Origin of the sequence: Pseudomonas sp. IT-347P (assembly GCF_949768005.1) — a bacterium.
GTDB lineage: Bacteria > Pseudomonadota > Gammaproteobacteria > Pseudomonadales > Pseudomonadaceae > Aquipseudomonas.
Genome location: NZ_CATKPQ010000003.1, coordinates 1 through 55,598, shown reverse-complemented (window position 1 = coordinate 55,598; position 55,598 = coordinate 1). Strand labels below are relative to the sequence as shown.

Sequence of the window (55,598 nt, the reverse complement as noted above, 5' to 3'; positions counted from 1 at the left end):
AATTGCTGTTCAAGCTGCCGGCGAACAAGGACAACATTGGTAACCCTTTATTACCAGCGATCCACGGCGGGGTGATTGCCGGGTTCATGGAGTTGGCCGCCGCTTTGCACCTGCTGATTTTCACTGGCGCACCGGGGGTGCCGAAAATTATCGACTTCTCCCTCGATTACCTGCGCGCCGGGCAGTTCCGCGATACCTGGGCCAAGTGTCAGGTCTGCCGTCAGGGGCGCCGCGTCGCCAACGTCGCCATCACTGCCTGGCAAAGTACCGAAAGCGAACCGATTGCCACCGCTCGCGCGCACTTCAAAATCGATGAGCCCTTGAAATCCTGAACAGCGCCCCAAACTCACATGACAACCCGCCGCCGACCATTCGGGTCGCGGCCAATGCCATCTGATTGGAGTTTGATGACCATGAGTGTGGAAACTCAAAAGGAAACCCTGGGCTTCCAGACCGAGGTAAAGCAGCTGCTGCACCTCATGATCCATTCGCTGTATTCCAACAAGGAAATCTTCCTTCGCGAATTGATCTCGAACGCCTCTGACGCTGTCGACAAACTGCGCTTCGAAGCCCTGGCCAAGCCAGAGTTGCTTGAGGGCGGCGCTGATCTGAAAATCCGTGTGAGCTTTGACAAGGACGCCAAGACCGTCACCCTCGAAGACAACGGTATCGGCATGAACCGTGACGATGTGATCACCCACCTGGGGACCATCGCCAAATCGGGCACTGCCGATTTCATGAAGAATCTCTCGGGCGATCAGAAGAAGGATTCGCACCTGATCGGCCAGTTCGGTGTGGGCTTCTATTCGGCTTTCATCGTCGCCGACAAGGTTGACGTTTACAGCCGTCGCGCCGGCACCGCTGCAAGCGAAGGCGTGCACTGGTCATCGAAAGGCGAGGGTGAGTTCGAAGTCGCCACGATCGACAAACCAGAGCGCGGCACCCGCATCGTCCTGCACCTGAAATCCGGTGAAGACGAGTTCGCCGATGGCTGGCGTCTGCGCAACATCATCAAGAAGTACTCTGACCACATCGCTTTGCCTATCGAACTGCCGAAGGAAGTCACTCCGGCCGAAGGCGAAGAAACTCCGGCCGTTGAGTGGGAAACCGTCAACCGCGCCAGCGCCCTGTGGACCCGTCCGCGCACTGAAGTGAAGGACGAGGAATACCAGGAGTTCTACAAGCACATCGCCCACGACTTTGAAAATCCGCTGGCCTGGAGCCACAACAAAGTCGAAGGCAAGCTCGAATACAGCTCGCTGCTGTACGTGCCGGCCCGCGCACCGTTCGACTTGTACCAGCGTGAAGCGCCGAAAGGTCTGAAGCTCTACGTGCAACGCGTGTTCGTGATGGATCAGGCCGAGTCGTTCCTGCCGCTGTACCTGCGCTTCATCAAAGGCGTGGTCGACTCCAACGACCTGTCGCTGAACGTGTCGCGTGAGATCCTGCAGAAAGACCCGATCATCGATTCGATGAAAACCGCGCTGACCAAGCGCGTGCTCGACATGCTGGAAAAACTGGCGAAGAACGAGCCTGAGCAATACAAAGGCTTCTGGAAGAACTTCGGTCAGGTCATGAAAGAAGGCCCGGCAGAAGACTTCGCCAACAAGGAAAAAATTGCCGGTCTGCTGCGTTTCGCCTCGACCAATGGCGACGACGGCGAGCAGATCGTCGGTCTGGCCGACTACCTGGCACGCGCCAAGGAAGGTCAGGACAAGATCTACTACCTCACCGGCGAAACCTATGCGCAGGTCAAGAACAGCCCGCACCTGGAAGTCTTCCGCAAGAAAGGCATCGAAGTGCTGCTGCTGACCGACCGCATCGATGAGTGGCTGATGAGCTACCTCAGCGAGTTCGACGGCAAGACTTTCGTCGACGTGGCACGTGGTGATCTCGATCTGGGCAACCTGGACTCGGAAGAGGACAAGAAAGCCGCAGAAGAAGTCGCCAAATCCAAAGAAGGTCTGGTTGAGCGTCTGAAAACTGCGCTGGGCGATTCGGTGGCTGAAGTCCGCGTATCCCATCGTCTGACCGATTCGCCGGCCATTCTGGCCATCGGCGAGCAGGACCTGGGTCTGCAGATGCGGCAGATCCTCGAAGCCAGCGGGCAGAAGGTGCCGGATTCGAAGCCGATCTTCGAATTCAACCCGAGCCACCCGCTGATCGAGAAACTCGATGGCGAGCAGAGCGAAGAGCGGTTTGGCGACCTGTCGCACATCCTCTTCGATCAGGCCGCGCTGGCTGCCGGCGACAGCTTGAAGGATCCGGCGGCTTACGTGCGCCGTCTGAACAAGCTGCTGGTTGAACTGTCGGTTTAATCAAGTTGCAGAAAAACCCGCTTCGGCGGGTTTTTTCATTCTGGTGTTTATCAAATCAGGAGTCAGAAATGAGCCAAGTCACTGTACGTTCCGTGGTCTATCAGATTGATGGCCAGCCTTATGAAGGTCGTCTGGCGTTTGACGCTGAGCACAAAGACGCGCGTCCGGGTTTGTTGATGGCACCGAACTGGATGGGTGTCAGCGCCGGCGCCGAAGAGATCGCCAGGTCGGTCGCGACCAAGGGCTATGTAGTGTTGATCGCTGACGTCTACGGTCAGGCAGTACGTCCGCAAAATGCTGATCAGGCGGGCGCGGCCATGATGCCGCTGAAGGATGACCGTGCGCTGCTGCGCAAACGTATGCAGGCGGCTTTCGAGCAGTTGCAGAAGCAGGGCGAAGCGGCCGTGGATACCTCGAAGCTGGCGGTGTTTGGTTTCTGCTTCGGCGGTTGCTGTGCGCTGGATCTGGCCCGTACGGGGGCGCCGGTGAAGGCTGCGGTGTCGTTCCATGGCACGCTGGACTCGCCGAACCCGGCGGATGCGCAGAACATCAAGGGCGCGGTGCTGGTGTTGCACGGCGCTTCCGATCCGCTGGTGCCGAAAGAGCAATTGCCGGCATTTGAGGACGAAATGAACGCGGCGAAGGTCGATTGGCAGTTGCTGAGCTACGGCGGTGCGGTGCACTCGTTTACCGATCCCCATGCCAATGTGCCGGGCAAGATGATGTACGACGCGAAGACCGCCAAGCGCGCGTTCAAGTCGATGCATGATTTGCTGGATGAAGTATTTAAGGGCTGAAAAGCGAAAAGCCCCTCACCCTAACCCTCTCCCAAAGGGAGAGGGGACTGATTGGGGGATGCTGAAGGACTACGCCGACCTGATAGGGCTGTGCTGAATCCATAATCGCCAGGACTTTTCAGGTCGATGTATTACCACAGACACCTCGGTCGGCCCCCTCTCCCTCCGGGCGGTCCGACGTTTCGGGAGGGCTGGGGTGAGGGTAGCTTTTCAGCGCGGCAACTCGATCCGCTCAACTTCCCCCGGCACCGTCGGCCAGTCCCCGGCCGCCCATTTACGCCGTGCCTCATCAATCGCCGCCGGATCGCTTGCAACAAAATTCCAGTTGATCCGCCGGGGGCCGTCCAGCGGCGCGCCGCCGAACACCACCGCGTGCACATCGCTCTCGGCAAACAGGCTCATTTCCTCCCCGGCCGGCAACACCGCCAGCGCATGCGGTTCCAGTGCTTCGCCATTCAACTGCGCATCCCCGCTTAACACGTACACCGCCCGTTCTTCATGCTCGGTCGGAATCAGCAGGGTGGTCGCCGTCTGCATCTTCACTTGCGCATACAACGTAGGAGAAAGCACCGGCACCGGTGATTCCAGACAAAAGCCTGACCCGGCAATCATCCGAATCTGCACGCCAAGGTTATCGCTGACCGGCAAGGTCGCCGCCGGGTGATGGCTGTAATGCCCAGGGCCTTGCTCGTGATCTTTGGGCGACGCCAGCCAGATCTGCAAGCCGTGCATCGTAAAGTGCTGTTCCCGCAACGGCTCAGGCGTGCGTTCAACGTGTGCAATCGCGCTGCCAGCGGTCATCCAGCTGACATCTCCGGCACTGACCACCTGATTCGAGCCGAGGCTGTCCTTGTGCTGGATCTGGCCTTCGAACAGATACGTGAGCGTCGACAGACCGATGTGCGGGTGCTGTCGGATGTTCATGCCTTTGCCCGGCGGATAAACCGTCTCAAGCATGTGATCAAAAAACACGAAAGGCCCGACGCTGCGGCATTTGGCTGACGGCAACGGGCGCAGAATCGGCTGGCCTTCGACGTCTTCGGCGCGCGGGCGGATGATCAGGAGTGGCGTGTCCATGGTGCATTCCAGGCTGAGCGGGTGATGCCAGAAGCATAACCCGCCGCTGGCATCAGGAGGATTATTGGCTGTCGAAGCCTTGCGGGGCGTGGGTTTCGATCGTCACTTCGCTGGTGGTCATCAGCTTGTGAATCGGGCAACGGTCGGCAACGCGCAGCAGTTCCTCACGCTGGGCATCGGTCAGCACGCCTTTGAGGGTGAGGGTGACATGCAGGGCGTATTTACCTTTTTGCTCTTCACTGTTGTCGCGTTTGACCTCGACCCCGACGCCGGTCAGCGGAATGTCTTTCTTCTTCGCGTACATCTTCAGGGTCAGGGCTTTGCAGGCACCCAGTGCTGCGTCGAAGTAGTCGTGCGGCTCAGGCGCGGTGCCTTCACCGCCGGCGGTCTTCGGTACGTCGGCAAACAATTCGTGGTCATCAATCTGTACGGTGTGACGAAAACCTTCAGCGGAGACGGTATTGACGGTAATGGTCATGGGAACCTCACAGGCAGTAGGAAAAGTCGTTCGATCAAACAAGACCTTGCAGTTATAGAGCATTCCCACCGGTACGCGTTCCACTTTCCCGCGGGATGAACCCTTGTCGTCAGGGCGGGGTCTAGGTTATGCCGACTTCCTGGAGATTACTTGTGTCCCTGTATCGTTTGAGTCTCGCCTGCCTGTTGCTGGTAGCCGGCAGCACCAGTGCCCGCGAATACACCTACAGCGATGCGCACCTGCATTACGTGGATTTTTTCCAGGAAAGCGCAGGGATGGCGAAATTGCTGACGGCGATGAAGGACGGTTCTGTCGAGCATGTGATGATTTCCGGTATTCCGGTGGCGAAGAAGTGGCACGAAGACGAACCCAAGCGACCGCGCTATTACGCCGGTGATGACGCTGATGCCTATTGGTACAGCGCGACCGATGTGATCATTGCTGATGCCGTGCAAAAGCTCAGCGCCGAGCAGCGCCCGTACTTCCACCCGTTCCTGTCGGGCTTCAATCCCAACGACAAGAATTCCGCCGCGCACATCCAGCGCATGCTCGATCTTTATCCGGGACTGTGGCAGGGCATCGGCGAGGTGTTCACCCGGCATGACGACCTCACAGCGCTGACGTCCGGCGACACGCCGCGGGCCAACAACGAAGCGATGACCAAGATCTATCATCTGGCCGCTGAGAACGATCTGCCGGTGATGCTGCATTCGAACATCACCTCCAAGCGTGAGAAAAATCCGCTTTACCTGAAGGAAATCGAAGAGCCACTGCGTAATCATCCGCACACGCGATTCATCTGGGCGCACGCTGGAACCAGCGCTGAAATTCATCGGCATCAAACGCAACTGGAGTTTTTGCTGCCCACACTGACGCGCATGCTTGAGGCGTATCCCAACCTGTTTATCGACCTGTCCTGGAGCATGCTCACCCCGTACCTGCTGGACGAGCAGGGCACGCCGCGCGCGGAGTGGCTGGCGCTGGTGGAGAAATACCCGGAGCGCTTCATGCTCGGCTCGGATGTGGTCGGGCGCTTCAATAAGCTCGGTGGGGAAATGCACAGCTTCAAGCCGTTTCTTGACGCGTTGCCAGAAGGCGTTGCGAAAAAAGTCGCTCGGGACAACTTCCTGGCAATCTTGCCGCGAACGGCGTCCAAGTCCGGCAAAAGCACGCTGAATCGTTAATACCAACGGTTCGAAGGATCAAGGCCTTTTGATATTGCCTTTTCGTCTTACGCAAATTTTCGCCGGGCCGATACCTTCTAAAGCAACCCGCTGCAGGATTGATGCAGCACTTTTGGAAGGAACCACAGCAATGAGTATTCGAAGTCTCAATATTGCCCCGCGCGCCGGCCTGGGGTTTGGTGTGTTGGCGTTGATGGTGTTTGCCCTTGGCGCGTTCGCCCTGCTGCAAATGTCGAACATGCGCGCGCAGTCCGACGAGGTCGATAACAATTGGCTGCCGAGTGTGATGGCCGTCGGTGAGATGAGTCAGGACATGCTGCGCCTGCGCGCGTTGACCATGCGCTTGTTGCTCAATCGCGATCCGCAGGCGCTGGAGCAGAATGTCGCCAAGCTCAATGATCTGCGCGGAGTGCTGAGCGAGGCCCAGCAGCGTTATGACGTGCTGATCGTGTTGCCCGAGGAGCGCAAGCTGTTCGACCGTTTCAAGGTTGCCGAGCACCAGTATCTGGAGTTTCAAGCGCAGGTCATGCAGTTGTCGACGCAGAATCGGGTCGAGGAGGCCGCGACCATTCTCAACGGTCAGATGAGTCCGTTGGCTGACGAGATCGCGGTCATCCTGCGCGAACTGGTTGAGCTGAATAAACACAATGCCAATCTCGCCACCGAAGCAGCGCGGCTGGTGTTTACCAGTGCGCGGGTTTGGGTAGGGGTGATGATCGGCGTTACCGCGCTGATCACCATTGGCCTGGCCCTACTGCTGACGCGCAGCATCGTGCTGCCGCTGGCGCAATCGCTGGGTGTCGCCGAGGTGGTGGCCGGTGGTGATCTGACCGGTGATATCAGCATCAGCGGCAAGGACGAACCGGCGCGGCTGCTGCAGGCGCTCAAGAGCATGCAGCACAACCTGCGCGAGACGATTCGGCAAATCTCCGAGTCCTCCAGCCAATTGGCTTCGGCGTCGGAGGAGCTGAGTTGCGTCACGGAAGACGCTACCCGCGGACTGCATCAGCAGAGCCTGGAGATCGAGCAGGCCGCCACGGCGGTCAACCAGATGACCGCTGCGGTGGAGGAGGTAGCCAGCAATGCGGTGGCGACTTCGCAGGCTTCGCGTGAATCCGACCGCATCGCCCAGCATGGTCGTGAACAAGTGCAGCAGACCGTTGCGTCGATTGAGTTCCTCGCCGAAGACGTGACCAATAACGCTTCGCAGGTAGAAGATCTGGCGCAGAAGGTTCATGGCATCAGCAAGGTACTGGATGTGATTCGTTCGATCGCCGAACAGACTAATCTGCTGGCACTGAACGCCGCGATCGAGGCCGCCCGCGCTGGTGATGCCGGGCGCGGGTTTGCCGTGGTGGCAGATGAGGTGCGAGCCTTGGCGCATCGCACCCAGCAGTCGACGCAAGAGATTGAACAGATGATCGGCGGCATTCAGCAGGGCACTGATTCGGCGGTCGGCTCGATGCAACAGAGTAATGTGCGGGCGCGTTCGACATTGGAACTGGCCAAGGCTGCTGGCGTGGCGTTGGAGGAGATCGCCTCGGCGTTTACCTTGATCAACGAGCGTAACCTGGTGATCGCCAGTGCCTCGGAAGAGCAGGCAGCGGTGGCGCGGGAGGTGGATCGCAATCTGATGAACATTCGCGATCTGGCGATGCAGACCTCGGCGGGGGCCAATCAGACCAGTGCGGCGAGTCAGGAGCTTTCGCGGCTGGCGGTGGATTTGAACAGCATGGTGGCGAAGTTTTCGGTTTGATTGTGTGGTGAACCTGAGGCTGCCCTCACCCTAACCCTCTCCCAGAGGGAGAGGGGACTGACCGTGGCGAATTAAAGAGCTACGCCGACCTGCGTGTTCTTTGGTGAATCCATAATCGACTCGATCATGCAGGTCGATGCATAGCGCCAGACATCTCGGTCGGCTCCCTCTCCTTTGGGAGAGGGCTGGGGTGAGGGGCAAGGCTGGCACAAATCTCCAATCCAGCAGACAAAAAAAGCCCCGCATTTCGCGGGGCTCTTTGTTCTTGCGGCGGATCAGCTGCCTTTAACGGTTTTGCCGTTGACGGTGCCGTCCTGGAGCATGATGTTGTATTCCTTACCGTCGGTTTCAACCTGTTGCAGGCGAACCAGCAGGTAATCCCAATCCTTGGCGAACCAGAGGACGGTGATGCGCTTGCTTTGCGTCGGGTCGCGTACGCGCTCGACCTTGATCGCATCGATCTGGCCAGCCTTGGTCTCGACTTTCTCCGAACCCAGCACGCGGAAGTCATAGGTATCGACTTCGCCGTCATCGACCACTTGATAGCTCATGGTCTTCTTGCCGGCAGCGACGTCATGCTGCAGCGCCAGCTGGTAGGTGGACTTGTCGACCATGCCGCGGTTCAGCGGGATTTTCACCGCGTCGCCACGGTCGGTGCCGGTGACCATTTTGCTGTTCCAGTCGAAATCCAGATCAGCCTTTTTCGCTTTGCCCAGGCCACCACGTTCGAAGTGGTAGGACTGCGGCAGCAGCGTGTCCTTGTCGAGGGTCAGGGTGCTTTCTTCAGTCAGGCTGGCGATCATCATCGAGGCCTTGAAGCTGAGCTTCCAGACGCCGTTGGCTTCCTTGACCAGACTGCGCTCGGCGGTGCCGCTCATGGGCAGTTGCTTCCAGTCGGCGGTGTAGCTGGCGGAGAACGGTTGAAGTTCCGCTGCCTGCGCGAAGGGCAGGGCGAGCAGAGCGCAAGCGAAGAGCAGGGCGCGACGCATAATATCTCCTAGTTTCGAATCAAGTGGCCGCTGGCCGCGAGTAACTGGCCGTCCAGTACAGCACCGTGTTCCCCGAGTGCCAGTCTGCCTTCGGCAAACCAGCGCACTGCCATCGGATAGATCAGGTGTTCCTGAACGTGGACTCGCTGCGCCAGACTCTGCGGCGTGTCGTGCAACTCTACCGGTAATACTGCCTGTACGACCAGTGGTCCGCCATCGAGTTCCTCGGTGACGAAGTGCACCGAGCAGCCATGCTCAGTGTCGCCGGCCTCCAGCGCGCGCTGATGAGTGTGTAACCCTTTGTATTTGGGCAACAGCGACGGGTGGATGTTGAGCAGGCGACCCTGATAGTGGCGAACGAAATCAGCACTGAGAATGCGCATGAAGCCGGCCAGCACCACGAGTTTCGGTTGGAATTCGTCGATCAGTTCGATCAGGGCAGCATCGAAGGCCTCGCGACCTTCGAATGCCTTGTGATCCAGTGAGCGGGTGGCGATACCCGCGTCACTGGCGCGTTGCAGGCCGTAGGCGTCGGCGCGATTGGAAATCACTGCAGCGATGCGGACCGGGTTGTCGCCGGTCCGCGTGCTGTCGATCAGAGCCTGCAAGTTACTGCCGGTGCCGGACAACAGCACCACGACATCACAGGTTGCGGACATTAATGAGCCTTAAGGTTCTGCAGGTCAACCTGAGCAGCGCCTTCGGCAGCAGCAGCGATCTGACCGATGACCCAAGGCTGTTCGCCGGCGTCACGCAGGGTGTTCAGCGCAACTTCTACGTGTTCCTGAGCCACGCAGATAACCATGCCGACGCCGCAGTTCAGCACGCGGTGCATCTCGGTCTCGTCAACGTTGCCTTTTTCCTGCAGCCAGTCGAATACGGCAGGGCGAGTCCAGCTAGCCACGTCAACCACAGCCTGAGCGCCTTTTGGCAGAACGCGCGGGATGTTGTCGAGCAGGCCGCCACCGGTGATGTGGGCCATGGCTTTGACGGCGCCGGTGTCTTTGATCAGTTTGAGCAGCGGCTTCACGTAGATGCGGGTCGGGGCCATCAGCAGATCGGTCAGCGGTTTGCCGTCGAGCTGGGTGTTTTCGATGTCGGCACCGGACACTTCGATGATCTTGCGGATCAGCGAGTAGCCGTTGGAGTGCGGGCCGGACGATGGCAGCGCGATCAGCGCATCACCGGTGGCGACTTTCGAGCCGTCGATGATTTCCGATTTTTCCACGACGCCGACGCAGAAGCCGGCCAGGTCGTAGTCTTCGCCTTCGTACATGCCTGGCATTTCAGCGGTTTCGCCGCCAACCAGCGAGCAACCCGACAGTTCGCAGCCAACGCCGATGCCGGTCACAACCTGGGCAGCGGTGTCGACATTGAGTTTGCCGGTGGCGTAGTAGTCGAGGAAAAACAGTGGCTCGGCGCCGCAAACGACGAGGTCGTTCACGCACATGGCAACCAGGTCGATACCGATGCTGTCGTGCTTGTTCAGGTTCAGCGCCAGACGCAGCTTGGTGCCGACGCCGTCGGTGCCGGAAACCAGTACTGGCTGCTTGTAGCCGGCCGGGATTTCGCAGAGGGCGCCGAAACCGCCCAGGCCGCCCATGACTTCCGGGCGCGCAGTGCGCTTGGCGACGCTCTTGATGCGTTCGACCAATGCTTCACCGGCGTCGATGTCTACACCGGCGTCCTTGTAGCTCAGGGAGGGTTGCTTGCTCATGATCCAGGCCTTTAGGGGAGGGGATTCAGGGGTAACGACCGAGTTCAGCGGGAACATCGAAATCGACGGGGCGATGGCCTCACGCGAGTTTCGAGGTGCCCGGCTGTTGCCGGTCTGCGAAGGCGCGCGATTTTATCAGGCTTGAGGGGCAGCGGCCATCCTCGCACCGACGGGCAGGGCCATATCCACGGAAATTTTTTGCAATTGAGGCGAATGAACGCCTGTATAAGGTGGGGCGATTAACCGTCTATCGTTATCACTGTGCAAAAACTTACCGCTGTCGTGTGAATGTTTGGTGCTGGCAGATTGTCACAGCCTTGCTCAACCGATTCACGCGGCCTGTTCCAGCCGCTCCTGTCGACGGGAATTTTCCATGCGTTTTTGTAAATTGTTGTTAGTGGGTTGTTTGTCTCTGATCAGCCTGGCGAGTCACGCCGAAAACCTCAAAGGCCTTTATCAAGTGCGTGAGCCGGTCAATGGTCAGGCACCGGAAGAACGTGATCGTGCCACGCAGGCGGCGCTGGATACGTTGGTGCTGCGTTTGACGGGCGATCCGAAAGCTGCACAAAACCCGGGGTTGGCGGCGATTCGCAAGGATCCGCAGCAGATCATCAGTCAATTCGGTTTCGATGCCGGGCCGCCGGAGGTGCTGAAGGTCGATTTCGATCCGGCGACCACCGAGCAGGCGCTGCGTCGTGCCGGCTTGTCGGTGTGGGGCGCCAGTCGCCCGTCGATTCTGAGTTGGTGGCTGAATGACTCGGCTGAGGGGGCGAATCTGGTTGGCGACGGTCAGTCCGCTGCTGCGCCGTTACGTCGAGCTGCGCAACATCGCGGCTTGCCATTGCGTCTGCCGTTGGCAGACCTGAGCGAGCAACTGGTTGCCACGGCGCCAGCGCTGGAAGGCACGGATCCGGCACCGTTGCGCGGTGCCTCCGAACGCTACAACGCTGACGCTTTGCTGGCAGTGCATGCCCGTGAAGAAGGCGGGCAGTGGCAAGCGAAATGGCACCTGTGGCTGGGCGATCAGAAAGAGGCAGGCAGTGTGCAGGGCGCCGATCAGGCCGCTGTCGCTGACGCGGTGATGCTGGCGGTGGCTGAGCGTCTGGCGCCACGTTTTGTCGCCAAACCTGGTGCTTCAGGGCAGCAGACTCTGGAAGTGCAGGGTATGAATCTGGAGCATTACGCGGCGCTGTTGCGGTTACTCGAACCGTTTGGCGTGCGTCTGCAAAGTGTTGACGGCGATCGCATCGTCTATCGGGTCAATGGCAGCGCCGATCAGATGCGTGCGCAGTTGTCGCTGGCCAAGTTGCAGGAGTTGCCGGCAGAGGCGCCAGTTCCGGTGGCTGCACCACAGCCTGCGGTTGCAGGTGCAGCACCGGTTGCGGCTCCGGTTGCGGCTCCGGCCCCGACCCCGGCAGCACCGTCGTTGCGGTTTCGCTGGTAAGTCTTTCCTTATATAGAAGCTACAGGAGTGGTACATGGCCGATACGCGGCGTTGGTTCTGGCTCGGTGGGGTTGTCCTGCTTTGCGCGTTTGTGTGGTTGCTCCACCCGATCCTCACGCCGTTTCTGGTGGCGCTGCTGCTGGCTTATCTGTTCGATCCACTGGTGGATCGCCTGGAGCGACTTGGTATGTCGCGCACCTGGGGCGTGATCGCGGTGTTTGCTTTGTTCACCCTGATCGTCACGGCGCTGATGCTGGTGTTGGTGCCGATGCTCGCCAAGCAGTTGCTGCGTTTGTACGAACTGGCGCCGCAGATGCTCGATTGGCTGCAGCACACGGCAGTGCCGTGGGCACAGTCGAAGCTGGGGTTGTCGGACGGTTTCTGGAAGTTCGACAAGGTCAAGGCCGCGATCAGCGAGCACATGGGGCAGACCACCGACATTGTCGGCGTGGTGCTGAGTCAGGCAACGGCCTCCAGTCTGGCGTTGATCGGCTGGCTGGCCAATCTGGTGCTGATCCCGGTAGTAAGTTTCTACCTGCTGCGCGACTGGGATGTGATGATGGCCAAGATCCGCAGCTTGCTGCCGCGTGATCGGGAAGAGACCATCGTATCGCTGGCCGGTGAATGTCATGAGGTGCTGGGCGCGTTTGTTCGCGGTCAGTTGCTGGTGATGGTGGCGCTGGGCGTGATCTACGCGGCGGGCCTGATGATTGTCGGGCTGGAGCTGGGGCTGTTGATCGGTCTGATCGCGGGTCTGGCGGCCATCGTGCCGTACATGGGCTTCGTGATCGGTATTGGCGCGGCACTGATTGCCGGTTTGTTCCAGTTCGGTGGCGATCTATACCCGATGGTCGGGATCGTCGCGGTGTTCATGGTCGGTCAGGCGCTGGAAGGCATGGTGCTGACGCCGCTGCTGGTGGGTGATCGTATCGGTCTGCACCCGGTGGCGGTGATCTTCGCGATTTTGGCTGGTGGCGAGCTGTTCGGTTTCACCGGTGTGCTGTTGGCGTTGCCGGTGGCGGCGGTGATCATGGTGCTGGTGCGCCATGTGCACGATTTGTACAAGGATTCTGACATCTATAGTGGTGTCGACGAGCCTGAGTTGTAATCGGGCAGGGCGGCCCGGCGAACAGCCGGGTTGGCCCGCGTCCTGCAGGCGCTGGCGCCAAAGAATCTGTCATAAAACCAGCGTGTTAACGCAAACCTTTGATTTTGCTTGGACTCTGTCGCATTGTGCGCTCAGCTTCACGGGTATAAACTTCGCAAACTTTACACAGAGGCCACTAACGGTTCCTTGAGAACTGTTCAGTCAGCATGAAACCGATTCAGCTGCCCCTAGGTGTGCGTCTGCGTGACGACGCCACCTTCATCAACTACTACCCAGGCGCCAATGCCGCTGCACTCGGCTATGTCGAGCGTCTATGCGAAGCCGACGCCGGCTGGACAGAAAGCCTGATCTACCTGTGGGGCAAACACGGCGTAGGGCGTACGCATCTGTTGCAGGCCGCATGTCTGCGTTTCGAGCAGATGGGTGAGCCGGCGGTGTACTTGCCGTTGGCCGAGTTGATGGATCGCGGCGTCGAAATCCTCGATAACCTCGAACAGTACGAACTGGTTTGCCTGGACGACCTGCAGGTGATTGCCGGCAAGGCTGACTGGGAAGAGGCGATGTTTCATCTGTTCAACCGTCTGCGTGACAGCGGTCGGCGCCTGCTGATTGCCGCTTCAACCTCTCCGCGTGAACTGCCGGTCAAACTGGCTGACTTGAAATCGCGCCTGACCCTGGCGCTGATCTTTCAGATGCGCCCGCTCTCCGATGAAGACAAATTGCGCGCCTTGCAACTACGCGCATCGCGTCGCGGTTTGCACCTGACTGACGAAGTCGGGCATTTCATTTTGACTCGCGGTACCCGTAGCATGAGTGCACTGTTCGACTTGCTCGAACAGCTCGATCAGGCCTCGTTGCAGGCTCAGCGCAAGCTGACCATTCCCTTCCTGAAAGAAACGCTGGGCTGGTAACGGCGCGGCTTTTAGCGTGTTTTGGCATATTTCAGGCGTCAGAAAATCCGCTTTCCTGCACGATTTGCAGGCTGCGTATCGGTTCAAATGGGCTTAAGCGCTTAGATGTAAACGAGAAACCGGGAAGTCACAAAAAGATCGATTGAATTTGCAAATGAGGCTGATAGCGGGCATAGTCTCGGCTTCTTTACAACTATCAGCCACGGTCGTGCCCATGCTACAGCGCTTCGCACCCCTCGTGCCTCTCGCACTCGTCACCCTGTTATACGGTTGCGCTGCTCATTCTCCAGTTCAAGAGCAGCCTCAACAGGTTAAAAATTCTGCCACGGCCCAGTCTTCCGTTATTTACCAGGAAGAGCTGGACACGGAAAAAGAACTCAACGAATTCAATGGCAAGAAGCCTTATCAGCTTCCTGTTCTGGCCGACAGCATCCTCGAACGCGGCATGTCCCTGATCGGTACCCGCTACCGTTTCGGCGGTACCTCTGAAGCCGGTTTCGATTGCAGCGGTTTCATCGGCTACCTGTTCCGCGAAGAGGCTGGCATGAACCTGCCACGCTCGACCCGCGAGATGATCAACGTTGATGCGCCGCTGGTGTCACGCAGCAACCTTGAGCCGGGCGATCTGCTGTTCTTCGCCACCAACGGTCGTCGCGGTCGCGTCAGTCACGCCGGTATCTACCTGGGTGACAACCAGTTCATCCACTCCAGCAGTCGTCGCAGCGGCGGTGTTCGCATCGACAGCCTGGGTGACAGCTACTGGAGCAAGACCTTCATCGAAGCGAAACGCGCTCTGGCCAACGCTCCGACTGTTGTCACCGCTCGCAAGTAATTCCCCGATGTCGCTGCGTTCGCAGCGACGACCGGCTCCCGGCAACGGAGTAGACCTGGACTTTACAAGGTGAAGTTAAAGTCTTACTTGAAGTTTGCCGCGTAGCCGCTAGAATCCTGAATCATATTGATGGCAAACCGCCTGCGTGCTTACGCAGGCGGTTTTGTTTTCTGTCCGTCGGCAGAAAAAGCCGCAGCCAGATCAGGATGTTCTGCTTATGACGATGTCGGCCCGCCTTGCTTTGATCTTTTTCGCAGCGCTGCTCAGCGCCTGCGCCAGTCGCACGCCGCCCCCTGCGCCGGTGGTTCGCGCGCCGGTTGTGTTCGGTCCCTCGCAATCTTTCTCGCCCGCTGCCGAGGACGTGCTGTTCCGTGCGCTGGGTTTGGTGGGCACGCCGTATCGCTGGGGCGGCAACACGCCGGATTCCGGGTTTGATTGCAGCGGGCTTATCGGTTTTGTCTACCGTGATGCGGCAGGGATTTCGCTGCCGCGCTCCACGCGCGAGATGATCGTCATGCAGGCGCCGAATGTCGGCAAGGAGGGCTTGCAGACCGGCGACTTGATCTTCTTCGCCACCAATGGCGGCTCGCAGGTCAGTCATGCGGGGATTTATGTCGGCGAAGGGCGCTTTGTGCATGCGCCGGCCACGGGCGGTACGGTGAAGCTGGACAGTCTGTCGAAGGCGTATTGGCAAAAGGCTTATCTGAGCGCCAAGCGGGTGCTGCAGCCGGAGCATCTGGCGCATAACCCGTAATTCAAGTTGCCCATAATCTAATGTGTAGGAGCGAGCCTGCTCGCGATGACGGTGTCACATTCAACATCAATGTTGAATGATCGACCGCTATCGCGAGCAGGCTCGCTCCCACAGTTGTTTCAGGTCACATTCAACATCACTTTGTGGCTGAGACTCGCCAAACCTTGTTGCCGACATCATCCGCCACCAGCAAGCCACCTTGCTGATCGATCACCACGCCCACCGGCCGGCCAAATGCATTCTCATCCTTGTCGAGGAATCCGGTCAGCACATCCACCGGTGTGCCACTCGGCTTGCCGCCGGTAAACGGCACGAAAATCACTTTGTAGCCACTGTGCGGTTTGCGATTCCATGAGCCGTGCTGGCCGATAAAGGCACCTTCCTTGAATTGCGCCGGCAGGTTGTTGCCCTCGGCGAACGTCAGGCCCAAAGACGCAGTGTGCGGCCCGACTGCATAATCCGGGGCAATGGCTTTGGCCACCAGCTCAGGGTTTTGCGGCGACACACGCACATCCACATGCTGGCCGTAGTAACTGAACGGCCAGCCATAAAACCCACCGTCCTTCACGGAAGTGATGTAGTCCGGCACCAGGTCACTGCCGATTTCATCGCGCTCATTCACTGCCGTCCACAGCGCGCCACTGGTGGGTTCCCAGGCCAGGCCATTGGGGTTGCGGATGCCCGAGGCGAAGATGCGGTGGTTGCCGGTCGCCCGATCAACTTCCCAGATCGCGGCGCGACCTTCTTCCTTATCCAGACCATTTTCGCCGACGTTGCTGTTCGACCCGACCGTGACGTACAACTTGCTGCCGTCCTTGCTGGCGATGACGTTTTTGGTCCAGTGGTGATTCAGCGTGCCGCCGGGCAAATCGACAACCTTGATTGGCTGCGACTTGATCTCGGTCGCGCCGGGTTCGTAGTTGAAGCGCAGCAAGCGATCGGTATCAGCGACGTACAGATCGTTGCCGACCAGGGTCATGCCGAAAGGTGAGTTGAGGTTTTGCAGGAACACTGTGCGCGTCTCAGCGACGCCATCGTGGTCGGCGTCACGCAGCAAGGTGATGCGGTTTGGGCTTGGCACGCCAGCGCCGGCCTTGCCCATGACCTTCTTCATGACCCAGCCGCGAATCCCGCTGCTGTCATCCGGTTTTGGCGGGGCATTGGTTTCCGCCACCAGCACATCGCCGTTGGGCAGCACATACAACCAGCGCGGATGATCGAGGCCTTCGGCGAACGCTGCCACCTGGGTGCCAGCCGCCGCTGTCGGTTTGCCGCCCTCGGGCCAGCCGATCGCCGGGGCGATGTTCACCGTCGGGATCAGGGTCTTGTTCGGTTCAGGCAGCTTCGGCGACGGGCCGGTACCGTCGGAGACTTGCAGGCTGGAGGTCTCACCGCAGGCGGCGAGCCCTCCGGCGAAGGCGATGACAAAAACGAGCTGGGGCTTGCGCATTGCTGATCTTCCCTATGAATGCATTCCTAATCATAGAGGAGGGCGCAAGCCCGATGGTTCAACTGCTCAGCCGCGGGCTTCCTTGAACAGCACGGCGATGCCCGGGTGATAGTGGCCCGCTTCGCTGCGTAACTTGCGGTAGGCGTAGGGGAAATACCAGGCGACCGCGCAAGTGTGTTCCTTTTGCAGATCGTCGACCATGTCCTGCAACTCTTCGGGGCTGGCGCTGTGCTGGGCTTTCTGTGGAGCGACAAACAGGCAGCCGAGCTTGAGATCGCTGGCATAGCTTATGCGTTTGGCGTCGTTGGTGATGTCGAGCAGGGCTTGGGTCAGATTCAGGTGGGTAACCTTCGGCCAGCGCTGAGTGACCTGGATAAAGGCGCGGTCTTCGGCACCGGCCAGAAGCAGATCGGCGCGAGCGTTGCGCTCGCCTCCTTCGTTCTGCTTGCGCGTGGCAGTTTCGTTCAAAGTCACCAGCTCCGCCATCCAGGCCGCCGCCGAGAGCAAGCCGAGATTGGCTTTCTCGTCATGCCAGTAAGGGGTGTCGCTGTCGCCGCGCACGGCGTTGTAGCGGTCGATACAGTCAAACCAGCGTTCAAGCACCGGGCGCAGGAATTCCAGGCGCGGGTTGCTGATGATCATGCCTTGCATCGTCATCATCCTTATTGTTGTGATGGGCTTTTCGGGAAAAGCATGGCTCTTTGATATCACTTGTCTCAGCATGGCACAAGACAGGCGTCAGATAATTGATCGGCGGCAGTTATTCGCCCCGATGGCTGCCTCTTTAATTGACGCTCCATCCCCAACCCTCTAACCTTCGCGGCTTGTTTCAGGTGCTCTGTGACCTGCGTCGACAGAGTGAAACAGGGAAGCCGGTGAGGGTTGTCTTCAACTGAAGAACAATGACGATCCCGGCGCTGCCCCCGCAACGGTAAATGAGTGAAAACTGCGCCATGAGCCACTGCCTCGAAAGAAGCGGGAAGGCGCGCAGTCAGGCCAACGCCGCTCATGAGCCCGGAGACCGGCCTGATCCATCCAGCGGCATCACGGTGGGCGATGCCAGGCTTTTTGCCGTCTATTCTTGTGCCTGCCCGCCGTTATCCAGCCTCAACGGAGAGCTCCCCAATGACTGATTCCCCCGAGCGTGACGAACGCCATCTGGCGCGTATGCAGCGCAAGAAAGCCGTGATCGACGAACGCATCGCCAACTCGCCCGACGAGTGCGGCCTGGTGCTGGTGCTGACCGGCAACGGCAAAGGCAAAAGCAGCTCGGCGTTCGGCATGCTCGCCCGCGCCATGGGCCACGGCATGCAGTGCGGTGTGGTGCAGTTCATCAAGGGCCGCAACAGCACGGGTGAAGAGCTGTTCTTCCGGCGCTTCCCCGAGCAGGTGCGTTTTCATGTGATGGGCGAGGGCTTCACCTGGGAAACCCAGGATCGTCAGCGTGACATCGCTGCCGCCGAAGCCGCGTGGGCGGTCTCCCGCGAATTGCTGCGCGATCCGTCGATCGGTCTGGTGGTGCTCGACGAATTGAACATCGCCCTCAAGCACGGCTACCTTGATCTCGATCAGGTACTCAGTGATTTGCAGGCGCGTCCGCCGATGCAGCACGTGATCGTCACCGGTCGTGCGGCCAAGCCGGAAATGATCGAGATGGGCGACACGGTCACTGAAATGGGCATGCTCAAGCACGCCTTCCAGGCCGGTATCAAAGCGCAGAAAGGCGTCGAACTTTGAATCAACCACGTCACTGCCCAGCGGTCCTTATCGCCGCGCCGGCCTCCGGTCAGGGCAAGACCACCGTTACCGCCGCACTGGCCCGTTTGCATCGCAACCACGGGCGCAAGGTGCGCGTCTTCAAATGCGGCCCAGACTTTCTCGACCCGATGATTCTCGAGCGCGCCAGCGGTGCGCCGGTGTATCAACTGGACATGTGGATGGTCGGCGAACAGGAAAGTCGTCGTCTGTTGTGGGAAGCCGCTGCCGAGGCGGACCTGATTCTGATCGAGGGCGTAATGGGCCTGTTCGACGGAACGCCGTCCAGCGCCGATCTGGCACGGCACTTCGGTGTGCCGGTGCTCGGCGTGATCGACGGCACAGCCATGGCGCAGACCTTTGGTGCGCTGGCGCTGGGTTTGGCGAAGTATCAGCCGGATCTGCCGTTTGCTGGCGTGCTGGCTAATCGTGTCGGTACCCTGCGTCATGCGCAGTTGCTCGAAGGCAGTCTCACCGAAGGTTTGCGCTGGTACGGCGCGCTGTCTCGCGAAACCGGTATCGAACTGCCGAGTCGCCATCTCGGCCTGGTCCAGGCCAGCGAACTGAATGATCTGGATATGCGTCTCGATGCCGCCGCCGATGCATTGGCCAGCAGTTGCGAGGTAGCGTTGCCACCGGCCGTGGAATTCGCCGCGCCTGATGTGATCGCCGTCGAACCGTTGCTGAAAAACGTGCGAATTGCTGTCGCCCGTGATGAAGCGTTTGCTTTCACTTACGGCGCCAGTCTCGATCTGTTGCGCGCGATGGGCGCCGAGTTGAGTTTCTTCTCGCCGATCCGCGACACGCAATTGCCTGCGGCGGACAGCCTGTATTTGCCGGGCGGTTATCCAGAATTGCACCACGTTGCGTTGTCGCAGAACACTGCGATGCTTGAGGCGATCCGTGCGCATCATGCGGCCGGGAAACCGTTGCTCGCCGAGTGTGGCGGCATGCTTTATTTGCTTGATTCGCTGACAGATGTTGAAGGTACCCGCGCTGAGCTGGTCGGCCTGCTTAAGGGCGATGCAGTAATGCAAAAGCGTCTGGCTGCGTTGGCGTTGCAGGCGGTCGAACTGCCGGAAGGTTCGTTGCGTGGCCACACTTATCACCATTCCCTGACGACGACTGAGTTGACGCCGATTGCCCGTGGCCTGAGTCCGAACGGTGGGCGTGGGGCGGAGGCGGTTTATCGCGAGGGGCGGATGACGGCTTCTTATGTGCACTTCTATTTCCCGTCGAATCCGACTGCGATTGCCGCATTGTTTGCGCCAGACCGTGAGGCCGCCTTCGCGAGCAAGCTCGCTCCCACAGGGGATCGCGTTTCTTGAGCAAGCACCCCGTCCAATGTGGGAGCGAGCTTGCTCGCGAAGAGGCCATGACTGACAACGCATTCTCCGAAGCCGAACGCGAAGCGGTTTATAGAGCCATTGCCGAACGCCGCGACATGCGTCACTTCACCGGCGGCAGCGTCGAACCACAATTGCTGCGCCGACTTTTGGAAGCTGCCCACCAGGCCCCAAGCGTCGGCCTGATGCAGCCGTGGCGCTTCATCCGTATCAGCGACCGAACTTTACGCGGCCAGATCCAGAACCTCGTCGAAGAAGAACGCATCCGTACCGCCGAAGCCCTCGGCGAGCGCAGCGACGCGTTCATGAAACTCAAGGTCGAAGGCATCAATGACTGCGCCGAAGTGCTGGTTGCGGCGCTGATGGACGATCGCGAAAAGCACATTTTCGGTCGCCGCACGCTGCCGGAAATGGACATGGCTTCGTTGTCCTGCGCGATCCAGAATCTGTGGCTGGCCTCGCGCGCCGAAGGCCTGGGCATGGGCTGGGTCTCGCTGTTCGAGCCGCAAGCGTTGGCGGATTTGTTGAAGCTACCCGAGGGCGCCAAGCCGCTGGCCGTTTTATGCCTGGGCCCGGTCAAGGAATTCTATCCGGCGCCGATGCTGGTACTCGAAGGGTGGGCACAGGCGCGTCCGCTCAATGAGTTGCTGTACGAAAATTATTGGGGAGTGAGTCAATGAGTGTGGCGTTGTTGAGTGTCGCCGCCGTGGCGCTGGATGCGCTGCTGGGTGAACCGAAACGCTGGCATCCGCTGGTGGCGTTCGGCAACTTTGCCGGGCGCATCGAGCAACGTTTCAACGCCGGTGGACGTGGCTGGCGCAGTCACGGCGTCACCGCATGGGTAATCGCGGTACTGCCGCTGACCTTGCTTGCCACCGCGTTCTCCTGGGCGCCGTATGTGGGCTGGGTCGTCGAGATTCTCGCGTTGTATTGCGCCCTCGGCATGCGCAGCCTCGGTGAGCATGTTGCTCCGGTCGCCGCTGCGTTGCGCGCGGATGATCTGGATGAGGCGCGCAAGCGTGTCGGCTATCTGGTCAGCCGCCAGACCGATGAACTCGACAGCACCGCCGTCGCCCGCGCCGCCACTGAGTCGGTGCTGGAAAACGGTAGCGATGCGGTGTTTGCCGCGCTGTTCTGGTTCGTCGTGGCGGGTGCGCCAGGCGTGGTGCTCTATCGCTTGAGTAACACGCTCGATGCGATGTGGGGTTATCGCAATGAACGCTTCGAGCGGTTCGGTTGGGCGGCGGCGAAAATCGACGACGTGTTGAACTACATTCCTGCGCGTCTGGTGGCGTTGACCTACGCACTGCTGGGCAACACCCGACTCGCGTTGAAGTGCTGGCGCACACAGGCGCCGAAGTGGGACAGCCCCAACGCAGGTCCCGTGATGGCGGCGGGCGCCGGTGCGCTGGGCGTGGAACTGGGTGGCCCGGCGATTTATCACGGCGAACTTCACGATCGTCCTCAGCTCGGCGAAGGCGCAGCGGCTGACGCAGATTCCATTGATCGTGGCTGGCAATTGGTCCAGCGCGGGGTATGGTTATGGCTGCTGATTCTCTGCGTGGGGGCTGAATTTTATGCTTGAGCACGGTGGCCGGCTGCGCAAGGCTGCACTCGATTACGGTATTGCCGAGGCTGACTGGCTCGACCTGTCCAGCGGCCTCGCGCCGTGGCCATTCCCGATCCCGGATATCCCGCTGCGCGCCTGGGCGCGCCTGCCGGAAACCGATGACGGTCTGGAGCAGGCCGCGTGCGATTACTACGGTGCCGCGCAAGTGCTGCCGGTGGCCGGTTCGCAGATGGCCATTCAGTTGCTGCCGCGTTTGCGCCGCGCCGGCAAGGTCGGTGTGTTGTCACCGTGTTATGCCGAGCATGCCGAAGCCTGGCGCCGCAGCGGTTATATCGTGCGCGAAGTGCTGGAGCAGGAAGTCGAGTTCTTTCTCGACAGCCTCGATGTGCTGGTGGTGGTCAACCCGAACAACCCGACCGGCCTGAGCCTGACCCCGGCGCGCCTGCTCGACTGGCATGCGCGACTCGCCCGGCGCGGTGGCTGGCTGGTCGTCGATGAGGCCTTCATGGACAACACGCCGCAGTTGAGCCTGGCACCGCATGCGCATCAAGTCGGGCTGATCGTATTGCGTTCGTTCGGCAAGTTTTTCGGTCTGGCCGGAGTACGACTGGGGTTTGTGCTGGCCGAGCGCAAGTTGCTCAAACTGCTCGCTGAACAGGTCGGACCATGGGCGGTGAGCGGGCCAACCCGAGTGTTAGGCCAAGCATGTCTGCAAGACACCGAAGGGCACACACGGCAACGGATTCGCAGCGATGAAGCCAGCGAACGGCTGGCAGCGTTGCTGGAGCGCTATGGCTTCAAGCCGCAGGGCGGTTGCGCGCTGTTCCAGTGGCTGATCACCGAGCATGCCGAAACGTTGCACGAATTCATGGCCCGTCGCGGCATCCTCCTGCGTCTTTTCACCCACAACAGCAGCTTGCGTTTTGGCCTGCCTGCCGATGCAGCCGAAGAGGCGCGTCTCGAGCACGCCTTAATTGCTTTCGCCAAGGACCACCCATGACCACCCTGATGGTGCAAGGCACCACTTCCGACGCCGGTAAAAGCACACTGGTGACGGCGCTGTGCCGCTGGGCGACTCGTCAGGGCGTGGCAGTGGTGCCGTTCAAGCCACAGAACATGGCGCTCAACAGCGCCGTGACCGCCGATGGCGGTGAGATCGGCCGCGCGCAAGCGGTGCAGGCGCAAGCCGCTCATCTTGAGCCGCATACCGACATGAACCCGGTGCTGCTCAAACCGAACAGCGACACGGGCGCGCAGGTGATCATCCATGGGCGTGCCGTCACCACGATGAATGCGGTCGCCTATCACGACTACAAAGCCATCGCGATGCAAGCCGTACTGGCCTCTCATCAACGGCTCAGCGCCGCGTATCCACTGGTGATGGTTGAGGGCGCAGGCTCGCCGGCCGAGATCAATCTGCGTGCCGGTGACATCGCCAACATGGGCTTTGCCGAGGCGGTGGGTTGCCCGGTGTTGCTGATTGCCGACATCAATCGCGGCGGGGTTTTCGCGCATCTGGTCGGCACGCTGGAGTTGCTGTCGCCGAGCGAACAGGCACGGGTCAAAGGTTTCATCATCAACCGTTTTCGCGGCGACATTGCCTTGCTGCAACCGGGCCTCGACTGGCTCGAACAACGCACCGGCAAACCGGTGGTCGGCGTGTTGCCGTACGTGATGGACCTGCATCTGGAGGCCGAGGACGGCATCGATCAGCGCCAGACCGATAAAGCCGAACGAGTGCTGAAAGTGGTGGTGCCGGTGCTGCCGCGCATCAGCAACCACACCGACTTCGATCCGCTGCGTCTGCATCCGCAGGTTGATTTGCAGTTTGTCGGTCCGGGGCAGGCGATTCCGGCGGCTGACCTGATCATCCTGCCGGGCTCGAAAAGCGTGCGCAGTGATCTGGCGTATTTGCGTGCCAATGGCTGGGAGGCTGCGATCAATCGGCATCTGCGTTACGGCGGCAAAGTGCTGGGGGTTTGCGGCGGTCTGCAGATGCTCGGTGAACAGGTGCATGATCCGCTAGGGCTGGAAGGCGCGCCGGGTTCGAGTGTCGGGTTGGGCTTGCTCACGTTCGATACGACGCTGGAAGCCGAGAAGCAGTTGCGCAATGTGCGTGGACGTCTGGCGCTGGAAAATGCGGAAGTCAGTGGCTATGAAATTCATGCGGGCGTGACCACAGGACCGGCGCTGGAAAACGCCGCGGTGCATCTTGATGACGGTCGTTGTGACGGTGCGCAGAGTGCCGATGGGCAGGTGTTCGGCACTTATCTGCATGGCTTGTTCGAATCGCCGGCGGCAAGTGCGGCGTTGCTGCGCTGGGCCGGGTTGAGCGATGTGCAGGTGGTGGATTATCACGGCTTGCGTGAGCGCGATATCGAGCGGCTGGCGGATCTGGTGGAGACGCATCTGGATACTGATCTGTTGCGTCAGCTCTGTGGGATTTGAGTTGCCTGTGCTGGCCTCTTCGCGAGCAGGCTCGCTCCCACATTTGGAATGCGGTCATCTGTGGGAGCGGGCTTGCCCGCGAAAGCGGCAGCCGCCCCAATACATACAATTCAGGATGCCTCCATGCTCCAACTGATCCTCGGCGGCGCCCGCTCCGGCAAAAGTCGTCTGGCCGAAAAACTCGCCAGCGATAGCGGCCTGGCCGTGACTTACATCGCCACCAGCCAGCCGCTCGATGGCGAAATGAGCGACCGCGTCGCCCACCATCGCGCGCGCCGTCCCGCCGAATGGGCGCTCATCGAAGAACCACTGGAACTGGCCCGCGTCCTGCGCGAGTCCGCCAGCGCCGAGCGTTGCCTGCTGGTCGATTGCCTGACCCTGTGGCTGACCAATCTGCTCATGCTTGATGACGCCGAGCGCCTCGCCGCCGAGCGCGAAGCCCTGCTCGAATGCCTGGCCGCGCTGCCGGGTGAAATCATTTTTGTCAGCAACGAGACCGGAATGGGTGTCGTGCCGCTGGGCGAATTGACTCGCCGCTACGTCGATGAAGCCGGTTGGCTGCATCAAGCTTTGGCCGAGCGCTGTCAGCGTGTTGTCCTGACCGTCGCCGGCCTGCCCCTGACTCTGAAAGGACCTGCGTTATGACTCAATCCTGGTGGCTGAACACGTGCAAACCGGTCGATCTCAACGTTGTTGAACAAGCGACGGCACGGCAACAGCAACTGACCAAACCGGCGGGGTCGCTCGGTCGACTGGAATCGGTCGCGGTGCAACTGGCCGGTCTGCAAGGCCAAGTCAAGCCGACGCTGGCGCAGGTCTGGATCGCGATTTTCGCCGGTGATCACGGCGTGGTCGCTGAAGGTGTTTCGGCGTTCCCGCAGGAAGTCACCGGGCAGATGCTGCTCAACTTTGTCAGCGGTGGTGCGGCGATCAGCGTGCTGGCGCGACAGCTTGGTGCGCAGCTGGAAGTGGTCGATCTGGGCACGGTGAATCCAGCGCTGAACCTGGCGGGTGTGCGCCACTTGAACATCGGCGCCGGCACGGCGAATTTCGTACATGGTGCGGCGATGACTCAGGCCCAGGGCGAGCTGGCCTTGCAGGCCGGTCGCGACAGTCTGTTACGCGCGAAAGCGGCAGGCGCGCAGTTGTTCATCGGTGGCGAAATGGGCATTGGCAACACCACCGCTGCAAGCGCCTTGGCCTGCGCCTTGCTCGATTGCCCCGTGACGCATTTGACCGGCCCCGGTACTGGATTGAATGCCGAAGGCGTCAGCCATAAGGCGCAAGTGATCGAGCGCGCCTTGGCGTTGCATGCCGCGCAGCGTGGCGATGCCTTGCAGACCTTGTTCAATCTCGGTGGTTTTGAAATCGCTGCACTGGTCGGCGCGTATCTGGCGGCGGCTCAGGAAGGCATTGCCGTGCTGGTCGATGGCTTTATCTGCACCGTTGCCGCGCTGGTGGCGGTGCGTTTGAATGCGGACTGCCGCGAGTGGTTGTTGTTCGGGCACCGTGGCGCCGAGCCGGGCCATCGCCATGTACTGGAAACGCTGAAGGCTGAGCCGTTGCTAGAGCTGGGTCTGCGTCTGGGCGAGGGCAGTGGTGCGGCACTGGCGGTGCCTTTGTTGCGCCTGGCCTGCGAACTGCACGGGCAGATGGCGACGTTCGCCGAAGCGGCGGTGGCGGATCGTCCGGCATGACGCTGCATCTGGATCTGCTGCGTCACGGCGAGACTGAACTCGGCGGTGGTTTGCGCGGCAGCCTCGATGATGCGCTGACCGAAAGGGGTTGGTCGCAGATGCGTGCGGCGGTGGTCGAGGGCGGGCCGTGGCAGCGGATTGTCAGTTCCCCGCTGCAGCGTTGTGCGCGCTTCGCCGCCGAACTGGGCGAACGGCTGAATCTTCCAGTGCAACTGGACAAGGATCTGCAGGAGCTGCATTTCGGAGCATGGGAAGGGCAGAGCGCGGCGGCGTTGATGGAGACGGATGCAGAGGCGTTGGGGTTGTTCTGGGCCGATCCGTATTCCTTCACTCCACCGCAGGGTGAACCGGTCAGTGAGTTTTCCTCGCGGGTGCTGGCAGCCGTCGCGCGCCTGCACAGTTCTTACGCCGGTGAGCGGGTGTTGCTGATCAGTCACGGCGGTGTGATGCGCTTGATGCTGGCGCAAGCGCGAGGGTTACCGCGCGAACAACTGCTCAATGTCGAAGTCGCTCACGGCGCGTTGTTTGCGCTGACGGTTGAGGCGGATGGTTCACTCAAGGAAGGTCACTGACATGTTGCCGCTGTGGATCGCCCTGCAATTTCTCAGCAGCCTGCCGATTCGCCTGCCGGGGATGCCCGAGCCGGAACAGCTTGGGCGCTCGCTGCTGTTTTATCCGCTGGTGGGGTTGCTGTTCGGCGTGATCCTGTGGGCGCTGAATCTGCTGTTGGCGGGGGCGCCGTTGCTGCTGCACGCGGCATTGCTGTTGACGGTTTGGGTGTTGCTCAGCGGCGCACTTCACCTGGATGGTTTGGCCGACAGCGCCGATGCCTGGCTCGGTGGTTTTGGCGATCGCGAGCGCACGTTGACGATCATGAAAGATCCGCGCAGCGGGCCGATTGCGGTGGTGACGCTGGTGTTGGTGCTGCTGCTCAAGTTTGCGGCGCTGCTGGCGTTGATCGAGCAAGGGCAGGGGCTGGCGTTGATCATCGTGCCGCTGCTCGGGCGGGCGGCGTTGCTCGGGTTGTTTCTGACGACACCGTATGTGCGCGCAGGTGGGTTGGGGCAGGCGTTGGCCGATCATTTGCCGCGCAGGGCCGGTTGGTGGGTACTTGGTTTGAGTGCGCTGGCTTGCTTGTTGATTACCGGAGTTAGCGCGGTGACGGCGTTGCTGATCGCTGTCGGTGTGTTTGTCTGGTTGCGGCAAGTGATGATGCGGCGGTTGGGCGGGACGACCGGCGATACGGCGGGGGCGTTGCTGGAATTGCTGGAAATGGTGGTGTTGGTTGGATGGGTTTTGGTCTGATGGATTTCTACTGGTCATGCCGGCCTCATCGCGAGCAGGCTCACTCCTACAGTTGCCTGCGTTCCCCTGTAGGAGTGAGCCTGCTCGCGAAAGCGGTGTGTCAGGCGCCACAAATGTTATGGGTAAACTCATCTGTAACTTGATTTAACACAGTCGCGGGTATATACACGCATCATGCTTCCATCTCAGTGTTTGTGCACCAACCTGCGTCGCGCCGCGCGTGGCGTCAGCAGGCATTACGACGGCGCTCTCGACGGCTTCGGGATTAACGTTGCCCAGTATTCTTTGCTGTGCAACCTGCAGCGTCTGGATCAACCGAGCATCTCGGAACTGGCCGAAGCCATGGGCCTGGACCGCAGCACCCTCGGGCGCAATCTGCGGGTGCTGGAGGGAGAGGGGCTGGTGGCGCTGGCCGAAGGCGAGGACATGCGCAATCGCATCGTCAAACTCACCGAGACTGGCGTGCAACGCCTGGCTGCGGCACTGCCAGCCTGGGAGGCGGCGCAGCAGCGGTTGATCGACAGACTGGGCGCCGAGAAGCGCGAAACCTTGCTCAGATTGCTGGATGAACTGGCCTGAGGCCGGTTTTTTCCAAACTCAAGCGGGTATATACCCGCAAGCGGAGAATAACAATGACATCGATGTGGCGTACGTGCGGTTGGGTGTTGCTGGGGAGTGCGCTGATCCTGGCGTTGTCATTGGGCGTGCGGCACGGTTTCGGCCTGTTTCTGTCGCCAATGAGTGCGCAGTTCGGCTGGGGGCGAGAAGTGTTTGCCTTCGCCATTGCCTTGCAGAACCTGATCTGGGGCCTGGCGCAGCCGTTTACCGGTGCGCTGGCCGACCGTTTCGGCGCGGCAAAAGTGGTGCTGATCGGGGGCGTGCTGTATGCGCTGGGTCTGGTGTGCATGGGCCTGTCGGACTCAGCGGTGACGCTGTCGCTGAGCGCCGGTCTGCTGATCGGTATCGGTCTGTCCGGCACCTCGTTCTCGGTGATCCTCGGTGTCGTCGGCCGCGCGGTGCCACCGGAGAAACGCAGCATGGGCATGGGCATTGCCAGCGCCGCCGGCTCTTTCGGTCAGTTCGCCATGTTGCCGGGCACCCTTGGCCTGATTGGCTGGCTTGGCTGGTCGGCGGCGCTGTTGGTGTTGGGCTTGCTGGTGGCGCTGATCGTGCCGCTGGTGAGCATGCTCAAGGACAAGCCGCTGCCGGTGCTTGGCCATGAACAGACCCTGTCCGAAGCGCTGCGCGAAGCCTGTTCGCACTCCGGGTTCTGGCTGCTGGCATTCGGCTTTTTCGTTTGCGGTTTTCAGGTGGTGTTCATCGGCGTGCACCTGCCGGCATATCTGGTCGATCAGCATCTGCCAGCCAGTGTCGGCACCACGGTGCTGGCGTTGATCGGGCTGTTCAATATCTTCGGCACCTACACCGCCGGCTGGCTCGGCGGGCGCATGTCCAAGCCGCGCCTGCTGACGGGGTTGTACCTGTTGCGCGCGGTGGTGATCGTGCTGTTCCTGTGGCTGCCGGTGACGACTACGTCGGCGTACCTGTTTGGCATGGCCATGGGCTTCCTGTGGCTGTCGACGGTGCCGTTGACCAACGGCACGGTGGCGACCTTGTTCGGCGTGCGAAATCTGTCCATGCTCGGTGGCATCGTGTTCCTCTTCCATCAGTTGGGGTCGTTCCTCGGTGGCTGGCTGGGCGGGGTGGTGTATGACCGAACCGGGAGTTATGACTTGATCTGGCAAGTGGCAATTGTGCTGAGCCTGCTCGCGGCGGCGCTGAACTGGCCGGTGCGCGAGCGTCCGGTTGCACGCCTGCAAGCCGCAACGGGAGCCGCATGAACCGATTCTGGCCACGATTGGCCCTCATTGCACTCGGCGCCGCTGTGCTGGCGTTGGTGTGGTGGGGCTGGCAGCAGGGCGGCCTGGCCTTGATGCAGTTGGGCATGAGCATTTGCTAGAAATCGGCATGGCGAGTAACGTCGAACGCTGACGATTGCTCAAGGATGTTCGACATGCTGATGCGCTGGTGTGCTGTTCCCGCGTTGCTGATGGCGATCACCGGCCTGGCCCAAGCCGCTGATTGTCCCGAACTGCTGCAAGGCTCGCTGCCCAAGCTGCGATCCAAGGAATCCATTGATCTGTGCAAGCAGTACGCTGACAAACCATTGGTGGTGGTCAACACCGCAAGCTTCTGCGGGTTCGCGCCGCAGTTCGAAGGCCTGGAGGCGCTGCATAAGCGCTACGAAGGGCAAGGGCTGGAAATGCTTGGCGTGCCTTCCAATGACTTCAAACAGGAGTCCAGGGACAGCGCCGAGACCGCCAAGGTCTGCTACGCCAACTACGGCGTGACGTTCAACATGACCGAACCGCAAAAGGTGCGGGGTGATGACGCTACGCATCTGTTCCAGGTGCTCGCTACGCAGAGCAGTGCGCCGAAGTGGAATTTCTACAAGTACGTGGTCGACCGCCAAGGCAAGGTGATCGCCAATTTCTCCAGCCTGACCAAGCCGGACGATCCGGAGTTTATTGCGGCAATCGAAAAGGCTATCGCCTCGAAACCGTTGAAACCCTGAAGCGCTCCCACAACAGCTGCTTGTTGTGAGGGCAAATCTCAAAGCAATAAAAAGCCCCGCTTTCTGCAAACAGAGCGGGGCTTTTTTATGGGCGAGGGGTCAGCCTCGCCATGCAGCATCAGAAGCGGTAGGTCGCGCCGACACCGAAACCGTTTGCCGAGTTTTCATACTTCGAGTTGTAGCTCTGGCCACGATCATTCTGGTTGCGGATATTGACCGACTCTTCCTTCAGGTACGAGTAGGCCACGTCGATGGTCAGGTCTTCGGTCGGGCTCCAGCCGGCACCGATGCTGAAGATGGTCCGGTCGCCGGTAGGAATACGTGGCGAACGGTCGACGTTGTTGGTCGGCGACTGGTCGAAGGTCAGACCGGTACGCAGTACCCATTCCTTGTTCAGCTGATACGAAGTACCCACGGCGTAAGCCCAGGAGTCATGCCAGTTCTGGTCTTCGGTGATTTCCCCGAACTGACCGGCGAGCGCAGGCTGCACACCGGAGTTCTTGACGGTGATTTTTTCCAGCTGGCTCCAACGGGTCCAGGTCGAACCGGCATACACGTTCCAGCGCTCGTTGATCGCCTGGGTAACCGAGAAGTCGATGGATTCAGGCGTGGTGATCTTCAGCGAAGCGTCGTACTTCTGGTTTGGGCTCAGACCGGTCAGGCCCAGCAGGCCGTAGTTGACCTTGGTGTTGCCTTCAAGCTTGTAGTCGACTTTCGAGTGATAAGTCACACCCAGGCGCGTGGTGTCAGTGGCTTGTACCAGCACACCAATGTTGTAGCCCAGTGCGGTGTCGTCACCCTTGATCTTGACCTTGCCGTCCGGGAACGCCTGAGAGATCGACAGGTTGGATTCCAGCGAGCCGTCGATGCGGTTGATGGTCGGACCAAAACCGATCGACACCTTGTCATTGAAGGCGTAGCTGACGGTTGGCTGGAAAGTGATGACCTGAACTTCGGACTTGCTGCCGAAATAACGGCCGGCAAAGCCTTTTTCGTAGTCGGTAATCAGGCCGAACGGCACGTAGACGCCGAGGCCGAATGCCCAGTGGTCGTCGATCGGTTTGACGTAGAAACCCATAGGTACGGAAGTGAAGGGCACCATGTCGCCTTTGTTGCTGCCGCCGTTAGGGCTGGAGCTGGCATCGCTGATATCGGTTTTTGCATCGAGGAATGCTACACCGCCAGTGACTTGCTCGCGCTTGAGGCGCGACATGCCGGCAGGGTTGCCATAAACAGTGCTTGCGTCGTCGGCAGAAGAAGATCGCCCAGCGTAACCGGTGCCCATCCCGCTGATACTGTGTTCGTTGATGGCAAAGCCAGCTGCGAAGATCTGGGTGGATGCCATGGTAACAGCGAGGCTAAGGGTGGTTTTGAGCATGACTTTTTTCATTATTAGAACTCCTGGTGATCACCGGGGCGAAAATTACCAACATTTTCGTCCCGGCGCTATAGCCCGTATGCCTTGAGTTAGAGCGGTTTTGTAGGACAATCAGACCAGATTCGCAGCCTGTTGGCAGATCTTCTGAAACCGGACAGTCAACACGCGACCTGATTCACCGTTGAAACACAGGTGTTCCAGGCATAAGTGAAGTCGCGAAGTCGACCCTGGGGATGAAAGGTCTGGCGCCAGATGCGCGCCATTCCCAGCAAGTCGTCGGAATCGGGGAGGGTGGGGTTCTGCTCTTCGACCAACAGCCAGGCAATGGCCGTGGCGTAACGCAGATTGACCGTCAGTTCCAGATGGGGACCGGTCAGAAAAGCGTGCTGGCTGGCCAGGCCGCGAACCAGGCTGGCACGTTCCGGGTCGAGGGCCAGGTAATCATCCCAAAGGGCTTGATGGCGATGCTCGCCAATGCGGTAGAGGCCATGTCCGCGGCGATCATGCAGGGCGGAACCCAGGGCTGACTGGCTGGCGGCGATGCCCAGCAGCAGAGATTCGGCAGTCGCGCTGTGGCGTCCCAGGTAGATCAGCGTAGGACGGATCACGTAGCGGCACAGTTCGCTGGCAGCGATACCCATAAAACCCTCGGTTCTTGTTGTTAATGGCGAGTCCTGAAGGGGGCTTGGCAGCAGTGGATCGGTTCAGGCTCGCCGCAAGCGGATCACGCCGCTTGAGTTGAAGTGTAGTGTCATATTCGCGACGTAAAGGCCTGTTTTTAAAATATTTCCGGCTTCGAGTTATAACCGTTATATCCGTTGGTGCTTAAGCATTAGCGGCAGAAAGTGAAACATCAGGCAATAAAAAGCCCCGCTTTGTCGGCGGGGCTTTTGCTTTTGCAGCCTTTTCGGCTCTCAGGCAATCAAGGCCTGACGGGTGCGATCGATCACGGCCTGCAGCGGTTCGGCGCTGGAGTACTGATCGGGGTACAAACGCTCGCTGTGGCGGGCGATCCCGTGTTCATTGACGATGGTGAAGCTGAAGCAGCCTTTGCGAGCGGCCATGATCAGGCAGTTCATTGGGGCAAAAGCGTTGGTTAGGGTGCGAATGGCATCCTGAGTCTGGATTTGAGTAGACATAGTTATTAGGTGTTCCTACAAATGACACGGATAAGAACCGTGCAACGTTAAAACGTTCCAGTAACGTCGACCACCATTGGTCGAACGAAGAACCCGACTGGAACAAAGCAGCCAGTTTGAAGCGCAATTAAGTTGGCGCGCTTGGGCTGGCAGGTAGGTACTTAGGAGGGCAGGCATCACAACAAGGGCAAAGGTTCTGGGCCCGGGGTGAAGATCCTGATCAATTTGCAGGTTGGTTCGGTCAGAGTAAGTGCTCTTCGCAACACCCTTCGCATCATTGGAAGGCTGTGTTGTCGCAAGATTTACCTGGAAACCATCGAGGGGTCGTTCCCGCTTTTTTCGGTAGGGCTTCCTGTAAGAAGGCTGACCGTGGGGATGTGTACGACCGGAATTGACTTTCAGCTTGGTACTAACGCCGCGGATACTAACCAATCAATCAGGGTAACGCAAACTTTACCTGAAAAAAGATTGCACCCACCGATTGAGTCTGCTTCGCGCTCCGTGCAATTGCCCGGATTTGGCGCAGCTTTTGACCGTCGGTCGGTGAAGATTCATTCATCGCGCCGCGCGCCAGACCGGTTTTTACCCAGACCGCATACCAAAACGACCCGAAAAAGCGCATCGATATAACCGGGTAACAGGTACTTGTGCACATTAGTTGCGCAAGCTGTCACGGCACTGTCATACCAATCCTGACTCCACTGGCTGCCTGCATCGAAAGTTTAAGTCAATGAAAAACATCGCTTTTTTTTGTTGGTGAAAAAATCGTCAGTTTGACTGCGAGCCCCGTTCCATAAGGCTTTGCGAGAGTTGGAGGACGGTTGTCCACTGAGTTATCCACAGCTTCTGTGGATTGTCCCGAGCGCTTGCTCTAGGACGGGCGTGCCGGGTTGTTTTTCGACTTTACCTGTAAGAAAAAGAGAGTAGAGTGGCGCGCCTTCCGATTCGTCCCGCAGTGCTTTATGAAGTTTCGCTCAGTATCAGACTCTGTTACCTCATCGCCTTCTCCTGTTACTCCGCTCAAGCGATTTTCCGTTCGCGTCGCAGAATGGCTGCTCGACAGCCCGCGCCTGAGCGATAGCCATAATGCCAAACACCTCGCTGGCCGCCTGCTCAAACAGCCGGCGCGTGAAGGTGTGGTAGCTGCGCAAAGTCGTCTCGGACAGTTGATGTGCCGTGAATGCGGTAATGCCCGGGATCGTCGCATCGGTCAGGATCTGCTGCGCCAGGCCGCTCGCGCCGGCGATCGCCGCGCGCAACAAGAACTCGGTCTGCTCGAAGACTGAGCTGTCCAAGACCTGACACCTTGGTTAACCTTCAGGCTTTATAAGATCGGCGGGAGTGGCTATGGCGATGGACTTGACCAGCGTATTGCTGGGGCTTGCAGGGGCGGGATTGCCGCTGCTGGCGCTGGCCTGGCAACTGCAACGCCGGGCGAGCAACGGCCAGGCCGAGGTCGCATTGCTCGAAGAGCGGCTGGCCATGGCGCAATTGGCTCAGGACGGACTCAACGCGCAGCTCGACGCCAGCCGCGATGAAATCGCCGATCTCGGCCAGGCCAATGCAGCCAAGCAGGCTGACCTGGCAGCTCTGCGCCGGGAAGTCGAACTGCTGCAGATCGAGCGTGATGACGCCCGCGATGCCTCCCACGCCTGGAACCTCGAACGAGCGAACAAGGAAGCTGAGCTGCGCCGCCTCGACGCCCAGGCCGCTTCACTGAACGCCGAACTGCGCGAGCAACAGGAAAGCCATCAGCAACGCCTCAACGACCTGCAAGGCTCGCGCGATGAACTGCGTGCGCAGTTTGCCGAGCTGGCCGGGAAAATCTTCGACGAGCGCGAGCAGCGCTTTGCCGAGACCAGTCAGCAACGGCTCGGACAGTTGCTCGATCCGCTCAAGGAACGCATTCAATCCTTCGAAAAACGTGTGGAAGAAAGCTATCAGGCCGAGGCCCGCGAGCGCTTCTCGCTGGCCAAGGAGCTGGAGCGCTTGCAGGCGCTCAACCTGCGCCTGAGCGATGAAGCCACCAACCTGACCCGTGCCCTCAAAGGCCAGAAAACCCAAGGCAACTGGGGCGAGCTGATCCTCGAACGTGTGCTCGAACACGCCGGTCTGGAGAAGGGCCGCGAGTACCAGACCCAGGTCAATCTCAAAGGCCCGGATGGCGAGCGCTTCCAGCCTGACGTGATCATTTACCTGCCGGGCGACAAGCAAGTGGTGGTGGACTCCAAGGTGAGTCTCACCGCCTATCAGCAATACGTTGCGGCTGATGACGATACGCTCGGGCAGATCGCGATCAAGCAGCATGTGCTGTCGTTGCGTAATCACGTCAAAGGCCTGGCCGGCAAGGACTACAAACGGCTAGAGGGCCTGCACAGTCTCGATTTCGTTTTGCTGTTCGTGCCGATCGAGGCGGCGTTTTCAGCAGCCTTGCAGGCAGAACCCTCGCTGTTTCAGGAAGCCTTCGACCGCAACATCGTCATCGTCAGCCCGACCACGTTGCTGGCGACTTTGCGGGTGATCGACAGTCTGTGGAAGCAGGAGCGCCAGAGCCAGAACGCCCGGGAAATCGCCGAGCGCGCCGGATGGCTGTACGACAAGTTCGTATTGTTTATTCAAGATCTGGACGAAGTCGGCAATCGCCTGCAACAGCTGGACAAAGCCTACAGCTCAGCGCGCAACAAACTGACAGAAGGGCGCGGTAATCTGGTCAGTCGCAGTGAACAGCTCAAATTGCTCGGCGCACGGGCGAGCAAGAGCTTGCCGGCGGACCTGCTGGAGCGGGCGATGACCGACGTCGATGGCCTCGTCGAACTCCCTGAATAATCCAAAAAGCTTCGCGAGCAGGCTCGCTCCCATATTGGAATGCATTTCAAACTGTGGGAGCGAGCCTGCTCGCGAAGGCGTCAGTAAAGTCACCCTACAGCGGCAAATACCGACTCAACAAAGCCCGCAACGCCGCTGGCTTGACCGGTTTGGCCAGATAATCCAGCCCCGCCGCATGCACCTGCGCGACCATCTCCGGTCGCCCGTCAGCACTGATCACCACCCCCGGCACCGGTTCACCCAGGCTCGTGCGCAACCACGCCATCAACTCGGTGCCGGTATCGCCGTGATCGAGGTGATAGTCGACCAGCGCCAGTTGCGGCCGCACGCCGTCATTTAACAGCGCTGCACATTCTTCACGATTGCGCGCCGTCCAGACCTGACAGCCCCAGCGGCTGAGCAGGCTGTTCATGCCGATCAGAATGCTGTCTTCATTGTCGATGCACAGCACGCGCGCGCCGCTTGGCAGCTTGCCATTCACTTCGGCGGCAGCGCTTGCCGGCTGGACCTGCGAGCGAGCGAGCGGCACGCTGACGCTGAACACACTGCCGCGCCCCGGCCACGAGCGCACACGCAAGCTGTGGCCGAGAACGCGGCACAAGCCATCGGCAATCGCCAAACCCAGGCCGAGGCCTTTTTCGGCGCGGGTCTGATGACTGTCGAGGCGTTTGAACTCCTCGAAAATCACCTGCTGTTTGTCTTCCGGAATCCCCGGCCCACGATCCCACACCTCCAGGCACAATTCACCGCCACGTCGACGTACGCCGAGCAGCACCGGGCCTTTGGCATAACGGAAGGCGTTGGTGAGGAAATTCTGCAGAATCCTTCGCAGCAATTTGATGTCGCTGTCGATGCGCAAATGACTGCCGCGCACACGGAAGGTCAGGCCTTGTTCCTGTGCCAGCGCCTTGAACTCGGCACCGAGAATGTCGAACAGCTCATTGACCGCAAACGGCTTGCGCTCGGGATTGATCTTGCCGTTTTCCAGGCGGGAAATATCCAGCAGATCACTGATCAAATCCTCCGCCGAGCGCAGTGAGCTGTCGAGATGCTGCACCAGTGTCTGCGCCTCGCGGCTCAAACCCTCCTCTTGATGGGAGAGGGCGGCGGAGAACAATCGAGCGGCATTCAACGGTTGCATCAAGTCATGGCTGACCGCCGCGAGAAAGCGGGTTTTCGACTGGTTGGCGGCTTCGGCGGTGCCCTTGGCTTCGGTCAGCGCGACGTTGAGTTGCGACAGCTCCTGGGTGCGCTCGCTGACCCGTTGTTCCAGCCCTTCATTGGCTTCGGTCAGCGCCTGCTCGGCCTCGCGGAACGCGGTGATGTCGGTGAAACTCATGACGAAACCGCCGCCCGGCATAGGATTACCGATCAACTCGATTACCCGGCCGTTGGGGAATAGCCGTTCAGAGGTATGCGCGCGGCCCTGACGCATCCAGTGCAAACGCCGGGCAACGTGGACTTCTGCTTCGCCGGGGCCGCACAAACCGCGTTCGGCGTTGTAGCGAATGATGTCGGCGATCGGCCGGCCGACGCTGATCAGGCCGTCCGGGTAGTTGAACAGCTCGAGATAGCGCCGGTTCCACGCCACCAGTTTCAGCGACTGGTCGACCACGCTGATGCCCTGGGTAATGTTCTCGATGGCCCCTTGCAGCAGGGCACGGTTGAACTGCAGCACCTCCGAGGCTTCGTCGGCGATGCGCACGACGTCCTCCAGTTGCATTTCCCGGCCTTCGATGGCGGCTTTCACCACCGCGCGGGTTGAAGAGGCGCCGAGCACACCGGCCAGTAAACGCTCGGTATGGGCGATCCATTCGCCGTCGGCATTCTGGTTCGGGTTGAAGCCTTTGCCCTGACGATAGGCAAAACGGATAAAGCTTTGCCGCGCGCGTTCCTCACCGACAAATCGCGCGGCCAGTTGCAGCAAATCGTCGATCTGCACCGCCAGCATCGAGCGTGCACTCGGCCGCGCACTGATCTCCTGACCGATGAAGCGCCCGGCCTGCCAGTGCTCCGACACGCGCGTACGCGACAACACTGAAACCCAGGCGAACAAGGTGAAGTTACCGGCCAGCGACAGCACCACGCCTTGGGTCAGCGGAGTAATCGGCAAATTCAGCGGATTGCTGTGCAGCCAGGCCAGCCCCGGAAAACTGCTCAGCGACCAGCCAAGGCTGTGCGCGGCAATCGGCAGGATCAAGGTGTAGAACCACAGAAACGTGCCGGCGGCCAAACCGGCGAAAACACCACGGCGGTTGGCCTGTTTCCAGTACAGCGCGCCGAGCATCGCTGGCGCCAATTGGGTCACCGCCGCGAACGCGATCTGGCCGATGGTCGCCAGACTCGCGGTCGAGCCGAGCAGGCGATAGCTGACATAGGCCAGCAGCAGGATCAGCACGATGCTCACACGGCGCACCGAGAGCATCCACTGGCGGAACACTTCGAACGGGCGCTCGGCGTTATTGCGCCGCAGCAGCCACGGCAACAGCATGTCGTTGGAGACCATGGTCGACAACGCCACACTGGCGACAATCACCATGCCCGTGGCCGCCGACGCGCCACCGATAAATGCCAGCATCGCCAGCGCCGGATGCGCCTGTGCCAATGGCAGACTGATCACGAAGGAGTCGGGCAAGACGTCACTTGGTAGCATCATCTGACCGGCTAAAGCGATCGGGACTACAAACAAAGCAGCCAGTGCGAGGTACGCTGGAAACACCCATTTGGCCAGGCGCAGATCCTGCGGATCAATGTTCTCGACCACGGTGACGTGGAACTGCCGGGGCAGACAGATGATCGCCATCATTGCCACACCGGTTTGCACCACCATCGACGGCCAGTTGATGGTTTCTTTCCAGTATTCCTCCAGACGCGGGGCAAGCATGGCCTGGTTGAACAGGTCGTCGAAACCGTCATACAGCCCGAATGTGACGAAGGCGCCGACGGCGAGAAACGCGAACAGTTTGACCAGCGATTCGAAAGCAATTGCCAGCACCATGCCGCGGTGGTGCTCGGTGGCATCGAGGTTGCGCGTACCGAAAACGATGGTGAACAGCGCCAGCACCAGCGACACGATCAGTGCGGTGTCCTGAGCGCGGGTGCCCATAGCGTCGGCACCGGCGCCGATCAACAGGTTCACGCCGAGGACAATGCCTTTGAGTTGCAGGGCAATGTAGGGCAGCACGCCGACCAGACAGATCAGCGCCACCACCACCGCCAGCGATTGCGATTTGCCGTAGCGCGCGGCGATAAAGTCAGCGATGGAGGTGATGTTCTCCTGTTTGCTGATCATCACCATCTTCTGCAGAACCCACGGTGCGCCCACCAGCAGCAAAATCGGCCCGAGGTAAATCGGCAGGAATGACCACAGTTGTTCGGCTGCCTGGCCGACCGCACCGAAGAACGTCCAGCTGGTGCAATAAACTGCCAGCGACAGGCTGTACACCCAGGCACGCATGCGCGGCGGCAACGGCGCGCTGCGGCGGTCGCCGTAGAAGGCAATGGCGAACATGATGGCCATGTAGGCCAGGGCGACGGCGGCGATCAGCCCGGTGGACAGCGACATGCAACACTCCCGACAAAAGACTCCCCGGCAATCCTGCCCGGGCGGACAGTCTCGCATGCGCGGGGCGGTTAGTCAGTGTCGACCAAGGTCGTGGCGTGGCGGGGTGTCGCAGGCGTGGAACCGGGTGGTTTTTGTGGTGACCGGGCGGGCCTCTTCGCGAGCAGGCTCGCTCCCACTTTCTGGAATGCATTCCCTTGTGGGAGCGAGTCTGCTCGCGAAGGCGTCAGTCCTGGCGCAGCGCAATATCGATCAGCCGATGCAACTCATCCACCTCCAACGCCGCCGCCGAAAACAGAATGCGGAACACCACTGGCGCCACCACCAGATTGATCAGCCGATCAACACTCGGCGCAGCTTCATTCGGGTGCCGCTCAATGATCGTCTGCAATTGCGCACCAATGATCGTCACGCAATAGCCCGGCGTAGCACTGGCCTGCACGTCACGCATCATGTTGCGCCCGGGCTCGGAGCTCATCTCGTCGAGATACTGCTCGGCCCACGCACGGATATCGCTGCGCAAGCTGCCGGTCTGCGCCGGCTCGCTGTCCGGGCGCATGCGGGCGAGGGCGACGTCGGCCAACAACGCCGCCAGATCACCCCAGCGCCGGTAAATCGTCGACGGAGTAACCCCGGCGCGCGCGGCGATCTGCGGGACGGTAACGCTCGAGCGCTCCTGTTCTTGAAGGAGCGCACGGACCGCCGAATGAATTGCATCCTGCACCCGGGCACTGCGGCCGCCGGGGCGTAAACCTTCTTTAATAGCCATGGGGCAGACCTTAACACAAAGAATTTGCTTTAAGCGCGAGGCGGTAGCACACTCCGCAAAAGCAAAAAATTAGCTTTTGCGGAGTGTGCCCATGACCAGCCTTGCATCCAATCGATCCAGCCTGTGGTTTCTGGCGATGACTTTACTGAGTTTTCTCGCCGCTTCCACCGCGCCGACGCCGTTGTATCACCTGTATCAGGATCAACTGCACTTCTCGGCCGCGGTGCTGACGCTGATCTTCGGCGTTTATGCACTCAGTCTGCTGGCGGCTTTATTAACTGTCGGCTCGCTCTCCGATCACCTGGGACGCAAACCGGTAATCTTCACCGCCGTGCTGCTCAACGCATTGGCGATGCTGCTGTTTATCTACGCCGACAGCGTGGCATGGCTGATCAGCGCGCGCGTTCTGCAAGGGTTTGCCACCGGCATGGCCACCGCGGTTTTAAGCGCGACATTGCTCGACACCGATCGGCAGCATGGGCCGCTGATCAACAGTGTGGCGCCGTTGCTCGGCATGGCCTTGGGCGGCATGGGCTGTGGTTTGCTGGCGGAGTTTGCCCCGGCACCGTTGCAACTGACCTATTGGCTGCTGCTCGCGCTGTTTGTAGTGCAGGGTCTATATGTCTGGCGCTTGCCGGAAAGCGTCAGCCCGCAAGCGGGGGCGTGGGCCTCGTTGCGGCCGACCTTGCACGTGCCGACTCAAGCGCGAGCCACCTTGTGGCGGGTGTTGCCGCTGAACACGGCAACCTGGGCGCTTGGTGGTTTCTACGCATCGCTGGCGCCGTCATTGGTGCGCACCGCCACAGGCTCGAACTCCAATCTGATCGGCGGCGCCACCGTCGCAGCCCTGACGGTGACCGGTGCATTGATGATTTTCACGATGCGCAATCGTCCAGCTGTTCGCGCCTTGCAGTTGGGGGCGAGCCTGCTGCCGGTCGGTCTGGTGTTGATTCTGCTGGGTGTGCACAGCGCCAGTCTGGCGCTGTTTTTCCTAGGCACGCTGGTGGCCGGTTGCGGTTTCGGCTCGGGATTTCTCGGCGCCGTGCGCAGTCTGGTGCCACTGGCCTTGCCCCATGAGCGCGCGGGGTTGATGGCGGCGTATTACGTGCTCAGTTATCTGGCGTTCTGCCTGCCGGCACTGCTCGCCGGGCACTTGTCGCGCAGCTACGGTTTGCTGGCCACCACCGATGGTTACGGGGTGGTGTTGATCGTATTGGCGATTGGCGCACTGTTGCTCAGCCTGCGCCCAGCCGCAGCCAAAGCATGTAGCGCTCCATAACCACGCCGGTTTCGGTTAGCCTTGCCCGGCCTTCTTCTCAAGGATCGATCCATGAAGATTATTCGTAGCAAGACGTTCACCGCCGAGCGAGCCTGGGGCGCGCTGGACATCGCCAACATGAACGGCATCACCACGCGCCTGCACTGGACGGATCAGCCGTACAAATGGCACGTCAACGACGGCGAGGAAGTGTTCGTCGTGCTCGACGGCCAAGTGCTGATGCATTACCGCGAACTGGGCGAAGAAAAACAGGAGCAGCTCAATGTCGGTGACATCTTCTTTGCGAGCGTCGGCACCGAGCACGTCGCCCATCCACAAGGCGTAGCGCGGATTCTAGTGATCGAGAGTGAGGGCAGCGTTTAATCGCTTATTGGTAAAACAGATAACAGTTAGAGAAATTACCCGTTATATAGATATTCGATTCAGTTCTACCATGGACTCAACCTCACCAGAGGAGAGGACTCCATGATGACTTGCCCCCACACTGCCAAACCTGGCCTGAAGCCGTTCCGTCAGCTTCAGCATCCGCGTGAAGTGATCCGCCAGTTCACCCCCAACTGGTTCGCCGCGACCATGGGCACCGGTGTGCTGGCACTGGCGTTGGCGCAACTGCCATTGGCCATTCCCGGCCTCCATGCGATCGCTGAAGGTTTGTGGTTGTTCAACATTCTGTTGTTCACCGTGTTTACCGCTGCCTACACCGCGCGCTGGATTCTGTTCTTTGATGAAGCGCGACGGATTTTCGGTCACTCCACGGTATCGATGTTCTTCGGCACGATTCCCATGGGCATGGCGACGATCATCAACGGCTTTCTGCTGTTCGGCCTGCCACGTTGGGGCGACGGGGTGATTCATCTCGCCGAATTGTTGTGGTGGATTGATGTGGCCATGTCGCTGGCTTGCGGCGTGTTGATTCCCTACATGATGTTTACCCGTCAGGAACACAGCATCGACCAGATGACCGCGGTTTGGCTGTTGCCGGTAGTGGCAGCAGAAGTCGCGGCAGCCAGTGGTGGTCTGCTCGCACCGCATCTCAGCGATGCCCACGCACAACTGGTGGTTCTGACGACGAGCTATGTGCTCTGGGCCTTTTCCCTACCGGTAGCGTTCAGCATTCTGACGATCCTGCTGCTGCGCATGGCCCTGCACAAACTGCCCCACGAAAACATGGCGGCGTCGAGCTGGCTGGCTCTTGGCCCGATCGGCACCGGAGCGTTGGGGATGTTGCTGCTGGGCGGTGATGCGCCAGCGATCTTCACGGCGAACGGTCTGCCCGGCATCGGTGAAATTGCCTCGGGCCTCGGGCTTGTCGCCGGGATTACCCTGTGGGGTTTCGGGCTGTGGTGGATGTTGATGGCGCTGCTGATCACCGTGCGTTACTTGCGTGATGGCATCCCGTGCAACCTCGGCTGGTGGGGATTCACCTTCCCGCTGGGCGTCTATTCGCTGGCAACGCTGAAACTGGCGAGCACCCTGAACCTGACGTTTTTCAGCGTAGTCGGCACGCTTTTGGTGATGTTGCTGGCGGTGATGTGGCTGATCGTCGGTAAACGCACCGTACAAGGCGCCTGGCGCGGCGAGTTGTTTGTCTCGCCGTGCATCGCAGGTTTGAAGAAATAATCTGAAAAGTTTAGGTAAGGTGTGGCCTGGATCGCGCTTCGAGAATCCAATAAGCAGTACCCAGGCCTCTCTACCTTAAACATCAGGGAAACACGGAAGATGAGTCACCCCTCACAGTTCAACCTGCTGCGCACCCGGCGCTTCCTGCCATTCTTCATCACGCAGTCCCTTGGCGCGTTCAACGACAACGTGTTCAAGCAGTCGCTGATCCTTGCCATTCTCTATCGGCTGACCATCGAAGGTGACCGTTCGATCTGGGTCAACCTGTGTGCGTTGCTGTTTATCCTGCCGTTTTTCCTGTTCTCGGCATTGGCCGGGCAGTTCGGGGAAAAGTTCGCCAAGGACGCGCTGATCCGTCTGATCAAGCTCGCGGAAATTGCCATCATGGCCGTAGGATCGATCGGTTTCCTCTTCGATCACTTGTCGCTGATGCTGGTGGCGCTGTTCGCCATGGGTACCCATTCGGCGCTGTTCGGGCCGGTGAAGTATTCGATCCTGCCGCAGGCCTTGCGCGAGGATGAACTGGTGGGCGGCAACGGCCTGGTGGAAATGGGCACGTTTCTGGCGATTCTTGCCGGGACGATCGGCGCCGGGGTCATCATGTCGTCCTCCAACTATGCGCCGTTGGTGTCCTGCGCCATCGTCGGCATCGCGGTGCTGGGTTATCTGGCCAGCCGCAGCATCCCGCGCGCAGCGGCGTCTTCCCCGGAAATGCGTCTGAACTGGAACATTTTCAGCCAATCCTGGGCCACATTGAAGCTTGGCTTGGGTCAGACACCGGCGGTGTCGCGCTCGATTGTCGGCAACTCATGGTTCTGGTTTGTCGGGGCGATCTACCTGACGCAGATTCCGGCCTATGCCAAAGAGTGGATGCACGGCGATGAGACCGTGGTCACCCTGATCCTGACAGTGTTTTCGGTGGGTATCGCGCTCGGTTCGATGCTTTGCGAGAAACTGTCCGGACGCAAGGTCGAGATCGGTCTGGTGCCGTTCGGCTCGTTTGGTTTGACCGTGTTCGGTTTGCTGCTGTGGTGGCATTCCGGCGGGATTCCCGACAGCGTCAGCGGCCACAGCTGGATTGAAGTGCTGGGCTTCGTGCACACCTGGGCGGTATTGGTCGACATCCTCGGCCTCGGCGTATTCGGCGGCTTCTACATCGTGCCGCTGTATGCCTTGATCCAGTCGCGAACGGCCGAGAACGAGCGGGCGCGGGTGATTGCCGCCAACAACATTCTCAACGCGTTGTTTATGGTGGTCTCGGCCATCGTCTCGATCGTGCTGCTGAGTGTGGCCAAGCTGTCGATCCCGCAGTTGTTTCTCGTGGTGTCGCTGCTGAACATTGGCGTTAACGCCTACATCTTCAAAATCGTCCCCGAATTCAGCATGCGCTTCATGATCTGGCTGCTCAGCCATTCCATGTACCGAGTCGAGCACCGCAACCTTGAGGCGATTCCGGATGAAGGCGCGGCATTGCTGGTGTGCAACCACGTGTCGTTCGTGGATGCGTTGCTGATTGGTGGCGCAGTGCGTCGGCCGATTCGCTTTGTCATGTACTACAAGATCTACAACCTGCCGGTGCTGAACTTTATCTTCCGCACTGCGGGGACAATTCCGATTGCCGGACGCAACGAAGACATCCAGATTTACGAAAAGGCCTTCACCCGGATTGCCCAGTATCTGAAGGACGGTGAACTGGTGTGCATCTTCCCGGAAGGCAGGCTGACCGCGGATGGCGAGATGAATGAGTTCAGGGGCGGCCTGACGCGGATTCTCGAAGAGACGCCGGTGCCGGTGATTCCACTGGCATTGCAGGGGTTGTGGGGGAGTTTCTTCAGTCGCGACCCGAATAAAGGTGTGTTTCGGCGGTTGTGGTCGCGGGTGACGTTGGTGGCGGGTTCGCCGGTGGGCGTTGATGCGGCTGAGCCGGCGAAGTTGCAGGGGTTGGTGGGCGAACTGCGCGGGGCAGTCAGATAGCCGGCGAATCGAGAACCTCTTCGCGAGCAAGCCCGCTCCCACAGTTGACCGTATTCCAATGATGGAGCGCGGTTGAATGTGGGAGCGGGCTTACTCGCGAAAGCGGTAGAGGCTTAGGCGCTGACCTTGAGGCCAATCAACCCGGTAATGATCAACGCCACACTGGCCAGCCGAATCAACGCCATCGACTCGCCAAACAGGATGATCCCGGCAATCACCGTGCCCACCGCGCCGACACCGGTCCAGATCGCATAGGCCGTACCCAACGGCAACTCTTTCATTGCCAGACCCAGCAGGCCCAGGCTGATGGCCATGGCTGCAATGGTCAGAACGGTGGGGAGTGGGCGGGTGAAGCCGTCGGTGTATTTCAGGCCGACGGCCCAGCCGACTTCAAACAGCCCGGCGAAAAACAGAATGATCCAGGACATAAGAGACCTCCATCGATTGACGGGGTCGTCCCCAGATTAATGACTCGATCGAGCCGCAGGGTCGTCCCCGCGTTGCGCGCTAGTTTGACCAGCATTAACCCGGGGATCAAGTTGGCGGGTCAGTCGGCCGCTCGCTGCGCCAGTGCCTCGCGATCTTCTTTTTCACTCATGCGTCGGAAGTACGTCGACAGCAGTGCCCCGGAAATATTGTGCCAGACGCTGAACAGCGCGCTCGGCACCGCCGCCAATGGCGAAAAATGCGCACTGGCCAATGCCGCGCCCAATCCTGAATTCTGCATGCCGACCTCCAGTGCCAGCGATTTGCGCTGGGCCAACGGCAGCTTGAACAGGCGCCCGGTGAAGTAGCCCAGCAGATAACCGAAGCTGTTGTGCAGCATCACCACGGCCATGATCAGCAGGCCCGATTCGGCGATTTTTGCCTGACTGGCGGCCACCACGGCGGTGACAATGATCACGATGCTGACCACCGACACCAGCGGCAACACATCGACGGCGTGGCGAACCTTGTCGCCGAGGACGCGTTGTGCGACGACGCCAAGAATGATCGGCAACAGCACCACTTGCAGGATCGACCAGAACAGCTCCATGAACGACACCGGCAACCACGCCGACGCCAGCAGCCAGATCAGTGCCGGGGTCAGCAGGGGCGCGAGGAGGGTGGTGACGGCGGCGATGGCCACCGACAACGCCAGGTCGCCGCGGGCCAGCCAGGTCATGACGTTGGACGAAGTGCCGCTCGGGCAGCAGCCCACCAGAATCACCCCGACGGCGATTTCCGGCGGCAGGTGAAACACCTGGCAGAGCAACCACGCCACACCGGGCATGATCACGAAATGCGCGACCACGCCCAGCGCCACACGCCACGGATGGCGAGCGACGGCGGCGAAGTCTTCGAGTTTGAGGGTCAGGCCCATGCCGAACATCACCAGACCAAGCAGCGGCACGATTGCGCCTTTGAGGCCGAGGAACCACGCCGGTTGCAGGAACGCAATCACAGCGAAAATCAGAACCCAGTAAGCGAAAGTGTTGCCGACAAAGCGGCTGAGTGCAGCCAGTGCGCGCATGGCCTGATCCTTATTATTAAATGAACATCAAAAAACCAATTGTGGGAGCGGGCTTGCTCGCGAAAGCATCGGGTCAGCCAAGTTAATGGTGAATGACACACCGCTTTCGCGAGTAAGCCCGCTCCCACATTGGGATTTCACAAGGCGTTAGATCCCTTGGGGAGTCTCTTCACCACCCAGCGCTTCAACCAGCGCCGGCAGGAAATCGCCGAAGGTCAGCATCATCAGGGTGAAGCTGGCATCCAGTTGCCCCAGCGCCTCATCACCGCCATCCTGTTCCGCCTGGTCCTGCAACAGATCTTCGAACTTCAGACGTTTGACCGTCATCTTGTCGTCGAGCATGAACGACAGTTTGTCCTGCCAGGCCAGCGACAGCTGAGTGACCACTTTGCCGGTGCTCAGGTGCAGCTGGATTTCTTCGCTGGTCAGGTCCTGACGCTTGCAGCGGACAATGCCGCCGTCTTCATGGGTGTCGCGCAGTTCGCACTCGTCCAGGACATAGAAGTCATCAGCGGCTTTTTGTGTGGTGACCCAGTCAGTCATGACCGCAGTCGGTGCCATTTTCACGGTCAACGGACGCACGGGCAGGGTGCCGATCACTTCACGCAAGGTCGACAGCAGGTCTTCGGCACGTTTCGGGCTGGCCGAGTTGACCAGAATCAGGCCCTGTTTCGGCGCGATGGCAGCGAAGGTCGACGAGCGACGGATAAAGGCACGCGGCAGGAACGCCTGGATGATTTCATCCTTGATCTGATCGCGTTCCTTCTTGTAGACCTTGCGCATCTGCTCGGCTTCGATCTCTTCGACCTTTTCCTTGACCGCGTCGCGCACGACGCTGCCCGGCAGAATACGTTCTTCTTTACGCGCGGCAATCAGCAGGAAGTCACCGCTGACGTGCACCAGTGGAGCGTCTTCGCCTTTGCCGAACGGCGCGACGAAACCGTAGGTGGTCAACTCCTGGCTTGCACATGGACGCGCCAGTTTGGTGGCCAGTGCAGTTTCCAGCGCCTCGGCATCGACAGGCAGGTCTTGGGTCAGGCGATAGATAAGCAGGTTTTTGAACCACATGGGGTGAGTCTCTCCTTTATACAAAGGGGGGCATTATTGTCTTCGCCGTCCCATAGGCCAACCCTTCTCTAAGCCTTTGGAAGGCCTGAGAAAATTATTTAAAAAAGTGCTTGCCAGAGGTTGGGTCGCTCCGTAGAATGCGCGCCACACCGAAGCGAAGGGTGATTAGCTCAGCTGGGAGAGCGTCTGCCTTACAAGCAGAATGTCGGCGGTTCGATCCCGTCATCACCCACCATTCGTTTCAAGTGTTTAGCGCAGCGGTAGTTCAGTCGGTTAGAATACCGGCCTGTCACGCCGGGGGTCGCGGGTTCGAGTCCCGTCCGCTGCGCCATATTCGGTAACCTGGAACACTGAACGCCAGGTCACCACGGAAAAACCCGCCAAGGCGGGTTTTTTTCTGCTCCAAGGTTGTACCCGCGGGATGTGTCGTTTTACCGGTTTTCGGATTTATTTGAAAAAAACTTCAATTAAATCAACACTTTAAGAAAACTTGTGGCATAATGCGTCCCGTAACGAAGCGAAGGGTGATTAGCTCAGCTGGGAGAGCGTCTGCCTTACAAGCAGAATGTCGGCGGTTCGATCCCGTCATCACCCACCATTCGTTTCAAGCGTTTCGCGCAGCGGTAGTTCAGTCGGTTAGAATACCGGCCTGTCACGCCGGGGGTCGCGGGTTCGAGTCCCGTCCGCTGCGCCATATTCGGAATCTGGAACACTGAACGCCAGAGTCCACAGAAAGCCCGCCTTGTGCGGGCTTTTTGTTGTCTGCGATTTGTTAAATCCCTGTGGGAGCGGGCTTGCTCGCGAAGGCGTCAGGTCAGCCAACACATTCAGTGAATGACTCACCGCTTTCGCGAGCAAGCCCGCTCCCACCCCACCGCCTCACGGCGCGGCATTCTGGCTGTGCCGATAGTCGCTGACCGCTTCATACACCGCTTTACGCAAGCGGTTGATCCCGCCAACAGGTCGATGCGCCTCAATCCCGAACCACGGATTGAACGACAGGTTGTCACACGCCAGATTCAGCGCCAGCGTATCGAAATCCTGCGCCGGCAGGGTGATGCGCGCCACGGTTTCGAAGGGTGAATCCTGCTCGCGCCATTCGATGCTGGTGTCCTCGAGCGGCATGTACTTGTTGGCATCCTGACGCTGAATCTGCAGTACGAAGCAGGCGGGTACCCGATCCGTCGACAATTGCTGATTCAATGCGCTGCGCAGAAAGTTCGGCAGATCGCGGTTCTGCTTGGGCAATGTGTACGCCGGGCAATTGTCCGGATCGGGTGCGACGCGAAACTTTGCATTGGCCTCGCCGAATTTGTAGGGCGACACCGAAAAGTATGTGATTGCTGTCGGGCTATCCGGTGCTGGCGACAAGGTTGCCAGGGCGATAAACAAATGGCGGATCTGCCAACTGCGCGGATCCCATTCCGGGAAAAAAGCCATGACTTTCTTGCCGTCAGCCTGCGCCGCCACATTCTGACGGTACTCGGCGACATCGCTGACAAAGAAATTCGGGTGGCTGAACATCACAAAATCCTGTTCAGGCAGTGCCTGACGGTTGCCGAGGAACTGTTTTCCCGGAACGTCGAGCAGTTTGATCGCCATGCCCCGGGCGTCACGAATGCTGTCGAACTGTGGATAGGCATTGCCGTTGGACAGGCGCATCATCGCCTGCCAGGTTTTACCTGGCTCACTGAATACGCCTTGTCGCAACGACTGCGCCAGTTCCGGCAGCACCTGCACCTGCGCCTTCACACAGCCATGAGCCTTGGCATGTGCGTCACGCAGATAACGGGTGCCTTCGCGATGCTGATCGACGATGCGCACGGCGGTCTGGATTACGTCCTGCGTCATCGCCGCTTCGCCGGGCGGAACTTGCTCCAGCGCCGACACCGGACCGCGGTGATGCCAGGCAAACCATGCCGTGGCGATGGCCCAGCCGAGCAAGCCGATGGCGACGATTATCAGCAGGGCTTTGCCAAACAGCCGTCCAGACCACAGCCAGATTCTGGCCAGCAGCGGCACTTCTTTCTTGAAGGTCGAGATCATGGCAGTTGCGCCTCCAGGGGGCCGCCGAGGACTTTCAGGTACTCAAGCAGCGCCCAGCGTTCTTGCGGCTGCAACAGCCGGCCAATCACGCCGTTGCTGCGTTCGCCGACACGGAATTCATGGCCGCTGTTGTGGTTGCCAGTGATGCGCGTGTCGAAAAGGAAGCCATTGCTGAACGCTTCGGTGCGATAGCCCAAATGCCGCGGATCGTATTCGAAGCTGCCTTTGAAGAAGGTGGTGGCGCGTTCGTCCTGCGGCGACAGCAATTGATAAATGCTCGACACCGAACCGTTGTGCAGAAACGGCGGGGTGGCCCAGACACCCGCCAGCGGGCGGGCCTTGTAGGCGACTTTTTCGCGCACGCCGATCGGCAGGCCGAAACCGTCCAGCCGTGGTTTTTCCAGCGGTGTGACGTTGGCTTCGCGGTAGGCGCGGTCTTCGACGAACGCGGTCACGTACGCCAGACCCTTGGCCACCGACATTTGGCTCAGGTCCAGCGGTTCCTTGGGTGTCGGATGCAGTCGGACGTCCATGTTTTCCAGTTCTTTCGGATTCCACTGCAAGGCTGTCAGGTCGAAACGGTGGCTGGCGATATTGTTGGCGGCGGTCGGGTCGGTACCGATGACATCGACGGGCAGCATGTGCAAATGCTGCACCCAGCGTTCACCTTCCTGAGTCTGACGCGGAACATGGCAACCGGCGCAATTCTCGGCAAACAGCGCGCGTCCCTTGGCAGCCAGGGGTTTGTCGATGGCGCCAAACAGATCCTCTGGCCAAGCGGGTGGTTTGAGCTTTTGCAGGGTTTCTTCGATTTTGTGCAGATCACGCACGCGCACGCTGGAGGCATAGCGTGCGTCACCCTGCAGTGGCTGGCCGTTGTCATCGAAAAAACTCAGCGTGGCGCCGACGCCCAATGCTTCACCGATATTGCGCGCCATTGGCTGCTGCGCCGAACCGTTCCACTGCACCCAATCGAATGTCCACATGTCCCAGAGCTGCGGATAATCCACCGGGGCATTGGCCACGCGGTAGTTGGCGGGGGAAATCGCATCGCCAAACGTCGCGTTGGCAATGCGTCCGAAGGCATCGGCGCGGCCGGGGCCTTCTTCAGTCGGGTAGAGGCCGCGATGGGTATCGTTCCAGGCGACTTTGAGGAATGTATTCAGTGAGATTTTGAAGTCTTTGCGCAATTGCTCGTGGCGCGTGTCGTATTCGTCGCCCAGCACGGTTCTGGCGAAACGTTCGAATTTCCATGGGTTGTAGTAAGTCGCGGTCAGACTTGCCACCAGTGCCTGTCCGAAACTGCCGCCGCGCAAAGTAGGCACACTGGAAGGCAGCACATGTTGCGCGGTACCTCCGTCGATTCGTAAGGCCTGACCTTTGAAGCGCAATTCGCCGGTGTGGCAAGCGGCGCAAGTGATGTCCAGATATTGCTCGGAGCTGCCAGGATTCTGCTGTCGGGCAAAACCGACAGGAAGGTTGCCGGGGTTGTTCGTCGTGGCTTTCTGCTGTGGATCGGTCAGAAAACCAAAGCGCGCCAGGTAATCGGGCGAGGCGAAACGTTGTGCCGAGAAGGGCAGTTCCAGCGCCTGGAACCACTCATAGCGCAGGCCTTTGACTTGCGTACCCTGAGGCGTGAAATAGTAGGTTTGCCGATCTTCGTCACTCCACTGGTCGAGGTAATGCACCTGTTCGGCGGGGGTGTAGAAGGGTAGTTTGGGATTGGCGACGTAATACAGGACCACGGCGAGAACCAGTCCCAGCAGCACGACGATCAGGGTCAGCACACGGAATAAGAGGCGCAAGATAAACATCCTTGTCGATTTGTTCCGCTGTTATGCCTGAGCCTGGCCCTATGCGGCAAGTGGCCATTACGCCAGATGATGCAAGAAGTCACGACGCCATTTGCCGGGAGAAGATGACAGAAGCTTCATCGTCGCTTCGCGCCAATGCGTTTTAATCCCTGAACTTATCGGAAGTTTCCTGCTCTCATGCCGGTAGCCATTGGTCGTGGCGGCCTGATAAGCTCGCGGCTTTACTCGATTGCCCTTTCGGCGCATGAACAAGGAAATAGCATGAAACAGCATCGGTTGGCGGCGGCGGTTGCCCTGGTTAGCCTGGTCCTCGCGGGTTGTGATTCGCAGACCAGCGTAGAGCTGAAAACCCCGGCGCAAAAAGCTTCCTACGGTATCGGCCTGAACATGGGCAAGAGCCTGGCTCAGGAAGGCATGGATGATCTGGACTCCAAAGCGGTAGCCCAGGGCATCGAAGATGCCGTCGGCAAGAAAGAACAGAAGCTGAAAGATGAAGAACTGGTCGAAGCCTTCGCCGCGCTGCAAAAGCGTGCTGAAGAACGCATGGCCAAGATGAGCGAAGAGTCGGCAGCCGCCGGCAAGAAATTCCTCGAAGAAAACGGCAAGAAGGCGGGTGTAACAACTACCGCTTCGGGTCTGCAATACGAAGTGGTCAAGAAAGCCGACGGCCCACAGCCCAAGCCGACTGACGTCGTGACCGTTCACTACACCGGCAAGCTGACCAACGGCACCGTCTTCGACAGCTCCGTCGAGCGCGGCAGCCCGATCGATCTGCCTGTGAGCGGCGTGATCCCGGGTTGGGTTGAAGGTCTGCAACTGATGCACGTTGGCGAGAAGTACAAACTGTACATCCCTAGCGATCTGGCTTACGGCGCGCAGTCGCCAAGCCCGGCAATCCCGGCCAACTCGGTTCTGGTCTTCGACCTGGAACTGCTGGCCATCAAGGATCCAGCCAAAGAAGCCGCTGCCGCCAAGTAAACGGTAACGGGTCTGCCAACAACGCCTCGCTTATGCGGGGCGTTGTTGCATCTGGACCCCGGCAAGGGTAAACAGAGCGAACCGATGGCGGTCGCGAGAGTCATAGCCAATGAGACTGCCATCGCTAGCCGCCCTGAGCAGCCAAGTCAATGAAATATTGGGGTTTTTTATGTGAGTAAAAAACGCCCGATCTGAGCGCAGCCCTTATGAAACGGGGCTTTCAGCGCTGAAATGCAGCTCTGTTCACAAGGTTATCCACAATTTGTGTGGATAACATTTCAACGGGAGGAATAGATGAAAGCTCCGTGGAATTTCGCTCGATTCCTGCCCTTGGCCGGCCGCCTGCTCGCGCGTGGCCGTTTGCCGACCTTGCTGTTTGCGGTCGCCAGCAAAGGCGCCGCGCAAGGCAATCGTCTCGGTAAACTCAAGGACGATTTACGTCTGCTCCAGGCATTGTGCCTGGCCTACTGGCGCGGCGAGTACCGCGCCATCAGTGGCAAAGCGCTGGTATCGGTGGTAGCGGGCTTGATGTACTTCCTGAGCCCGGTGGACGCGATTCCGGATTTCATTCCCGTGTTCGGCATGCTCGACGACATTGCCGTTCTCGCCTGGCTGATGAAAACCCTCGACGACGAGCTCAATGCATTTCGCGTGTGGCGCAATCGCCAGCAGCCGGAAAAACTCGCCGTGGTCGAACGCCTGCCGGATACCCCCGAACAACTGCAGCTTCAAGGCCCGAAAAAAACCTGAATCTCAGCAACCACGTAGAGATAGATACCCCCCGCGACCTTGGCCGCTGTTAGGATTACACTTCTAGGGAAAAGTGCCGACTCGCTAAGTGTTGTTGTCCTACGGGGTAGTCATGGATATTCAGATAATTGCACGCGATGGCGAACCCGAATACGCGGTTCTGCCGTGGGCTCAGTATCAGGCTCTACTGAAAGCAGCAGGCATCAATGAAACACCGTCGCGTCCGGCAGCCACGCCGCTCGCGGCCACATCAGACCCGATTCTTCCAGGTCTGGATCAACTACGCAGTTTGCGCGAAGGGAAGGGCATCGCTATTGAGGCGCTGGCCCGCACGGTAGGCATCAGCCCGTCTTATCTGGCCATGATCGAAAGTGGCGAGCGTCAGCCCGACGCCGCGATTCGCCGCAGCCTGGCCTGGGAACTGACGGTGCCAGGGTGGAGGGATGAATCGTGAGCGTACGCATCAGTCGTCAACATTGGGACGGATTGCTCGGGGAACTGGATCAGGCGCGCCGCCAGCGCCATCTACTGACTTATCGGGCCTTGCTCGAACGGTTGCAATTGCCGACGCCGGCGATGCAAACCTTGACCGCCGCACTTGAGCATCTGGCGGCGCTGGATGCCAAGGCTGAACAACCGTTGCGCAGTTCGCTGGTGATCAGTCAGGGCGCCAGCCGCTTGCCTCGCACGGGTTTCTTCGAATGCGTTGAACGTCTGGGGCGTTTTTCCGGGCCGTCCGACGGCGTTGCTGCGGCTTCCTGGCATGCCTCTGAAGTGGTCAGGGTGTTCGAATACGAATACCCGGAATCGGCAGAGGCCTGAGTGTTTTTACGACTCAAGGCACGGGCCAGTTACTGGCTGGCGCGCAGGCTGTTTCACTGGTCGTGGTTTGTCCGCCAGCCCCGAGGCTGGCGCTGGCTCGAAGGTCAGTTTGCGCGCATGGCCAACCTTGGCGATGTCGGTGCGCAAAGCTTCTACGGGCACATCCTGACCTTTCGCGGTGTCGGCCTGGGTGCGCGTGAAGAAGGTGTGCGGCTGTTGCGGCTGGCGGCACTCGCGGGTGATGGCAAAGCGGCTTACCAGGTCGGTGTGATCAGCTTGGCCGGGACGCCGAGCAAACCGCCGGACCCTGTCGAAGCCGCGCGCTGGTGGGGTATGGCGGCCAACGCCGGGCACCCGTTGGCCGAGCTCAAATTGAAAGAGTTGAGGCATCGCGACTCAACACTGTAAATCCATTTATGTCTGCTCAAATAAACGCGGCGTGAGGTTTTCCTCACGCCGCGTTTGCGTTTTTGCGCGCCTGTTTATCTATAAGTGCTTTTTTACAGATAAGTCCTACAGGTATCGCCTACTTTCCTGACTTCTTTCCTGATTGATCCCCCGCACAGTTCCCGCGCCTAATTTTTGCGCGAGGGAACGCTCATGTTTGATCCGCTTATTCAGTCCACTTCGCCCACCCGCGTGCGTTGATGGAAGCCGTCACTCGCATCGAGCAAGCACTCGACAGCTTTCCGCAAACCCTCAGCCTTTACCGCGAACAGCTCAAGCATTGGGCCAGTCTAGCGGCGGACAAGGTCAGCCACGCCGCAGATCTGCCGTCGCTGATGGGCATGGAGCGGATCATTCGCTTCGGCTCCGACAGCACTGCCGTCAGCAGCACTGACAACGAATTTTTCTCAGGTGTCGTCCAGTGCCCGAAGAGCGGGGTGATGGAGATCGAGAGCAAGTTTGAGTCGGTGTACGACATTGCGCTTGGCAACATTGTGGTCGATGTGATCGCCATGGATGGTGGTGAAACCACGCCCGTGACGCTCGACGCGCAGGGCAAGGGCTCGTTCAGAGGCGTCGCGGGGAAGTTCTACCGGGTGCAGGTGCACAGCGAGGTCACTGAGAGTCAGGTCGAAGACCTGTTCAAAGCCTATGACGGCCTGACCGCTGAGCTGGACGGCTGGTTACGCAGCGAGTGGCAGGGTTTCAAACCGCAGTGGTCGCAGTCGGTGGCGACGGCAGCGGGCAACGGCATGCTCGCCGGGAGTTGGGCGGCGATCGAGGGGGTGTGGGACAGCATCGGCCTGCTGTCGGACATTCTCAAGGATCCCGGAGCGTTTGCCGAGCGGTTGGGGGACGGTGCCACGCAGTTGATGGAGCTGGCGCAAGCGGCTCCCGATGTCATGGAAAAGCTTCAGTTGCTGGTTAGTGACGAAGCTGCACTGTGTTTATTGCTGCGCACGGCCAGCCTTTGGCTGGAGATGCTGCCGCCCAGTGAGGTCGCCGGCAAAACCGCTGAAGCGGCGTCGATGATGATGGTGCAACTGCTCATCGATGTGCTGATCAGCGTCGTTTTAACGTTTGTCAGTGGTGGTGCCGGCCTCGCTTATCTGACCCTGCGTCTGGCGGATCGCGCCGTGCAATTGCTGTCGGCGGTGAAGCATTTGGTGAAGGCGATGTTCGGCATCGTCGAAGGGTTCATCAAATACGTCGGTCAATACAAAAGCGTTGCCGCCCGAGGCATCGCCGCCGGGGTGAAAAAGGGCCGGATGCAATTGCGCTGGGATGCACAGCGCAACACCTTGTTGAAGAAAGACGAGCATCACGACGACTCGCCGGCTCAGGCGAAAAATCCCAATGGCGACAGCGCCGATTGCGTGCCCCGCACCTGCACCAACGGCTGCCCGGTGTCGATGGTCACCGGCGAAGAGCTGCTGACCCTGACTGATGCGGTGCTTGATGGCGTGTTGCCGTTCGAGTTCAGCCGCTTGTATCGCTCCAGCGCCGTCGAACTCGATGTCGGCCTGGGCTTTGGCTGGAGTCATTCGCTGGCGCATCGGCTGGAATTTTTCGCTGATGAGGTTGTTTGGGTCGACCACGAAAACCGCCGCACCCGCTTTCCGTTGCCGAGCGTTGAACGGCCAGCGATTCACAACAGCCTGTCGCGGGTGGCGATCTTTCTGGGCGATGAACCGGAGGAACTGATCCTCGCGCTGGCCGGGGACGCGGCGCGGTTCTTTCACTTTCGCGCAGGCCGTTTGACGGCGATCAGCGATGCCTATGGCAATCGTCTGACGCTGCAGCGCGATCGCTCTGACCGGGTGCAGCGCCTGGACAACGGCGCCGGGCGCTCGCTGCTGTTGCGCTATGAGCGGGCGCAGTTGCTCGGGGTTGATTACCAGGTGTTTCGCGACGGTGCCTGGAGCACCGAACAGACGCTGGTCAGTTACCGCTACGACGCCTATCAGCGCCTGATCGAAGCGACCAACGCCGTCGGCGACAGCGAGCGTTACGACTACGACGACGCTCACGTGATCCTGCAGCGGCAACTGGCCGGCGGGGCGAGTTTTTTCTGGGAGTGGGAACGTTCCGGTAAGGCTGCC

The 55,598-nt window shown here is 59.9% G+C and carries 53 protein-coding genes, 4 tRNA genes, 1 pseudogene and 1 riboswitch (1 of these 59 running past the window's edge); of the genes and pseudogenes, 41 read left to right on the top strand and 17 right to left on the bottom strand.

What is annotated here, in order from left to right; genetic code table 11:
* From ACM6IV_RS01875 to ACM6IV_RS01865, 3 genes are all read left to right on the top strand, one after another.
* A protein-coding gene (locus tag ACM6IV_RS01875) for a PaaI family thioesterase (RefSeq protein ID WP_414868501.1) crosses the window boundary here: on the top strand, positions 1-332 show its 3' portion. It extends 121 nt beyond the left edge of the window; the window shows 332 of its 453 coding nt (coding positions 122-453); the start codon falls outside the window, past its left edge; its stop codon occupies positions 330-332.
* Positions 333-413: 81 nt separating this feature from the next.
* Positions 414-2,318: a molecular chaperone HtpG gene (htpG, locus tag ACM6IV_RS01870; protein WP_414868500.1), complete on the top strand. Its 1,905-nt coding sequence runs from the start codon at positions 414-416 to the stop codon at positions 2,316-2,318.
* Between the two features lie 68 nt (positions 2,319-2,386).
* Positions 2,387-3,115, top strand: a complete 729-nt coding sequence (locus ACM6IV_RS01865; protein WP_414868499.1) for a dienelactone hydrolase family protein — start codon at positions 2,387-2,389, stop codon at positions 3,113-3,115.
* A 210-nt stretch (positions 3,116-3,325) separates the two neighbouring features.
* Here the strand turns inward: ACM6IV_RS01865 and ACM6IV_RS01860 are convergent, their stop codons facing one another.
* Complete coding sequence (locus tag ACM6IV_RS01860) at positions 3,326-4,192, bottom strand: pirin family protein (protein WP_414868498.1); 867 nt, start codon at positions 4,190-4,192, stop codon at positions 3,326-3,328.
* Positions 4,193-4,253: 61 nt separating this feature from the next.
* On the bottom strand, positions 4,254-4,670 hold the full coding sequence (locus ACM6IV_RS01855; protein WP_414868497.1) for an OsmC family protein: 417 nt from the start codon (positions 4,668-4,670) through the stop codon (positions 4,254-4,256).
* Positions 4,671-4,798: 128 nt separating this feature from the next.
* Between ACM6IV_RS01855 and ACM6IV_RS01850 the strand changes: the two genes are divergently transcribed.
* The 3 genes and pseudogenes from ACM6IV_RS01850 to ACM6IV_RS01840 all read left to right on the top strand — a co-directional run bounded on the left by ACM6IV_RS01850 (position 4,799) and on the right by ACM6IV_RS01840 (position 7,610).
* Positions 4,799-5,854, top strand: coding sequence for an amidohydrolase family protein (locus tag ACM6IV_RS01850; RefSeq protein ID WP_414868496.1), 1,056 nt, complete (start codon positions 4,799-4,801; stop codon positions 5,852-5,854).
* Positions 5,855-5,984: 130 nt separating this feature from the next.
* A pseudogene (locus tag ACM6IV_RS01845) lies at positions 5,985-6,755 on the top strand (MCP four helix bundle domain-containing protein); the annotation flags it as partial.
* Positions 6,747-7,610, top strand: coding sequence for a methyl-accepting chemotaxis protein (locus tag ACM6IV_RS01840; protein WP_414868544.1), 864 nt, complete (start codon positions 6,747-6,749; stop codon positions 7,608-7,610). The pseudogene ACM6IV_RS01845 and the gene ACM6IV_RS01840, both read left to right, overlap by 9 nt.
* A gap of 275 nt (positions 7,611-7,885) precedes the next feature.
* Here the strand turns inward: ACM6IV_RS01840 and ACM6IV_RS01835 are convergent, their stop codons facing one another.
* Genes ACM6IV_RS01835 through purM form a run of 3 tightly spaced genes read right to left on the bottom strand, consistent with a single transcriptional unit; the run spans position 7,886 to position 10,316 of the window.
* Positions 7,886-8,599 carry a DUF3108 domain-containing protein gene (locus tag ACM6IV_RS01835; RefSeq protein ID WP_095114118.1) on the bottom strand — a complete coding sequence of 238 codons (714 nt, stop codon included), beginning with the start codon at positions 8,597-8,599 and terminating at the stop codon, positions 7,886-7,888.
* A gap of 8 nt (positions 8,600-8,607) precedes the next feature.
* The gene (gene purN, locus ACM6IV_RS01830) at positions 8,608-9,258 is read right to left on the bottom strand and encodes a phosphoribosylglycinamide formyltransferase (RefSeq protein WP_414868495.1); all 651 of its coding nucleotides are present in this window, start codon (positions 9,256-9,258) and stop codon (positions 8,608-8,610) included.
* The gene (gene purM, locus ACM6IV_RS01825) at positions 9,258-10,316 is read right to left on the bottom strand and encodes a phosphoribosylformylglycinamidine cyclo-ligase (RefSeq protein WP_414868494.1); all 1,059 of its coding nucleotides are present in this window, start codon (positions 10,314-10,316) and stop codon (positions 9,258-9,260) included. The genes purN and purM overlap by 1 nt, the downstream gene beginning before the upstream one ends.
* A gap of 373 nt (positions 10,317-10,689) precedes the next feature.
* Here purM and ACM6IV_RS01820 point away from each other — a divergent pair, with 373 nt between their 5' ends.
* From ACM6IV_RS01820 to ACM6IV_RS01800, 5 genes are all read left to right on the top strand, one after another.
* Entirely contained in the window at positions 10,690-11,760 is a 1,071-nt protein-coding gene (locus tag ACM6IV_RS01820) for a DUF2066 domain-containing protein (protein ID WP_414868493.1), read from the top strand.
* Positions 11,761-11,794: 34 nt separating this feature from the next.
* The gene (locus ACM6IV_RS01815) at positions 11,795-12,868 is read left to right on the top strand and encodes an AI-2E family transporter (protein ID WP_414868492.1); all 1,074 of its coding nucleotides are present in this window, start codon (positions 11,795-11,797) and stop codon (positions 12,866-12,868) included.
* 206 nt (positions 12,869-13,074) lie between these two features.
* Positions 13,075-13,779: a DnaA regulatory inactivator Hda gene (gene hda, locus ACM6IV_RS01810; RefSeq protein WP_007919828.1), complete on the top strand. Its 705-nt coding sequence runs from the start codon at positions 13,075-13,077 to the stop codon at positions 13,777-13,779.
* Between the two features lie 214 nt (positions 13,780-13,993).
* The gene (locus ACM6IV_RS01805; RefSeq protein WP_414868491.1) at positions 13,994-14,611 is read left to right on the top strand and encodes a C40 family peptidase; all 618 of its coding nucleotides are present in this window, start codon (positions 13,994-13,996) and stop codon (positions 14,609-14,611) included.
* A 217-nt stretch (positions 14,612-14,828) separates the two neighbouring features.
* On the top strand, positions 14,829-15,365 hold the full coding sequence (locus ACM6IV_RS01800) for a C40 family peptidase (RefSeq protein WP_127651543.1): 537 nt from the start codon (positions 14,829-14,831) through the stop codon (positions 15,363-15,365).
* A gap of 136 nt (positions 15,366-15,501) precedes the next feature.
* On the opposite strand, the gene ACM6IV_RS01795 is transcribed toward ACM6IV_RS01800, so the two are convergent.
* Both ACM6IV_RS01795 and ACM6IV_RS01790 read right to left on the bottom strand, forming a co-directional pair.
* A complete protein-coding gene (locus ACM6IV_RS01795) occupies positions 15,502-16,815 on the bottom strand; it encodes a PQQ-dependent sugar dehydrogenase (RefSeq protein WP_414868490.1) in 1,314 nt (437 codons plus the stop codon).
* A 66-nt stretch (positions 16,816-16,881) separates the two neighbouring features.
* Positions 16,882-17,466: a hypothetical protein gene (locus ACM6IV_RS01790; RefSeq protein WP_414868489.1), complete on the bottom strand. Its 585-nt coding sequence runs from the start codon at positions 17,464-17,466 to the stop codon at positions 16,882-16,884.
* 163 nt (positions 17,467-17,629) lie between these two features.
* A riboswitch (cobalamin riboswitch) is annotated at positions 17,630-17,860 on the top strand.
* 80 nt (positions 17,861-17,940) lie between these two features.
* On the opposite strand from ACM6IV_RS01790, the gene cobO reads away from it, so the two are divergent.
* The 14 genes from cobO (at position 17,941) to ACM6IV_RS01720 (ending at position 29,511) form a co-directional block, all read left to right on the top strand.
* On the top strand, positions 17,941-18,552 hold the full coding sequence (gene cobO, locus ACM6IV_RS01785) for a cob(I)yrinic acid a,c-diamide adenosyltransferase (protein ID WP_003223053.1): 612 nt from the start codon (positions 17,941-17,943) through the stop codon (positions 18,550-18,552).
* Entirely contained in the window at positions 18,549-19,898 is a 1,350-nt protein-coding gene (locus tag ACM6IV_RS01780; protein ID WP_414868488.1) for a cobyrinate a,c-diamide synthase, read from the top strand. The genes cobO and ACM6IV_RS01780 overlap by 4 nt, the downstream gene beginning before the upstream one ends.
* A gap of 47 nt (positions 19,899-19,945) precedes the next feature.
* Positions 19,946-20,596 (top strand): 5,6-dimethylbenzimidazole synthase, encoded by a 651-nt coding sequence (bluB, locus tag ACM6IV_RS01775; protein WP_414868487.1) that lies wholly within the window; start codon positions 19,946-19,948, stop codon positions 20,594-20,596.
* Complete coding sequence (gene cbiB, locus ACM6IV_RS01770) at positions 20,593-21,501, top strand: adenosylcobinamide-phosphate synthase CbiB (RefSeq protein ID WP_414868486.1); 909 nt, start codon at positions 20,593-20,595, stop codon at positions 21,499-21,501. The genes bluB and cbiB overlap by 4 nt, the downstream gene beginning before the upstream one ends.
* The gene (gene cobD / locus ACM6IV_RS01765) at positions 21,494-22,486 is read left to right on the top strand and encodes a threonine-phosphate decarboxylase CobD (RefSeq protein WP_414868485.1); all 993 of its coding nucleotides are present in this window, start codon (positions 21,494-21,496) and stop codon (positions 22,484-22,486) included. The genes cbiB and cobD overlap by 8 nt, the downstream gene beginning before the upstream one ends.
* Positions 22,483-23,934, top strand: a complete 1,452-nt coding sequence (locus ACM6IV_RS01760; RefSeq protein WP_414868484.1) for a cobyric acid synthase — start codon at positions 22,483-22,485, stop codon at positions 23,932-23,934. The genes cobD and ACM6IV_RS01760 overlap by 4 nt, the downstream gene beginning before the upstream one ends.
* Before the next feature lie 123 nt (positions 23,935-24,057).
* Complete coding sequence (gene cobU / locus ACM6IV_RS01755) at positions 24,058-24,579, top strand: bifunctional adenosylcobinamide kinase/adenosylcobinamide-phosphate guanylyltransferase (protein ID WP_414868483.1); 522 nt, start codon at positions 24,058-24,060, stop codon at positions 24,577-24,579.
* The gene (cobT, locus tag ACM6IV_RS01750; RefSeq protein ID WP_414868482.1) at positions 24,576-25,631 is read left to right on the top strand and encodes a nicotinate-nucleotide--dimethylbenzimidazole phosphoribosyltransferase; all 1,056 of its coding nucleotides are present in this window, start codon (positions 24,576-24,578) and stop codon (positions 25,629-25,631) included. The genes cobU and cobT overlap by 4 nt, the downstream gene beginning before the upstream one ends.
* Complete coding sequence (cobC, locus tag ACM6IV_RS01745) at positions 25,628-26,203, top strand: alpha-ribazole phosphatase family protein (protein WP_414868481.1); 576 nt, start codon at positions 25,628-25,630, stop codon at positions 26,201-26,203. Before cobT ends, cobC begins: the two co-directional genes overlap by 4 nt.
* 1 nt (position 26,204) lies before the next feature.
* Positions 26,205-26,936 carry an adenosylcobinamide-GDP ribazoletransferase gene (locus tag ACM6IV_RS01740; protein ID WP_414868480.1) on the top strand — a complete coding sequence of 244 codons (732 nt, stop codon included), beginning with the start codon at positions 26,205-26,207 and terminating at the stop codon, positions 26,934-26,936.
* A gap of 174 nt (positions 26,937-27,110) precedes the next feature.
* Entirely contained in the window at positions 27,111-27,515 is a 405-nt protein-coding gene (locus ACM6IV_RS01735; RefSeq protein WP_007919794.1) for a MarR family winged helix-turn-helix transcriptional regulator, read from the top strand.
* Positions 27,516-27,568: 53 nt separating this feature from the next.
* A complete protein-coding gene (locus ACM6IV_RS01730; RefSeq protein WP_414868479.1) occupies positions 27,569-28,777 on the top strand; it encodes an MFS transporter in 1,209 nt (402 codons plus the stop codon).
* A complete protein-coding gene (locus ACM6IV_RS01725; RefSeq protein ID WP_414868478.1) occupies positions 28,774-28,896 on the top strand; it encodes a hypothetical protein in 123 nt (40 codons plus the stop codon). Before ACM6IV_RS01730 ends, ACM6IV_RS01725 begins: the two co-directional genes overlap by 4 nt.
* A 54-nt stretch (positions 28,897-28,950) precedes the next feature.
* A complete protein-coding gene (locus ACM6IV_RS01720) occupies positions 28,951-29,511 on the top strand; it encodes a glutathione peroxidase (RefSeq protein ID WP_414868477.1) in 561 nt (186 codons plus the stop codon).
* Positions 29,512-29,629: 118 nt separating this feature from the next.
* On the opposite strand, the gene ACM6IV_RS01715 is transcribed toward ACM6IV_RS01720, so the two are convergent.
* From ACM6IV_RS01715 to ACM6IV_RS01705, 3 genes are all read right to left on the bottom strand, one after another.
* The gene (locus ACM6IV_RS01715; protein WP_414868476.1) at positions 29,630-30,901 is read right to left on the bottom strand and encodes an OmpP1/FadL family transporter; all 1,272 of its coding nucleotides are present in this window, start codon (positions 30,899-30,901) and stop codon (positions 29,630-29,632) included.
* A 146-nt stretch (positions 30,902-31,047) separates the two neighbouring features.
* Positions 31,048-31,530: a hypothetical protein gene (locus ACM6IV_RS01710; RefSeq protein ID WP_414868475.1), complete on the bottom strand. Its 483-nt coding sequence runs from the start codon at positions 31,528-31,530 to the stop codon at positions 31,048-31,050.
* A 273-nt stretch (positions 31,531-31,803) separates the two neighbouring features.
* The gene (locus ACM6IV_RS01705; protein WP_414868474.1) at positions 31,804-32,028 is read right to left on the bottom strand and encodes a hypothetical protein; all 225 of its coding nucleotides are present in this window, start codon (positions 32,026-32,028) and stop codon (positions 31,804-31,806) included.
* 962 nt (positions 32,029-32,990) lie between these two features.
* Between ACM6IV_RS01705 and ACM6IV_RS01700 the strand changes: the two genes are divergently transcribed.
* On the top strand, positions 32,991-33,314 hold the full coding sequence (locus ACM6IV_RS01700) for a sel1 repeat family protein (protein ID WP_414868473.1): 324 nt from the start codon (positions 32,991-32,993) through the stop codon (positions 33,312-33,314).
* A 175-nt stretch (positions 33,315-33,489) separates the two neighbouring features.
* Positions 33,490-34,854 (top strand): DNA recombination protein RmuC, encoded by a 1,365-nt coding sequence (gene rmuC, locus ACM6IV_RS01695; RefSeq protein ID WP_171057259.1) that lies wholly within the window; start codon positions 33,490-33,492, stop codon positions 34,852-34,854.
* A 94-nt stretch (positions 34,855-34,948) separates the two neighbouring features.
* On the opposite strand, the gene ACM6IV_RS01690 is transcribed toward rmuC, so the two are convergent.
* The gene (locus ACM6IV_RS01690) at positions 34,949-38,419 is read right to left on the bottom strand and encodes a NahK/ErcS family hybrid sensor histidine kinase/response regulator (protein WP_414868472.1); all 3,471 of its coding nucleotides are present in this window, start codon (positions 38,417-38,419) and stop codon (positions 34,949-34,951) included.
* A 223-nt stretch (positions 38,420-38,642) separates the two neighbouring features.
* Entirely contained in the window at positions 38,643-39,185 is a 543-nt protein-coding gene (locus ACM6IV_RS01685) for a TetR/AcrR family transcriptional regulator (protein WP_414868471.1), read from the bottom strand.
* Positions 39,186-39,276: 91 nt separating this feature from the next.
* Between ACM6IV_RS01685 and ACM6IV_RS01680 the strand changes: the two genes are divergently transcribed.
* The 4 genes from ACM6IV_RS01680 (at position 39,277) to ACM6IV_RS01665 (ending at position 44,058) form a co-directional block, all read left to right on the top strand.
* A complete protein-coding gene (locus ACM6IV_RS01680; RefSeq protein ID WP_414868470.1) occupies positions 39,277-40,464 on the top strand; it encodes an MFS transporter in 1,188 nt (395 codons plus the stop codon).
* A gap of 51 nt (positions 40,465-40,515) precedes the next feature.
* A complete protein-coding gene (locus ACM6IV_RS01675; RefSeq protein WP_414868469.1) occupies positions 40,516-40,827 on the top strand; it encodes a cupin in 312 nt (103 codons plus the stop codon).
* Positions 40,828-40,932: 105 nt separating this feature from the next.
* A complete protein-coding gene (locus tag ACM6IV_RS01670) occupies positions 40,933-42,084 on the top strand; it encodes a TDT family transporter (protein ID WP_414868543.1) in 1,152 nt (383 codons plus the stop codon).
* A 99-nt stretch (positions 42,085-42,183) separates the two neighbouring features.
* On the top strand, positions 42,184-44,058 hold the full coding sequence (locus tag ACM6IV_RS01665) for an MFS transporter (protein ID WP_414868468.1): 1,875 nt from the start codon (positions 42,184-42,186) through the stop codon (positions 44,056-44,058).
* Positions 44,059-44,171: 113 nt separating this feature from the next.
* Here ACM6IV_RS01665 and sugE read toward each other — a convergent pair whose 3' ends face one another.
* From sugE to rdgC, 3 genes are all read right to left on the bottom strand, one after another.
* Entirely contained in the window at positions 44,172-44,486 is a 315-nt protein-coding gene (sugE, locus tag ACM6IV_RS01660) for a quaternary ammonium compound efflux SMR transporter SugE (protein WP_122597317.1), read from the bottom strand.
* 119 nt (positions 44,487-44,605) lie between these two features.
* Positions 44,606-45,571, bottom strand: a complete 966-nt coding sequence (locus tag ACM6IV_RS01655) for a bile acid:sodium symporter family protein (protein WP_414868467.1) — start codon at positions 45,569-45,571, stop codon at positions 44,606-44,608.
* Positions 45,572-45,718: 147 nt separating this feature from the next.
* Positions 45,719-46,639, bottom strand: coding sequence for a recombination-associated protein RdgC (rdgC, locus tag ACM6IV_RS01650; RefSeq protein ID WP_250604176.1), 921 nt, complete (start codon positions 46,637-46,639; stop codon positions 45,719-45,721).
* A 159-nt stretch (positions 46,640-46,798) separates the two neighbouring features.
* On the opposite strand from rdgC, the gene ACM6IV_RS01645 reads away from it, so the two are divergent.
* The 4 genes from ACM6IV_RS01645 (at position 46,799) to ACM6IV_RS01630 (ending at position 47,333) form a co-directional block, all read left to right on the top strand.
* Positions 46,799-46,874, top strand: a tRNA-Val gene (locus ACM6IV_RS01645).
* A 19-nt stretch (positions 46,875-46,893) separates the two neighbouring features.
* Positions 46,894-46,970 (top strand) — tRNA-Asp (locus ACM6IV_RS01640).
* Between the two features lie 191 nt (positions 46,971-47,161).
* A tRNA-Val gene (locus tag ACM6IV_RS01635) sits at positions 47,162-47,237 on the top strand.
* A 19-nt stretch (positions 47,238-47,256) separates the two neighbouring features.
* Positions 47,257-47,333 (top strand) — tRNA-Asp (locus ACM6IV_RS01630).
* A 185-nt stretch (positions 47,334-47,518) separates the two neighbouring features.
* Here the strand turns inward: ACM6IV_RS01630 and ACM6IV_RS01625 are convergent.
* Complete coding sequence (locus tag ACM6IV_RS01625; protein ID WP_414868466.1) at positions 47,519-48,685, bottom strand: catalase family protein; 1,167 nt, start codon at positions 48,683-48,685, stop codon at positions 47,519-47,521.
* Entirely contained in the window at positions 48,682-50,490 is a 1,809-nt protein-coding gene (locus ACM6IV_RS01620) for a di-heme-cytochrome C peroxidase (RefSeq protein WP_414868465.1), read from the bottom strand. Before ACM6IV_RS01620 ends, ACM6IV_RS01625 begins: the two co-directional genes overlap by 4 nt.
* A gap of 270 nt (positions 50,491-50,760) precedes the next feature.
* Here ACM6IV_RS01620 and ACM6IV_RS01615 point away from each other — a divergent pair, with 270 nt between their 5' ends.
* From ACM6IV_RS01615 to ACM6IV_RS01590, 6 genes are all read left to right on the top strand, one after another.
* A complete protein-coding gene (locus tag ACM6IV_RS01615) occupies positions 50,761-51,477 on the top strand; it encodes an FKBP-type peptidyl-prolyl cis-trans isomerase (RefSeq protein ID WP_007919751.1) in 717 nt (238 codons plus the stop codon).
* A 294-nt stretch (positions 51,478-51,771) separates the two neighbouring features.
* Positions 51,772-52,227: a YkvA family protein gene (locus ACM6IV_RS01610; RefSeq protein ID WP_414868464.1), complete on the top strand. Its 456-nt coding sequence runs from the start codon at positions 51,772-51,774 to the stop codon at positions 52,225-52,227.
* Between the two features lie 112 nt (positions 52,228-52,339).
* On the top strand, positions 52,340-52,681 hold the full coding sequence (locus tag ACM6IV_RS01605) for a helix-turn-helix domain-containing protein (protein ID WP_414868463.1): 342 nt from the start codon (positions 52,340-52,342) through the stop codon (positions 52,679-52,681).
* Complete coding sequence (locus ACM6IV_RS01600; RefSeq protein WP_003223109.1) at positions 52,678-53,049, top strand: hypothetical protein; 372 nt, start codon at positions 52,678-52,680, stop codon at positions 53,047-53,049. The genes ACM6IV_RS01605 and ACM6IV_RS01600 overlap by 4 nt, the downstream gene beginning before the upstream one ends.
* Positions 53,050-53,457: a sel1 repeat family protein gene (locus tag ACM6IV_RS01595; RefSeq protein ID WP_414868462.1), complete on the top strand. Its 408-nt coding sequence runs from the start codon at positions 53,050-53,052 to the stop codon at positions 53,455-53,457.
* 239 nt (positions 53,458-53,696) lie between these two features.
* On the top strand, positions 53,697-55,598 hold a 1,902-nt coding region (locus ACM6IV_RS01590), incomplete at its 3' end, for a DUF6531 domain-containing protein (protein WP_414868461.1).

Coding starts and splice junctions, on each gene's coding strand:
- ACM6IV_RS01705 (WP_414868474.1), bottom strand. CDS start 32,028: ATGTCTACTCAAATCCAGACTCAGGATGCCATTCGCACCCTAACCAAC.
- cobC (WP_414868481.1), top strand. CDS start 25,628: ATGACGCTGCATCTGGATCTGCTGCGTCACGGCGAGACTGAACTCGGC.
- ACM6IV_RS01860 (WP_414868498.1), bottom strand. CDS start 4,192: ATGGACACGCCACTCCTGATCATCCGCCCGCGCGCCGAAGACGTCGAA.
- ACM6IV_RS01855 (WP_414868497.1), bottom strand. CDS start 4,670: ATGACCATTACCGTCAATACCGTCTCCGCTGAAGGTTTTCGTCACACC.
- ACM6IV_RS01730 (WP_414868479.1), top strand. CDS start 27,569: ATGACATCGATGTGGCGTACGTGCGGTTGGGTGTTGCTGGGGAGTGCG.
- ACM6IV_RS01795 (WP_414868490.1), bottom strand. CDS start 16,815: ATGCGCAAGCCCCAGCTCGTTTTTGTCATCGCCTTCGCCGGAGGGCTC.
- ACM6IV_RS01655 (WP_414868467.1), bottom strand. CDS start 45,571: ATGCGCGCACTGGCTGCACTCAGCCGCTTTGTCGGCAACACTTTCGCT.
- htpG (WP_414868500.1), top strand. CDS start 414: ATGAGTGTGGAAACTCAAAAGGAAACCCTGGGCTTCCAGACCGAGGTA.
- ACM6IV_RS01610 (WP_414868464.1), top strand. CDS start 51,772: ATGAAAGCTCCGTGGAATTTCGCTCGATTCCTGCCCTTGGCCGGCCGC.
- ACM6IV_RS01835 (WP_095114118.1), bottom strand. CDS start 8,599: ATGCGTCGCGCCCTGCTCTTCGCTTGCGCTCTGCTCGCCCTGCCCTTC.
- purN (WP_414868495.1), bottom strand. CDS start 9,258: ATGTCCGCAACCTGTGATGTCGTGGTGCTGTTGTCCGGCACCGGCAGT.
- ACM6IV_RS01850 (WP_414868496.1), top strand. CDS start 4,799: ATGCCGACTTCCTGGAGATTACTTGTGTCCCTGTATCGTTTGAGTCTC.
- sugE (WP_122597317.1), bottom strand. CDS start 44,486: ATGTCCTGGATCATTCTGTTTTTCGCCGGGCTGTTTGAAGTCGGCTGG.
- ACM6IV_RS01680 (WP_414868470.1), top strand. CDS start 39,277: ATGACCAGCCTTGCATCCAATCGATCCAGCCTGTGGTTTCTGGCGATG.
- ACM6IV_RS01605 (WP_414868463.1), top strand. CDS start 52,340: ATGGATATTCAGATAATTGCACGCGATGGCGAACCCGAATACGCGGTT.
- ACM6IV_RS01820 (WP_414868493.1), top strand. CDS start 10,690: ATGCGTTTTTGTAAATTGTTGTTAGTGGGTTGTTTGTCTCTGATCAGC.
- ACM6IV_RS01700 (WP_414868473.1), top strand. CDS start 32,991: ATGAAGTTTCGCTCAGTATCAGACTCTGTTACCTCATCGCCTTCTCCT.
- bluB (WP_414868487.1), top strand. CDS start 19,946: ATGACTGACAACGCATTCTCCGAAGCCGAACGCGAAGCGGTTTATAGA.
- ACM6IV_RS01665 (WP_414868468.1), top strand. CDS start 42,184: ATGAGTCACCCCTCACAGTTCAACCTGCTGCGCACCCGGCGCTTCCTG.
- cobD (WP_414868485.1), top strand. CDS start 21,494: ATGCTTGAGCACGGTGGCCGGCTGCGCAAGGCTGCACTCGATTACGGT.
- cobU (WP_414868483.1), top strand. CDS start 24,058: ATGCTCCAACTGATCCTCGGCGGCGCCCGCTCCGGCAAAAGTCGTCTG.
- hda (WP_007919828.1), top strand. CDS start 13,075: ATGAAACCGATTCAGCTGCCCCTAGGTGTGCGTCTGCGTGACGACGCC.
- ACM6IV_RS01865 (WP_414868499.1), top strand. CDS start 2,387: ATGAGCCAAGTCACTGTACGTTCCGTGGTCTATCAGATTGATGGCCAG.
- ACM6IV_RS01805 (WP_414868491.1), top strand. CDS start 13,994: ATGCTACAGCGCTTCGCACCCCTCGTGCCTCTCGCACTCGTCACCCTG.
- cobT (WP_414868482.1), top strand. CDS start 24,576: ATGACTCAATCCTGGTGGCTGAACACGTGCAAACCGGTCGATCTCAAC.
- ACM6IV_RS01625 (WP_414868466.1), bottom strand. CDS start 48,685: ATGATCTCGACCTTCAAGAAAGAAGTGCCGCTGCTGGCCAGAATCTGG.
- cbiB (WP_414868486.1), top strand. CDS start 20,593: ATGAGTGTGGCGTTGTTGAGTGTCGCCGCCGTGGCGCTGGATGCGCTG.
- ACM6IV_RS01710 (WP_414868475.1), bottom strand. CDS start 31,530: ATGGGTATCGCTGCCAGCGAACTGTGCCGCTACGTGATCCGTCCTACG.
- ACM6IV_RS01740 (WP_414868480.1), top strand. CDS start 26,205: ATGTTGCCGCTGTGGATCGCCCTGCAATTTCTCAGCAGCCTGCCGATT.
- ACM6IV_RS01685 (WP_414868471.1), bottom strand. CDS start 39,185: ATGGCTATTAAAGAAGGTTTACGCCCCGGCGGCCGCAGTGCCCGGGTG.
- ACM6IV_RS01615 (WP_007919751.1), top strand. CDS start 50,761: ATGAAACAGCATCGGTTGGCGGCGGCGGTTGCCCTGGTTAGCCTGGTC.
- ACM6IV_RS01715 (WP_414868476.1), bottom strand. CDS start 30,901: ATGAAAAAAGTCATGCTCAAAACCACCCTTAGCCTCGCTGTTACCATG.
- ACM6IV_RS01725 (WP_414868478.1), top strand. CDS start 28,774: ATGAACCGATTCTGGCCACGATTGGCCCTCATTGCACTCGGCGCCGCT.
- purM (WP_414868494.1), bottom strand. CDS start 10,316: ATGAGCAAGCAACCCTCCCTGAGCTACAAGGACGCCGGTGTAGACATC.
- ACM6IV_RS01690 (WP_414868472.1), bottom strand. CDS start 38,419: ATGTCGCTGTCCACCGGGCTGATCGCCGCCGTCGCCCTGGCCTACATG.
- ACM6IV_RS01840 (WP_414868544.1), top strand. CDS start 6,747: ATGCAGCACAACCTGCGCGAGACGATTCGGCAAATCTCCGAGTCCTCC.
- ACM6IV_RS01720 (WP_414868477.1), top strand. CDS start 28,951: ATGCTGATGCGCTGGTGTGCTGTTCCCGCGTTGCTGATGGCGATCACC.
- ACM6IV_RS01670 (WP_414868543.1), top strand. CDS start 40,933: ATGACTTGCCCCCACACTGCCAAACCTGGCCTGAAGCCGTTCCGTCAG.
- ACM6IV_RS01675 (WP_414868469.1), top strand. CDS start 40,516: ATGAAGATTATTCGTAGCAAGACGTTCACCGCCGAGCGAGCCTGGGGC.
- ACM6IV_RS01800 (WP_127651543.1), top strand. CDS start 14,829: ATGACGATGTCGGCCCGCCTTGCTTTGATCTTTTTCGCAGCGCTGCTC.
- ACM6IV_RS01790 (WP_414868489.1), bottom strand. CDS start 17,466: ATGCAAGGCATGATCATCAGCAACCCGCGCCTGGAATTCCTGCGCCCG.
- cobO (WP_003223053.1), top strand. CDS start 17,941: ATGACTGATTCCCCCGAGCGTGACGAACGCCATCTGGCGCGTATGCAG.
- ACM6IV_RS01735 (WP_007919794.1), top strand. CDS start 27,111: ATGCTTCCATCTCAGTGTTTGTGCACCAACCTGCGTCGCGCCGCGCGT.
- ACM6IV_RS01815 (WP_414868492.1), top strand. CDS start 11,795: ATGGCCGATACGCGGCGTTGGTTCTGGCTCGGTGGGGTTGTCCTGCTT.
- rdgC (WP_250604176.1), bottom strand. CDS start 46,639: ATGTGGTTCAAAAACCTGCTTATCTATCGCCTGACCCAAGACCTGCCT.
- ACM6IV_RS01760 (WP_414868484.1), top strand. CDS start 22,483: ATGACCACCCTGATGGTGCAAGGCACCACTTCCGACGCCGGTAAAAGC.